Origin of the sequence: Spartinivicinus poritis (assembly GCF_028858535.1) — a bacterium.
In the GTDB taxonomy this organism is placed as follows: domain Bacteria; phylum Pseudomonadota; class Gammaproteobacteria; order Pseudomonadales; family Zooshikellaceae; genus Spartinivicinus; species Spartinivicinus poritis.
The window spans coordinates 1-57671 of record NZ_JAPMOU010000032.1 but is presented as its reverse complement, the minus strand read 5'-3'; the positions used below and the strand labels follow the sequence as shown (position 1 = coordinate 57671).

The following is a 57671-nucleotide window of genomic DNA, read 5'->3' as shown; positions in this document are numbered from 1 at the left end:
TCCTTTTGAAAATATTCAGTGGATGAGTGTATTGCGCTCATTAAGTGCCTATCAAATGTATCGTCAACAAATGGGGGTAAGGGTAAGGCCGCGTGAAGTACTACAGTTTATGTTAAAGGATAATTTGTTTCCCCGTTCGGTATTGTTTTGTTTAAATACTTTACGCAGATTAACAGAGGATATGCCCAACAATACTGATATGGTGGATAGAATAGAGCATAGTATTAATGAGCTACGTGCTCAGGACGCAGCAAAACTAAAGGATACGAATGTATTGCACCTTTATATAGATGAGTTACAGATAGACTTGGCGGATATTCATCAGCAGTTATCAGAACAGTATTTTTTGCATTAAGGGCACCTCTAATAGGCCATAAACAATTATTAGAGGTGCCCTTGAATAAAGAAAGCGGTAATATAATTATTGCTTTACTTACTATCGGTGTACTTATTACATTGGTGGTGATGTTATTATTTTATAGAGCTAAACAAGAAACCGCTGAAATTATACTAACCCGTCAATCTTATCAATGTGAAAATAATAATTGTCGAGTAAAATACAATATATTAAGTCGAGCAGAAGTTAAAAAGCAGATTTTAATAATTATTTATATTTATACCATAATAAATGGTGATGATGTTCTGATAGAAGAGCTGCAAAGAAAAGTCATTATTCCTCGAACATATAGTTTTCATTATTTTACATACGCATACCAGAAGAATAAACCAAAAAAAATTAAAGTAAGCCTGGAAAAGATAGAATAAAAATGTAAGTGCCTACTATTTATGATTGATTGTTAATAAATGTTTTCCCCTATGGGTGCCAATAAATTACAATTATTTAGCTCATGAATATATGAGTGCCTAATTTTTGCTCAAAAAAATAGAGGCAGATATAACTGCCTGTTTGAAATAATCATGTTGGAGTAGTTAATTAATGAAAAAAATAATAACAATAACAACTTTTGTCGCATTAGCGGCCACAACAACAGGTGTAGCAGCCAATACTACAAAAGATTCCTTAGCCATTAAATATGTAAATCAGTTTGACCTAGTATGGTGGGATAAGAAGTCTGGTGGTAAGTATAATGGTAGTTATTATCGGCCAAAGCTTCCTACTGGCTACTACCGATTAGGACATTATGCTAAAGCAGGTTACAGTGCTCCAACGGAGTCTGTTGCTGTGGTAAAGGAAGTGAAGCCAGGTTCTTTAGCTAAACCGGTAGGTTATACCAGAGTTTGGAAAGACTCAGGTTCTGGTGCGAAATGGAATGGCTCATTCTGGCAGCCAAACCCGCCGACTGGTTACAAGTGCCTTGGCGTTGTTGCCCAGCGTGGCTATCATGAGCCTTCCATAGATGAAATCAGGTGTGTTAAGTCCAACCTGGTGGTGTCAGCCAAAGCAGGTCAAGTAACGTGGACTGATAAAGGTACTGGTGCTAACAAGAAGTTTGGTTCTTGGAAAATAGTGCCGAACCATCCTGATGGCCTCGATATGAATTTATTTGTAGCAAGATCAAGCCGTACTGCTCCTTCATCAAGCCTACTATTTAATGTATTAAATAAAAATGCAGTGGTTGATCAAAAGCTAACAAAATCAGAAATTTTGGCGTTAATCAAGAAACATGGGCCGATTTTATATCTTCATCCTAAGGAAAAATATAAGTTAGACTCGCCATTTTATTATATGAATAATGCTTGGTTAGTTAATGAAAAAGGCAGTAAAATTCAAACTTCTTTGGCTTCTTTTGAAGATGATTATAACTACATAAAGTCTGCAGATAATATTAGTGGGAGTTCTGCTAACAGTATTTGGCTTAAACCAAATAATCTATCAGCATTGAAATCAGGCAACATTGGTAGAGCAAAGTCAGTTGTGCATATTAAAAATGTTTTGCCAGGTTACACAGATATTCAGTTTTGGTTTTTTTACTCATATAATGGACCTGGTACTGCCAAAGTTAGGTTAGGTGAGATATATAGTCATGCTGGTGAATTAAAACCATTTGGTGAACATACAGCAGATTGGGAGCATGTTACGCTTCGCTTTGATAACTCATCTAAAAAAGTTACTTCAGTTTACTTTGCTCAACATAATTATGGTGAAGTTAAATTAGCTAATCAGGTTGATTGGGATAACAATCATCTGGTTATTTATTCTTCCAAAAATGGCCATGCGAGCTATTCCGGTAAAGGAAAAAACTCTCATCGTGTACTGCATAAATGTACAGGAAGAATTTTGGGGCAGTGTACAGGGCATTTAGATGTTGATCTACTTAACTATACGGATAAAGGCAGTCGTTTCAACAGTTATGAAAAAGGCAACTTTTATGTTGTAAACTATGAGCAAGCTGGTTGGGCAGAGCTTAAATTTAGATGGGGGCCACAAAAAGAAGCAAGAATGTCTGTTAATCAGGCAAGAAAAGTAGCAGTAGACTTTTTTGGCCCCTTTATAGGTAATTCTTTAGCGGGCTTGATTGGTAGCTCTTTATTTTCTTATTTTTATAGTGAAGACCAAAATGCTCCAAGTAATATAGGTACAAAAAGTAGCTGGAATGAAAATGAATTTTAGTACTAGCTAATTGATATGAAAGGCCCTAATAAGGGCCTTTCATATTATACTTATGATTAAAACTATAATATTGAGCAGCTTATGGCAGTATTGATAAGTATATCATTACGAGGCTATAGGTGAATGAAGGCTATTTTATAATGTTATCACCAGCTTCTTCTATAACGTCATTCGGAATATTTAAGCCAAATTTTTTCGCTTTTACTAAGTCGATTGCAATGCCAGTAGCAGGCCAGACAGGGATGATATTTTTGATTGATTCACCTTCGAATAAACGTTTAATCATGCGTGCAGCTTTTTTGCCTCCCCAAATTAGGGATGGGTAAATAGAGGCAGTAGCTCCCCAGGAGTCCATTACATCATTTTTACCTAAGCCGATCAGTGGCTTAGTGGCGTGTTTATAAACTATTTCAGCAAATGGTTTTTGTCCACCCATCATATCATTAGAAGAAATAAATGCGTCAACTATTTCATTTAGCTCTAATATGTGCTCCTTTGCAAATGAGGCCATACGCTTATGACCTCCTTCACTTTTAACGAACTTTACTTTTCTGAATATGATTTTTATGTCTTTAAACTCTTGTAAATTCAACATGTTTTCAACCCACTTCTTATAACTATGTGCTTGAGGCATGTCTGCATAAATAATTGCAAATATTTTGGCTGTTGGCATGACTCTTCTGATAAATCTAAATCGGTCGTCTACTTTGACTGGATAACTTACTCCAGTGAAATTAGCCTTTGGAGGACTTATAAAATCATCAATTACACCTTCACCAACAGGGTCAGTGATATTACCAAATACAACATTGACAGAAGGGCTATTAAAAACAAGCTGCTTAAAAGCTCGTGTAGCAATGGTACCATTGACAAAAACTATTCTATATCCTTGATCTTTATGCGTTTCCCAAATATGGAAAGCTCTGCCTTCATAATGAGCTAATGAATAGTAACTAATTTCAAGATTTTTATGCTCTTTATAGCCAAGCCTGGATAGCTCTTCTATCATTGACTCACGAAGAATTCTGTATAACTCGGCCTTTTGGGAGTCAACCACTAATAGTTTGTGTACTTGTTTGGGTGTGTAATTGCTACTAGCACCTGGTACGGCAAGGGTAATTGATATTAAAGCTGTGGCAATAGCTAATACCGTTTTCATTGTTTATGTGGCCAACTTTTACACTAACTATTCATAATAGTAGTTGTTATTGAGAGGCTCGTAAGCTTCCGATTATGCCTTGCACGAAAGATGTATGGGCAAGAAAGTTAACAAGTGCAACTCAAGACCAGAGCTTGAGTAGAGAAGGAAGTATGTTGTAATAGTAAATACTATTGAAGATTTGTTTGCAGCCCAGCAGACTATATTACGCTTGGTTATCTTAACAGTAAGGCTAGGGTATGAATATATCAGAAAATCAGCAGGTTAGAGAATTTCTTAATGATATTGGGTTAGTTTCTCCTGAACAGTTGGATATAATTAAGTCAATTAAAAAGCTATTTAATAATACAGGCCAGAGTTTGACTGAAGAGATTAAATATGGCGGCCTAGTTTTTGTTAAGTCAAGCTCATTGGTAGGTGGCATTTTCCCATATAAACAACATATTTCCATTGAGTTTAGTAATGGTGCTGACTTTTCAGATCCATCAGGGTATTTAGAAGGTAAAGGTAAAAGAAGAAGACATTTAAAAATACACGAGATAAAAGATATTAAAGAAAAAAATGCCTCATTCTATATAAAGCAAGCAACAAGTGGGTAGTAAATTATCAGTCCTAAGTTGTATTAGTTAAATATATTTTTTACAAAAAGCAATAAAAAATATCATGAATAACTTCTCCTTACTGGCCTAAATTCTGCCTTTTATAAAGGGCACTATTGCTTACTATACCAGCTATGAGGAGTAAATATGAGAAGTTTATGGTATACGGCGTTATTTTCCGTGGTGTTTTCAGTTGTGAGTGTAAGTACTCATGCAAAAACCCCTGACGGTATGACGCCAGCTGAAGAAACAGTTTGTGACGTTTTAATAGATGCTACCCCTGGTCTATTTGGACTATGTAACGCTTATTGTGAGGCGCAGGACTTAGGTCCAGATTCTAATAAGAACTCAATGGAGCAACTTTTGAGTAATTACAATAAGAAAAAAACTGAAAATGATCCTGACATGCCTTGCTTAGCTGTAGTAGAACCTGAGCCAGAATGTCCTTGCTGTCATTTAGTGAAAAATTTGCCTGATATGTGTACAACTGTTACAGATGATGGCGTTTTTATTAGTGTAATATTTGAGGGAGGATCTGCATCTGTGAATCTGGGCCGTGGTGCTTGTAGCTTTACTGACGCTGATACAATGGAAACGGTCAGAATGCAATCTGCAGAAGATATTGAGGTATGTTATAACATATTGAAGAGTTGTCCTCCTATAGAGCCACCTAGAGATACCTTTTAAAACAGTTACTTTAGCCTCTTACCCAAAAGGTAAGGGGCCAAACACTTTCCTTTTTTCTTTTTTATAATAGTGCCTTCACTTGTCCTGTATTTAAAGCCTTCTTCATACTAACGTTAATAGTCGATTAGAGTTTAACCATTAATTGATACATTGGATATAAAATAGTTTTATGAGAGGGTAATACTTGTATCAATTTCATTTATATGGTTGTATCAAATAGTTTTTTTATGAGAAGCTAATTAATGAGAATTTTATTATTACTCTTACTATTTTCTGTTAATGCGATTGCTGATGACTTTTATCAATCACTAGCAAGTGCTGCTGAAGAACGAACACAGCATGATATCACCTACGATGGTTCTTATTATGTTATTGACTACCCCAATGGTGATGTGCCTGAAAATATTGGTGTTTGTACCGATGTTGTTATCAGAAGCTATCGAACACTCGGTATCGACTTACAACAAGCTTTGCACCTAGATATAAAAAAACAATTTAGTGCATACCCGTCTAAACGAATTTGGGGGCTGACAAGGCCTGACAAAAATATTGACCACCGGCGAGTACCAAATTTAAGAGCATTTTTTACCCGGCGTGGTGAAAAATTACCTGTGACAGAAGAGGGCGCTGACTATAAACCTGGAGAGCTGGTAACCTGGACGTTACCTGGTAACTTACCCCACATAGGCATTATTTCTAACCAGAAATCAGCGGATGGTAAGCGTCCATTGGTAGTTCATAATATTGGGGCTGGTCCGGTACTGGAGGATATGTTGTTTGTTTATGAGGTAACAGGGCGTTACCGATACAAACCGGACTAATATATGGAATTTAATAATAAGTTTACTGAAATAACGACAGGTGTTACGGATTTTATTCTTGCTATTTTTGCTGTTTTTGTGATTATTCAGTTATACAAGGAAGTTAGATTAAATCGCTGGAAAATATCATTATGGTGTTTTGTACTAGGGCTAATCTCAATCGCCGCTTTATTGGGTGCTGTAGTACATACTTTTGAACTTTCAGATACGACTCGTCAGCTACTTTGGAAGCCGATTAATTTTTCACTTGGTTTAGCCGTTGCTCTTACCGGTTTGGGTGGTATATACGACTATTGGGGTGAAAAAGTAGCAACGAAATCTCTGGCGGTAGCAATTGGGCTAGGAGTAAGCTTTTTTCTGGTAACACTTTTTGTAGATAAAGGCTTTGTTGTATTTGTGCTTTATCAAGCAGTTGTTATGTTAGGAGTATTCATTATTTATTTAATGCTGGCTGTTCGCAAGCAATTACCTGGTGCAGGGATTATTGCTTTAGCTGTGAGCGTAAATATTATAGCGGCTTTGGTTCAGCAAAGTCATTTATCATTAACGATAATTGTGCCGCTTGACCATAATGGATTGTTTCATATTATTCAAATGGTTGCTATTGGCTTACTTGGCTGGGGGCTAAAAATAGGAATTAAAAGAAATACTACGTTTATTAAGAATGAAGGGGCAATACTAAGTAACTAAACTTACCATGAATAATGACCCAAACCTTGGTGAATCCAAGGCTTGGGTGAAGTGAACCAGGTTTATGCAGTGGCTACACCAAGTATGCCAAATAGGAAGAATAGCCCAACCATTACAATAATACTGACAACAATTGATATGATATAAGCAATAATTGCTTGGCCCCATGAGCTGTCATAAACAAATTTTACAACGACAATACCAATAATAATACCTAATAGAGCACCTATAGGAAATACCAAAGCAATTAAAAAGCTGACTATTATAGAAATTAGAGTTGCACCAATAGCTTTACCAAAACTACGTCCTTTAATTTTGGCAACATTAGCACCTACCATAAGAAAAAGAGATGCAACGACTAACATTATAAGCATCATGACAATGATCATGCCAAAGCCAAAACCAGCGAGAGCAGCATCCATAGTAATATTATCCTGTAATTGTTAACTAATAATTATCAAAGTAGCACAATGGGTAGCCTTCGCGAGGTTTTGGTGAGGGGAGTATGATTATTTTGACAGTTGGTCTAAGGTTTGATGAATTTCATCCACTGAAGTCCAAGGGGATAAGTTGAGTACTTTAATACCATTGCTTAGTTTAAGTGGCTTTGCCAACCGGTTCTGTAAATAAACGGCTAGATAAGGCATACACATTTTTTTTAGATTTGAGAATAGCTGCGAGTGAAGTGTAATTTGATTAACTATAATACTAAACCAGTCAAAACTCACTTGGTCTGAGTCTTTACTACAAAATGATAAACTGGTTAAAAAAATATTATAATGATTACTCGTTTCTATCTCGAGTCTTCTTAGAAACTCATAGTCCCTTGCAGAATAGCAGTGGTTTTCACTAAGAATAGTGATAGTTAGTTGATGCATTTGTGAATAGTATGCATTTAAGTAAGTCTGAAAAACTACCATAGCATAGCCTCTAACGAGTTTTTATGAAGATATTGTTATCTCCTTAAGCAAGTCACATGATGTATACCATCTGCGAAAGACCTTTAGACTAAGGTTTAAGATATTTCCTTTAAGACACAACCTGTAAGACATAGCTTTCAGGAAAATGATTGCTGGTCAGTTGTAAATAAGATCTATTCTCAATAATTGTATTTACATTAATAGTTAACCTTTTATTAGAATATTATTGTTTTCTTAATTAATGCTTACCCCTGAAAAAACCTCTTGTGTAGAGTAGTTTGTTGGACCATTTTTGATAAAACTAAATAAAATTGCCAAAATGTCTGACTATTTTTAATGTTAATTGAGTCACTTTTTTCTAAAAATTAAAATTTTTCGACTAATTATAAAAATAAGTATTTACCGAAATGGTTTAGACTGACTTTATTCTTTCAATAAAAATACAAGTGAGTGAGTAAAAAATAGACATATGTTGTCTACATTGCATTACTTATCTAACACTTGACTAGATAGTCTGTCTGGAGTGCCAATGGGGTCTACAAACGTCTCAGCTTATAACTCAGTTCAGTTAAGTAACGATAAGCACCAAACCTTAGCCTCTGACATGAGTCAGGTAGTGGATAAGCTGAGTAGCCGGGTTTTGACTAATGTTAAGTCAAGCAAGCTTGAAGCAGTGCAAAATACTCTGAAAAGTATTCAGACAACAGTTGATGCCAGATTAGAAAACAATGGTGGCGATAATTTGCTGTCAATCAGTGAAGTAGCTGTCCTTTCAAAGCAACTCTCCAAAGTAGCTAAACAATTTGATAACCCTCAATTAAAAGAGCTGACAGGCTTGTTGGCTGATCAGTTATTTGCTGATTGGTTATCACAAGCGCGAACTGATATTGAGACAAACTTATATGAACAGCTAAAGCCAATTGGTGATGTGGGAGCATCTAAAGTTAAGTCGCTACGTGTTGAAGTGAAAGGTGGTGGTAATGTATATGGTGCAAAATTAAAAGGAAGTGCTGGCATTGAGTATCAGGATATTCTTGATGCAGATGATGAGGGTTTATTTTTTCGTACCAAAGTTGGCACGGTGGGAGCAGGCATACATGGTGGAGCTAATATTGGAGCAGCAAAAGCAGGGGGAGGGCTTAAAGGAGCATACTCTCGCTTAACTTTTGAAGAATATAATAATGTGAAATCCTATGTGCATATGGAAGCACATAATTTAACCAGTTTAAATCGAAGTGACTATGAGCTGAAACAAGCTGCAAAATCTTTTTCCTGGCGTACGATTGGTCGTTTTATTTCCAATCATTTGCCAGGCCATGTTGGTTCAGAGTTAAAGTTATACCAAAAGCAATTACAGAAGGTGGTTAATAATCAACATAAATTAAATGAGTTGCTAGAGAAAGAGTTGGGTTTAACTGCAAAAGTTGTAGCAACACCACCACAACAGCCTGAAACATTGAGAGGTTATATCAATAAATATGCTGGCAGCGTAGATGGGGCTGCCTCAGTTGGCATACCTTCAACAAATTTTTCTGCAGCTGCAGGTATAAAACTAGCTAAAGAACAAACTGAAATTTATGAGTTTGTACCAAGCCATTTCTGGCGAGTCATTCAAACAAATGCTGAACGGATTAATGAACTACCTGAGTCGTTGGTAAAATATGGAAAAGAGCTGCTCAATCAAGAGGGCCTGGGATCAGATTCTTATGACAAAGCACTAGGTGCTTTAAATAAATTGGAGACGGAATTTAATAGCTACATTACAACCGTCCAAAAATATGATGCTGACGATAAAAGTTTACGTGGTGATAAGCATCAAATTGAGTCTCGTTGGGGAGCTAATGGACGGCACGAGTTGTTAAGAGCAATGCATGGAGCATTTGCATTATTTGGTGCTGAGCTGAAAAACTCCTCTGTTTCTGACGAGAAATTACAACAAGCAACTACAAAAATGGAGCAGATTGCTTATCAATTGGAATCTCCTCCCATAGAGCATTCTCGACAAAAACTGGAAGACATTGCTTCATTTAAACAATTAATTCGCTTAAGTATTGCAGACACAAAAGCAACATTTAATGTATCTGCTGGGCCAGTTGCTATTGAAACCTCTATTTTAAAGCGTCATCGTGTTCACCCCAGTCGCTTGCGGCAGGGGGATTACATAGACCTTGAGTTAAAAATAGAAGGTACAGCCAGTGTGGGTAATGTGACAGGGCTGATGGACACAATTACATCGAAGCTAGCAAATGATTATCCTGGTTTGGTAGACCCAGAAATATTTAAAGGTGAAGTCAGTAATTTTTTGCAGAATAATGCAGATATTGCAGGAACTGGTGCTTTGAAAATGATGGTACGTTTCTTTAAGCCAGAGTACCAGCAATCAATTAAAAATATGCAACCACAATATCAACAACAATTTACTCGTTTCTTATTGAGCAAGTCTGTTTCTGCTGGTATTGGTGGAAGTGCGCCGGTTGCAGCTGGCGCTGAAATTGGAGGCAAGATAGGCGTTGCTCATTATGATACCAGAGTATTGGGAGAGAAGGTTGCAGATAATGCCCTGAGTTATGTGATGACACGGCACAACCGCTTTTTCCGCAATAAAGAGTTAAATGGTGATTGGCAAGACTTTCTTAAAGCTAATAATGGGGCAATTAAAGATCTATTTTCTAATATAGGCGCCTCTGTTGGTCTCGCTGAGGAAAAGCAAACGGCATTATTTAAGGAAGCTCAGCATTGGTTAAAAGAGCTGGAAACTATTGGGAAAACTGATAGTGAGAAAAAAGATGCTGTAAAACTGAGAGATGATTTCAATAGTGCAATGAAGCAAGTATATGATCATCCTGATTCACCTGAAAAATTTGCTGAAGCGAAAGAGAAGTTTTGTCAGTTTTTATCTGAGCAGGTAAAGCCCTGGTGGGCAAATCACCAAAGTAATTGGATTACTGAGAAATATGAGGATGGGAGTTCATTAGCTGACCGGCTAAAAACTAACCTGAAAAGTATAGGAGAAACTTTATTAAATCAGGTTAACCATATAGGGCATGTATTACAGGGACGCTTAATTAACCTTAAGCCTGCAAATGATAGTGCAAATAGGTTATTTAAGCAGGCCGTTGGTATGGAGTTTGATAATAAACCTGACTGGCAAAACAGTCCATTATACCAGTCTTCTGATACAGTTTGGCAGAATAACCCCTTGTATCAACAAAGAGTTTTTCATTAAAAAGTAATCTTTAACTTATATTGAGAGTTTTTTGCGTAGCCTTGTATGCCAATATAATAGTCGCCTTGGCTGTTAATTTGGCAACTTTCTTGGCTGTCTTCTTTATAAGGGCGACAGATATAGTCTTCTTCGTTAGGCTGAGCACCATGCTGAATATATAAGTCGGCATCACCGTTTCCACTCATGCTAACTTTTAGTTTTCCTGTTTTGTTAGAGTAAGGACCATAAAAGACCCATTCTCCCTCTGTTAAACGCCCTGACTTAAGTTTTACTTCTAGTGTAGGATGTGTTTGAGTTTCTTTTGGCTCTAGCCCAATAAACATAGTTGGGTTTACAATCCACTTTTCATTGGGGTAGTTGGGATCTGGATTCATCTCATTTAATTGGTAATAACCATTATAAGCACCGGCCCATCCCCAGTTCACATGAACTTCATCGTGTTGATTATAGCCATCAATGATGAATACATGGCCTGTGCCGTCTTGACTCTGAGCCATATATAAAACAAGTCGGTCTTTATTAAGCTCAGTTTTTATCATATTTAGCCATTCGGCATCGGAATACATAACCCAGTCGCCAGCTGTTTTGCTTACGCTGTACATACTGCGCCGAGATTTACCATAGTTAAGGTTATAACGCAGTAAATTTTCGATTAATTTACCTGATGCTTCGGTCCCTTCCTCAGTGCCAAACGCTGCATGTAAGCCTACACCTATTCGATAGATAAAATCAGTTAGATTGGATTTTTCTGCACGGGATGCACCAGTTAATGTGTTAGGCATTTGATTAAAATTAAAAGTGTAACTGGAAAAGTCGACAGATAAATACTGGGAGCCAAGATCCCACCAATAAGATACTTTTCCTTTGCCTTGTTGAGGGTAGCGATGAAAACTGACTATTTGTGCAACAGCAATGGTAGCACAGCCAGGATAGGTTTGTTGTCCACCTAGCAAGGGTGTTGCTTTGTTGTATGGCGCTCCCTGCCCCCATTTTGTTTTGGTTAAAGGCTCAATAAAAGGTGCAAGTGTATCAGCAGTTATTAATTGGATAGGTATAAGTGAAATCGTTAAGCATACAGTGATAGCAAGTAACTTTTTGATCATTTTATTCCTTGTGAGTAAAACTCTTTTTAAAGGTATTTTAGGGTGGGGAAGGATAATAAAACTATCACTAATATACAAACTATAACGCGCTGATTTCTAGTAATACATTATCGGTATTTTTATGGAAAAAGAAGCATTTAGTTTAAAGTAACTGCTTACAGACGAATAAGCTGGCTCTAGATGCTATACTGATCTGGGTTTAATTACATAGCTTCTGGTGTACACGTAGTCACTTCGCTTTTTAGCTAAAGTAAATTAAGGCCAGGCATTACCATTAGTACAATTATCCACATACAACACATTATTGCGTGAATCATTGGGGATAAAAACCTGGTTAACTGCTGACTGTGGGTAAGTCATATCTTTGCATTTAGCGCTTTGGCCTGGGCCAACCACTAGCTTGGTTCCTATTTTTAATGTGCAGGCACTCATACGGTCAAGCTTGCTCCAGGATGGACAAATAACATTCTCTTCTTGATATTGTTGTCTGGGGCCTTCTGGTTGATCAAAAGACCACCAACTGCCATACAAGGTAAAGTCTTTATCACTATTCCATACTCGATAAACTTTTACTGGCTCAGTAGCCACAAAAACTTTTCCTTTGCATAACTTTCCTTCACCACTGGCTCCTAATGCACTGTTTAAAAGTTGTTCGTCATTAGTTTCAACCATACCTTGAGGTGGATTAGTTACTTCACCAACACAGTTGATGTCATTAAAGTTGCTTGTATTTTTAGTAGCTGGCTGTAGGTTGGTACATCCTGTAATAAAAATAGCGGTAAATATTATAAAACCAATAACATTGTGTTTGTTTTTCATTTATTAAACCTGTAATAAATTTAAAATTATTTAATTTATTATTTTTGATGTTCATCTTAGCTAAAGATACAAATATAGTTGAACTCCAGCTAAGACGCAGAAGATATAATTAAATATCGAAAATAATTCTCATTTACTGTTTGAGATAAAGTGATATATTAATTTTAGTGTTTTCTAATATAAATCTACTACATTATGATCGGTATGACTTTATATATACATTTATAGGTAATATTTAGTTATTATAAATTATCCATTTCTTAATTATTTTGCGCTAATCTAATGCCAATAAAATATCAAATTGTAAAGGGTATGTAAGTAAACGGTGGTATGTCGTCAACATTTTGTTTTAATTGCATCACATTAATGCAAAATATAAATTTTTTCGACCAAATGTAAAAAAAAGTTTTTTGTTAAATACATTACACTAACTTCAGACCTTACTTTACCCTAACTCATATACCCCACAAAGAGGGTATTTACTTAAAGTGTAGGGTATATATATAACTATAATCACTGGAGTCTTAACATTGTTTACTATTAGTACCGTAGTTAGTATTGATAATGTTGCTTGTTTCTTGTTCAGCTTGAATGGCCATGTGCCACTCTAACAACAGATTGGTTAATAGTTTTAGTTTTTTTGCATATACCCTTTGTAAATGAATTTAAAGCGTTGGGTATGCCAATAACGTCTGTGTTTTCTTTGCCTGAATAAAAAGAGCATTTTCAATGACACCTAATCCTACTGATAATGCAGTTGCTGATACTGCTTTAAATTTAAGTAATCAAAAGCATCAAACGTCTGCAAGTGATTTAAATACAATTCTTACTAGTTTATCTGGCCAATTACGAACCTTATTACAAACAGCATCATCTAATAGTGAAGAAAAAACTAAGGCTGAGAAAGGTTATGAGCGTGCTATTGATACTTTAGAACAAGTTAAAGTAACCATTGATAACCGGCTTAGAACAGATGGCGAAAACAGTATATTATCTATTGCTGAAACTGCTAGAATTTCAAAGCAATTAGCTTACATTGCTAAACATACTGATAATAAACAGCTTAAAAAATTAACCAATTTGCTTGCAGATCATGTGTTTGCCGACTGGTTGTCTCGTGCTAGATCAGACATTGAAAGTAAAATTTATGATGAGTTAAAACCACTAGGTGAAGTTGGGGCTTCAAAAGTAAAGTCTATTAAAGTAGAAATTAAAGGTGGTGCAAACATTTATGGTGCTGATCTGCAAGGGAGTGTGGGTGGTGAATATCAAGATATTTTAGATGCAGATGATGAGGGTTTGTTCTTTCGTACTAAAATAAAAACACTGGCAGGTGGATTAAATGCAGGGCTTAAAGCTGGTATTGCTAAACTGGGTGCAAGGTTAAAGGGTTCCCACTCTAGATTGACTTTTGAAGAGTATAATAATGTGAAAGCTTATGTGAATATGGAAGCGCATAACTTGACCACATTAAAACGCAGTGACTACGAGATAAAACAAGCTGCACGTAAATTTTCTTGGCGGGCTGTTTCTCGATTTTTATCAAACCATTTCCCAGGTAATGCAGGTTCTGAATTAAAGCTATACCATAAGCAATTACAGAAAGCTGTTAATAATCAGCATCAATTAAATGAATTGCTTGCAAGTCAGTTAGGCATTAATGCTAAGGTAACAGCAGCACCACCACAGTTACCTGAAACTTTGCGCGGTTATATTAATAGCAATTCAGGTAGTGTGGATGCTTCTGCAGCAGTTGGTATCGCAGATACTAATTTATCTGCATCAGCTGGATTTAAAATATCGAAAACTCAAACAGAAATCTATGAGTTTGTACCTACCCACTTTTGGCGAGTGGTTAAAGAGAATGCTGAGCGTATTAAAGAATTGCCAGCTAATTTATTAGCTCATGGGCATAATTTACTGAATCGAAACAGTGCCACAACACCCGTTTATGAAAGAGCTGTCGCCGCAATAGATACTTTACGACAGGATTTTTCTGATTATATTACGGCAGTGCAAAAGTATGATGGCGGCGATCAAAGCCAACAGCAAGTGAAGCACAATCTTGAAAAGAAGTGGGGAGTTAATGGTCGGCATGAGCTGTTAAGAGCTATGTATGCTTCATTTGCATTATTTGGTCATGAAGCCTGGCAAGCAGCGTCTTCTGACACAGAATCTAAGGCTATCACGGAGGTAATGGAAAAGCTGGCATTACAGCTTGAAGCACCACCTATTCAGCATTCCCGTCAACAATTGGAAGATATAGCTTCATTTAGGCAATTAATCAGGCTCAGTATTGCAGATACCAAAGCATCTTTTACTGTTGCAGTAGGGCCTGTTTCAGCTGAAATAACAGTATTAAAACGTAACCGTGTGCATCCTAGCAGGTTGCGTGATGGCGACTACATTGATATTGATTTAAAACTGCAGGGTAATGGTAGTGTTGGTGATATTACTGGCTTGATGGATACAGTTACAGCTAAATTGGTGGATAATTATCCAGGGCTAATAGACGCTGATACTTTCAAGGGAGAGGTGAGTGACTTTTTCCAAAATAATATTGAGCTCTCAGGCTCAGGAGCGATACGTCGTTCAGATCGTTTGTTTAAACCATCTTATCAACAGGCTTATGGTGATAATCAATACCATCACCAGCTCACTCGATATTTATTTACCAAATCCGCTTCGCTGAGCGGAGGCTCAAGTTTTCCTGTCGGTGTTGGAGGCAATATTGGTTTTAAGCTAGGAGCTTCATATTCTGATACTCGAGTATTGGGTGAGAAGATTCATGCTAATACCCTTAGTTATGTGATGACACGGCATAATCGGTTTGCTCGTAATAAAGAGTTAAATGGAGAGTGGGTTGAATTTCTTGATAAACATAACGGTGGCCTCAAAGACTTATTTCGCAATTTAGGTGCTTCTGTTGGAGCATCTGAAGACGATCAATCTGCAGTATTTAAAGAAGCCCAGCACTGGCTGAATGAACTGAAAGATATTGCTAAAACTGATGAAGCCCGCTCAAAAGCTGAAAAGCTTGAATCAGATTTTAACCAAGCTATGAAGCGGGTGAGTGATCATCCTGATAGTGAGCAGGCATTTACTGATGCAAAGAGTATTCTTAATCAATTTCTTTCTGAGCAATTAACACCATGGTGGGCTGCACATCAGAGTAACTGGAAAAGCTTGGCTTATACAGGGGAAAGATCGTGGGCTGAGGCACCTATAGATCGGATCAAAGGGCTTGGTGGGTTCGCAATTAATAATATCAGCCGTGTTTTAAAGGGAAATTCTTTACTGCCAAAACCAACGACTGCTGAAGTAAAAAATCAAGCACTGAATAAGGCGCTAGGCGTAGAAGATAATAAATTAATTTTAGGTTTTATTCAGCTACTTAACCAAAAGGGAGTGTCTGCTGCGACAAGTTATGCACGAAATCAGTTGGCGTTAGGTTATATACGTTGGCTACAACCTGATACCGCTAATTTACAAGCGAACTCTTTTGCTGAGCTTGTTAATGGTTTGCCAAATAGTGATTTAAATACAATAGCCAGTGGTCAAGGCGCTAAGTTACTTAGACAGAAATTACAACAGGCTAAAGCGCAAGGTGTTCAGAATATCCAGCTACAAGTAGGTGAACGATTATTCGCCATACACATTGGAGATGAAGCAGGTATTCACCTCTATGATCCAATGAGTGGTGAAGTATTAGAAATAAACTCTATAAAAAGCACTGTAGAGCACTTAAATCAATTAAAGTTAAAACAACAGCATTGGCAGCTGGCATCAATGGGTACTAACAATGAATTAACTAACCGACAATTAACACAATTAAGCCGAGGTTATACCACTGATCTTGATTTATTAGTAAGAGCTGATCGTGATAAAGGGTTATTAACATTAGGTGATCAAAAAATCAGTCGAGCTGAGCTGTGGTTAACTGGGGTAACTCTGCAAGGCCAAAAGCTTGATGTTGATCAGTTAATTACACTCAACCAGTTAGACTCTTCAATGCAGTTAGATGCTAATCAAGTAGACCGTTGGCTAAACAACTTGTCGGGGGATAATGCCCATAGTGCATTAGCTCGTATACATCGTTGGTTAGATGCACAACCGGATTTGCTGCCACAAGGTGCTAGCAATAAAGCTAAAATACTGCGCCAACGTGCTGAAGCTGTTGTGCTACTTGACCAACAATTGCCGTTATTAACAGAGCTGGATCGAAATTTAAGTAAAACTACCCAAGCAATAGATGAGTTAAATGCCAGGCAACAACGCTTGTTTGGTACTCAACAGGCGCCGAATACTCGCCTTAATAAATTAGCTAAGACATTAAATGGTGTGAACACCCTGATGAGTTTAAGTCGCTTACCGGGGAATATTTACCAGACCGCTGATGCATTTGCTAAAGGCGAAATTAAGCAAGGGGTACAAAGTTTAGCTGATACTTTAACGGATAATTTAGATATAGCATTAGATGTATTAGCCAACAGTACCCGTGTACAAGCTGTTTCGAGTCGATTGGCCAGTGTTGCAGGTAAGCTAGGGGCGGCTACAAACTTTGTTGGAGCTGGTTTAGGTATTTGGGCTGCAGTCGATAGCTTTAAAGCGGCTGGTAATGCAAAAACGCATGTGGAAAAAGTTGACCATATTATTAATGGCTCTTTTGCTGTGGCAGGGGTTGTCGTTGCGGTTGCTACAGGGATTGCTTCTTTAATAACTGCAGCAGCAGGTCCTATAGGTGCAGCGATAGGTCTGGCTATTGGTATTGCTCAAGGTATTTATAATGCTGTTAAGGTCAGACAACAGTTGTCAGAAGCTGGAATCAGTGGTTCTGATTTAGACCTGGCAGGTGCCGCAGTATTTTTTGGTTTTCCTGTCCCGACCCGTATTGCAAATAAAGCGGCAACCAATATCGGTACACGCCAATGGGAAGCTGCCCAGCAACAACGCCTGGAAGCATACGCTAGATTAGGTGTAGACAAGTTGGTTTATAGTTCACCAAAGGTATTTACTGCTTATGGAAAAATAGGTGGGGTCAGTGAAGGATATGACTATTACAATTTAACCCCTGCAGAATTAAGAGAGTATAAACGAAAAAATCCAGGTGAAGTGGATAGTGGCTGGATGTTCCGTCAAGAAGCTAAAGCTGCAGAAGTGAAAAAACTGGATAGTTATGATGAAGAAAATGGTGTTACCTTAATTCAGCTAGGCAAAGGTTTTGATTGGGCCAGAGGTGATGCTAATCGAAGAAATATATTTTTGATTGGCCATAACCAGGGTAACTTTGGACGTCGATATTTTGGTGGTAATAAAGCAGATACCTTTGAAATTCGCTCACCGGATGCGTTCCCACATTTAGATGTCAATGATACGGTTAGAATCGATGGTGGGGCTGGGATTGATACGGTGTCATTCCGTTCTATGTATGGGCAAAATGGAGTAAAAGTTAATTTAGAGCCTACTTCCCATCATGATAATAAAGCAACCATTGAAATGCGGGATGGTCGGAAGCATACGTTTTTAATTGATAATGTTGAAAATATTATTGGTAGTGAAAAGAATGATGAAATTTTTGGTGATAGAAAATCAAACTTTTTGCAGGGTGCAGAAGGAAACGACAATTTAAATGGCTCCTATGGAGATGATCACTTAGTGGGTGGTGCAGGTAGCGATTATTTGGAAGGTAGTGAAGGGGCTGATAGCTATACAGTTACTGCAGATGATTGGCTAGAGTCAGATGACTTGGATACGATTAATAATTATAGTGATCAAGGGTTAAGAGCATATCGTATTCAGCTTGAATATTTGGCTGAAAACGCTCATGCAACACGTGATGAAGCAATAAGATATGCATGGGGTAAAGCCAGTAATAAGGCAGCAGTTGATCAGCTGATCAGTAATTTTGGTGATTTATCTGGTTATCGTGAAAGTGACCATTTAATGTTATCGGTAAGCAGAGGCTGGTTAAATAGCTTACGTTTGGCTAAAAAAATATTTTCTAGTAAAGGTGAATTTACCAGTGAGAAGTTAGACTCATTGGTACAAACATTTGGCTTGCGACAAAGTGACAGCAATTTGCATAGTCAATTAACTAATGCATTAAGTAAAAGCAGCTCTCATTGGGACTTGCTCCATTCAGATGATTACAAGACTGTATTAGCGCAATTAGAAAGTAATCAGCCTGAGCGAGTAGATGTTTTAAAGCTAGATAACTATTATAAGTCTGAACTTTACCAGCATTTACAGTTTAGAGATTTGCTTGGCAATGCTTATGTCGCAACAGAAAGTGGCAATAACGTTGAGTTTGATACGATGGTGTTGAAAACGCCTGATGCTGGTGTGCATAAAATTGAGCTGGATAAACGTCGTATCCGTGTTTTAAGTGCCAACGAATCAACTCCTTTTAGCATGGTGAGTTTACTATCTAAAAAGTTGTTGAATGTCATAGGTTCTAAAGCAGATGATACTATTTTTGGTAATGAACTAGATAATGTGATTGATGGTGGTGCTGGCTATGATCAGTTATCTGGTGGCGATGGAAATGATATTTTAATTGCCGGTGCTGATGGGGGGCTGCTTTCAGGTGATGCTGGTAGAGATACTTATATTATTGGTGCTAACCAAAACAAAGTAGTGCTAACCCCATATAACTCGACACATAGAGAAGGGATTCAAAGCAAAGCAAAAGATAATCTGCGAGATACTGTAGAGCTAAATGCTGGCTTTAAAGGATTTAGTGCACAAAATAACTCGGGACAAATCAGTGCAAGTTATCAGGGAACTGAAATCGTATTTGGTGGTGCTTATCAACCGGATATAGCAAAGCTTTTATCATTCGCTTTTTATGATAATAAGAATAAGGCACTTGGCCATCAATACGGAGTATTAAATGTACAGGGCGTGTTATCGCTTACCGAGTTGGATTTAAGGCATAATAAGACAACTAACTACCAAATAAACCTTAATACAAACCAATATACATGGGCTGAAGGAACTGGAGAGTTAATCAGTCATCATCAGTCAGTCCATCGAGTCAGCACAGGGGATGGTGATGATATGCTGATTGTTGGTCAGAACAATGAGGTTACTCAGGCTAATTTAGGCGCTGGCCGTAATGTATTATCTATTCAAGGCAATACTTCAATAGTACATTTAACGCATAATGCAGGTAGTGGACTAAGAATTCATTGGCAAGGATTAGCGTGGCAAAAGCTAAAAGTGCTATATCAGGATGGTAAACTGTCACTATTTAATACTGCTTCTGAAGAGCAAGCAGTGGTGCTAGCTAATGCTAATGAGTTGAAAGCAGAGGAGGTAACGATACAAGATGCATCGGGCACTGATCACCAGCTGAATATTGACTTGTTGATTCAAACAGCCAGTCAAATGTCGACAGATGGAGCTGGTAATAGTTTAACTACTAATAATAACTTAGTTAATAATGGTATGAATATCGCGCTTCCACATATTTGATTATATGATAAATAAACACTGGCATAGCCAGTGTTTATTTAACTCATGGTTTAGTTCTCACTTGTTGTATTGAAATTACACTCTATTAAGTCGCCTGGTTGACAGTTAAGGTGTTTACAAATTAGATAAAGTGTAGAAAAACGAATCCCTTTTGCTTTACCTGTTTTTATCAGTGACAAATTTTGCTCAGAAAGCCCCGTTAGTTTTGCTAGTGTTTTTAAACGCATTTTTCTCAAAGCAAGCATTACATCAAGCTTTATATTGACTTCTTCCATACTATTTACCCAATTGAGATTATGGAATTAATGCGTGTTCATCAGAAACTTTCTGAGCTTCGACTAATACCCATGAAATCAAGATGATAATGCTGCCAACAATAAAGGGTAAAATACTATCTGAACCTACAGTTATTTGAAGGATCTTTTGACCTGGTGCGTTTTGAAAGGTTAAAACTAAGGTAAATAGTGTTGAATATATAACTTGGCATGCAATCCATAAGTAGAATAAAAAGCCAATCTTACGCAAGATGATTGCGTTTAATAATGTAAAGATTTCTCCTCGTTCATAATGCCTAAAAAGCTTTATCAGCTGACACAACCCATAGAAAATAATACTTAGTGGTAGCAGAGTAATAACCAGCCCTAATGCTTTCGTGAGAGGGGTAATCGTGACTGGCTCTGAGATGCCTAACAGTGTGGCGAGATTAGGGCTCATAAACAGCCACATAGCAATGGTGCAAATAATAGCTGCAACACCAAGGATAGTGAAAAGTATCCGACAGCGCCTTGAGATTGTAGCAATCTTTTCCATAAAGCCTACCTTTATATAGTTAGCCTATTACTTGATAAATTAAAATAATACTTGATTTTATTATGAAAGTTTAAAGAGTGATCTGTCAAGGAGTTGGTGACAGTTTTTATCCTGACTGGTGTGTTGTCCATAGGTAGCTGGTCTAGTGGTTAAACTATATGTTTCTTGCAGGCGTAATGACTCTCATTCATTGAGTATCTTAAGGTATTACATTTCAATACTTGGCATTTTTTAGTAGCGTAATGAAATATGGCTCATTAAAGTATCGGTTAAATTTAAACGTAAAGAGATTTATTTTTTAGAGTTGATTAATTGTGGCAGTATTAATGAGAGAAGTAACTTTAGACAATATGGCAGAAATATTTGATGCAGTTGTTGTTGGAGGTGGCATCAGTGGTGCTGGAATTTATGAGCAGTTAGCCAGAAACGGATATCGAGTACTGATAATTGATAAAGGTGATTTTTCAAGTGGTACTAGCCAAGCTTCAGGAATGATGGTCTGGGGTGGTCTTCTTTATTTAAAAAATTATGATTTTCAGTCAGTCATCAAATTTTCAAAATCACGAGATAAGTTGATAAATGGAGTAAATACTAAGGTTGGTACAAGAAAGTTTCGATACCTCCCTCTTGTAGAAGGTGGAAGAAGTAAGCGCTTTGCCCATTCCGGGCTTTATTTATACTGGCTAATGAGTCTTGCTCGACGAAAACGTCCCTATTCAGAGTCATGTTTTCCTGAGCAAAAAATCATTAATGAAAGACGTTTTAAAGAATCACTTGTTTATGAAGAGGCAGGCTTGGATGTATCCGACAGTCGATTTGTGCTTGACAGAATAGCTAAATACCGCAGTATAAATTGTTGTGCACTAAATTATTGTAGTTTACAGGGGGCAAGCAGAAAAGATGGATGTTGGTACTTAAATCTATTCGACGAGCATAGTGGCAATGAAATTCAAGTGAAAAGCAAATTGCTGATTAATGCGGGTGGTGTTTGGGCTGAAAAGATTGACGACTTAGTAGCAATACAGTCCCCGTATAAACATGTTTTCAGTAAAGGGGTATACCTAGCTTTTAAACGCCCTATAAATCACCAAGACTGCTTGGTGTTTGAAATGGGGCAACATGGAGATAGTCAAACATTTCACCCTTGGGGGCCGGTATCATTATGGGGGCCAACAGAAACAGCAATGGATGGTTTGTCCGGAGGCTTCCAAGCAACGACTGAGGATGTACGTTTTTTATTAGCTCAAGCTAATCAGAACCTTTCGATGAATTATGATGCAGGTGATATTGTGTCTTTACGATGCGGTATTAGGCCTTTGGCGGTTAAAAAAAGCTATCAAGGAAATCACTATCCTTTATCTCTTTCAAGAAAACATATGGTTTATCATGCGAAAGAGTGCTCTTATATAAGTATTTATGGAGGAAAACTTACATCCTGCGAACAAATGGGTAAAGAGGTTTACCAATACGTTGTGAAGGCTCTAGGGCAACCTATCCGGCAAAAACCAGAAGAAAGAGATTTTGAATTTAATCTTGATGAAAACCACGCACCAACACCGCAATGGAGTATGGATAATGAATATTGCTTAACGCTAGAAGATTTTTTGAGAAGGCGTAGTAATATTTCACAGTGGGTCCATAGAGGTGGTATGGGAATCGCTGATGCAAACCTAAGCAGTATTGAGCATATTAGTAAAATTATTGAAAAAGAAAATGCTGAAATAGCTTTAACTAATTATAAAAATAAAATACATCAAGAATACGATAAATTACTAGATTCTGTATAACGGTGCCCTAAGGAGCAAACCATGAAGAAAATTGTTACTAAACAGCATACACCTATTACCCGTTGGCCTCTTCTTGATCAAAGTGATGAAGATGCGGTTTTAGGCGTTTTACGAGAAGGGAATATTACTACAGCTAAGATTATTCAAGATTTGGAAGATGGCTATAAAAACTATATAGGTAGAAATTATGCATTGGCACATAATAATGGTACTGCAGGGTTGATGGCTGCTTTTCATAGCCTTGGATTACAACCGGGAGATGAAGTATTAGTGCCTACCGCTACTTTTTGGGCTTCAGTATTGCCTATGATTTGGTTTGGGCTAGTTCCCGTTTTCTGTGAAAGCGAATCAGAAACACTAGGGATTGATCCAAAGGATATGTTGAAAAAAATTGGACCAAGAACAAAGGCTGTTGTTGTGGTACACCTTTGGGGGCTACCTTGTAAAATTAAAGAAATCAAATCAGTTGCTGAACAACATAATCTTAAGATAATTGAAGATGCTTCTCATGCTCATGGTGCGAGTTGGAATGGAGTTGCATGTGGTGCATTAGGGGATGTCTCCGTTATGAGTCTTCAGGGGGAAAAACTAGCACCAGCAGGAGAAGGAGGCATGTTGTTGACAGATGATTATGATATATATGAAAAGGCTATTTGTCTTGGTGATATTACAAGAATAATAGAGTTGGAAACAGCACAACGCCGGTTTGCTGCAACTAGCTTTGGAATAAAAACACGTATTGCACCATTATCAGCAGCAATAGGACTTAATCAGTTAAAAAAATTAAAAGAAAACAATCAACAACGTCAACGTAATCACCTATATTTATCGGAAAAATTAGAAGCTTTAGGATTTTACTGTTTTATTCCCGCTGAAAACATTCAAAGAGTATACTTTGAATTTATTATTCGTTATAGAGAGGTTGAACCTGATGGTTTGTTAGAAAAATTGCAAGCAATGGGGTGTCATGTATCAAGACCTCGATATCCATTACTTCATGAACAACCATTTTTTACTGAAGGTAAATATAAAGAAATAGGTCGATATCCTGAAGGTTGTGGCGAAATTGAAAGAGTAATTAATAGTGATTTTGCTAAAACGGCTATGGAAAATCAGCGATTGATCAAGTTGCCTAATTTTTGTGGTAGTGATAATGGGATCTTAGATCAATATATAGAAACTTTTGAAGTGGCGATTAAATGAACAAAGTTTATAACTGGGCTTTACATACACTTCATATAGCCATTATTATTTTTTCAATGACTGGCTGGTTATTTGCAGTAACTAGGCCATATCACTTAGTGCTTTGTGGCTTAATTATTTTCTCATGGTTTGGAGTAGGTCTTTTAGTAAAAAAACCAGGAATGTGTTTAGTCACTGAGTTACAAAAGAAAATTTGGAAAACAATGGGGATTGAAGATAGAGATGGGTACATTATTTATTTAGTGGAAAAAATAACAGGTAAAGCTGCAAATTCAAAAAAAGCTGATATTGTTACACAAGTTTGTTTTTTTAGTGCTTTTGTTTTATCTATATGTTTTTTTATGAGTTAATATTAATAGTCTATATACAGAACTTTCTAATTGATAATGAACTATCAATTTGTAGTAATGATGATTAAGTATCCCCTTCGAGAATGAACTTTATCATTAGCGAAGGGGGCTTTAACTGCTTTGCGAATACCTAAAAATGAATCGAAACAAGTATAGTTTGGTATTAACTCAACAATAATCCTGCCTCACTATCAATGAACTGTTTTGCGCTCCATGACAACACCAACAGTTTGGCGATTTCCTTCACGAGCTTCATAGCCAGTAATTGAATAAAAAGGATACATAGCACCAGTAGCACTACTATCACCATTAACATAATAATGAAAAGCAACGATATTATGTTGGCGAGCTAAACGAATAGCATCATCAAAACTTCCAACATAAGTTGGCCAACCAAAACGTTTATCCGGTTTGCCTTGAAAAGCAACATGCGATAATACAAAGTAACGTCCAGTTGGTGTTGGTGTGTTAAAATTATTATCTGCATTAACTTCAATCAGGCTTTCAGAAGAAATACCTTCTTCATATAAAGAGCTAGCATTTACACTTTGAGCTGTTGCTAAAGATAAAGTTATAGCTGTAAAGAAAAGGGATAATTTTTTCATGTTACTTTCTCCTATTAAGTTCAACTGCTTTAGTTGTATTTAAGTATTTTCAATAAAAGGCTTAAGAAAACTGCTCTAACATTACTGATGTTTTAATTAGATTAAGTATATATTTTTAGCTAAATTATTATGAGCTAAAAATGTAATAGTTAATTAATTTCGACAATATGTGAAAGCTAATGTGAGTTTGTATCTTAGTACTACTTGAAATGCTATTTCACTTCAGCCTTTGATTTGGAAGTGTAGTGAAGTTTCTAAAAAGAAAAACCCATATCTGTGGGTTGACGAATTCAATAAACTTGTATCTAGTAGGGATTCTGATTCAACTTTATTAGTGCTTACTGTTGATATGGCTTTTGTGTTATAAGTGTTATATAAAGTCAGTATAATCTCCACAAAAATTTAATAAGAAGCTACTGGTATATACTTTTGTCTAGGACCAAGAAGCAGTTAAGTGTTATAAAATTTATACAGACAATTATCCATTTGCTCAAACTGATCATTAATAAAGAGTGAATCTATGAGTGAAGTGCACCCACTATCATGGTTTGATGAAGTATCTGCTATCAGTGAGTATTCTGATATTGAAAAATGGTTGTTTAAAGAGCTAGAGCAATATGGGTTTCCATTGTTACTCTTTGGGAATTTAACAAATCCTGGAGCGGGTGTAATAACTAACTTTCCTGATGAGTGGATGCAGAGGTTTGAAAAAAAAGATTACATATATAAAGATGCACCTGCTCAGCACTGCTTTAAGTCTATTACACCTATTGTTTGGAAAGATGCCTATGAGAGGCCTCATGCAACTGGTATAGCAAGAAAAATTATTAATGAAGCAGAGAGCTTTGGGTTGAAAAATGGTTTATCTATTCCAGTAGTTGCTAATAATAATCGGAGTGTATTAAGTGTTTGTTATGACGGAAAAGATAAAGATTTTAGACATTTGTTATCAAAATCGATACTCACTCTGGTTGGCTTAACTCAAACTGTTCAATGGAAGTTGCTTGATAGTTTTGCTGTAGAATTTTTTGATTTACCTAAGTTAAGTAAACGACAGAAAGATTGCTTACATTATTTGTCTCATGGCTATACAAATAAAGAAATTGCTAATTTTATGAAACTGTCACACTATACTGTGACAGATATTGTCTGTGAACTACTTAAAACCCTAAATGCTTCAAATAGAACAGAAGCAGTAATGTTGGCAATAAAACAGGGTATTATTTAAAAACAAGTATATTTCTGTAAGGATAGATTTATAACAGTCATAAATTGTATGTATACAATCCTTGAATGTCCAGTGAGGATAACAAAGCAAGGGTGTAAAGTGTATTCTTGAAAAGGAGAAGTAGTTGGGAACAAATACTAAAACTAGTGAAGTGGAGGAGTAATATTATATTTTTTATAGTAATCATTGACACGTCCATTCTCAACCATTTTTATAATAGCTTCATTGAGAGTTTGGTATGCACTTGCATTAGATGATTTTTTTGACATTCCATAATAATTTCCAATTTTCTGCTCATACTTGTAATTTGCATATGAGTATTGTGTAAAACCTATTTTATTAAGGGCTGATTCTATTGACGATGTATCTAATACAATCATGACTGAAAAACGATTTTTTGAAATCATTTCAGCCATATTTTTGTCATCAAGTGATAGTGTTTTTTGTATTCTTTTGTCTCTATCAAATTTAGGAAAGTAAGCAGTTTTTCTTTTTACCCCTATTCTATATCGGTATAGGTCTTCATATGAGTTTATTTGATTTTCTTGACCTTTTTTGACAAGAAAAGAAATGTTCTTTTGTTGGTAACCGATAGGGCCTAAATAAGCAACATAAGCTTCACGTTCCTTTGTTTTAATTGTTCTTGGTATTATATCAATTCTTCCTTTTTTTAAATCATCAAGACTTCTTGGGAATGGGGCAAAGCGCCATATCACTGTATAACCAATGCGATGAGCTGCATCCTCAAGAATATCGCGTAATGGACCAAAAAAAGTATCAGAATCTTCTACTCTGACCATTTCTGGTGGCCTATGCCGATAATCAGCATAGAGCACTTTGGTTTCTGCAAGAGAAAAAGGCCAATATAAAAATAGTATAATTAATGAGATTAGTCGAACCATTGTACTTTAACCTAACGTTTTATTACAGGGCAGTTAGGCGAGTCTATCAACTGATGACTTCCCAAGAGCTTATTGAAATCTGCATTCACACCATCCGTGGTGTTCAATGAAGATAACAAAGCCTAAAAGGAAAGGTATATCAATCAATATACTCAGCCTTAGAGTTAATATCATTAGGTAAGGTTAAACTCCACTTTTCAAGAAGTTTTTTACTAAATAAAAACTTACCTTTTTCACCAATAGCCGGACGAATATTTGAGGGGCTATCACCGTTCAGAATGCGTTTTGCAATTTCTGCTGCTTTTTCACCTTGGCTATAACCTTCTAGGACTAAACCGCCAATAGCTTTATCTGGGCCAACAGTAAAACTCCAAAATGCAAATAAGGGAATAGGGGTATTTTTAGATGTCCAATTGATTAAAGTTTCTGCATTGACACTATTATTTTTATCATCAACTAAGGTATGATATAGGCCAATGATTATTGAATCAAAACCGTCATTCTTTGACGCATGCACGGTAGATTCCCATAAATCTTTTTTACTAATCTGCTTTAACTCTAATTGAACGCCGGCTATTTTCAAAGAAGTTTTTCCTTTAAAGGCTTCTTCAACAGCATGTTTTGATGTGTTACCGCTATCAAATAAGATTAGTATTTTTTTAGCTTTAGGCATTATTTTTTTAATTTCTACAACTGATTTTTTAAATAATGGCCTTTCCAATACCCCGGTTATGTTATTACTGAGCTTCATCCTTCTAGGGTTAGAGTTAATTCCTAAATAAACAACAGGAGTTTTTGTGGCTCCTAATTTATCAGCTAAAAACTTTAAAGCATTATCATCACCAAGGAAAACAAGCTTTGGTTGAATGCCTTGATAGAATTGCCAGGCCTCATCAGCTTTTTTTTGATATTCAGTTTTTGGCACTCTTTTAGTATCCATTTGAAAGCGGTGTATTTTATAACCACTATCTTCAAAAGCCTTATTGATACCATTAACATAACTAGCGTCCCAAGGATACTCTGCATGATAGCTTTCAATGATAAGTAGATCTTTTTCAGCGGCATCAACAACGTTAAGAGTGATGGAAAGTATCAATATGGATAATAACTTCGATTTCATTATACAACTCCTATTCAATAAAGGTGGTATTTAGCCTGATGCTATCTGGCAATGTTATTTTCCATTTAGCTAACTGACTTTTACTATAAATAAACTCCCCCTTTGGGGGGATTTGGGGTAGGATATTTTCAGGTTTGGTCCCATTTAAAATTTTCTTTGCTATCTTGGCCGCTGCTAGACCTTGAGACTTTCCTGTCATAACTAAACCACCAATTGCTTTATTTTTACCTACTGAAAAGTCCCAAAAAGCAAATAAAGGTAGTGGTGTATTTGTCGATAGCCAGTTGATAACTTCTGAACCTTTAATATGTAGGCCATTTTTATCATGAAGGGTAAAGTAAAGTCCTGACCATATTGCTTGATAACCGTCCTGCTTGGCCATTGACACTGCTTTTTTCCATGAATCTAGATTATTAGAAATAAAAAGATGGGTATCAATATTGCCAATTTTCTGAATGGACTTGTTTTGGAAAAAATCTTTTATCGTATGGTGTGAAGTAGTACTATTATCAAACAGTATTAATGCTTTAGTTAATTTAGGGTATATCTTTTTTGCATTGAGAAGTGAGCGTTTAAATAGTGGTCGCTCAAGTACTCCTGTAATATTTTTATATTTATAAATACCAGTATTTCTTGGGTTAGAATTTACTCCTAAGTAAACAACTGGATATTTGCTCGTACTTAATCTATGAGATAAATATTCAAGAGCATTGTCATCGCCAAGGAATATTAAAAGGGGATCTATTGCTTGTATCACCTTCCAGGCTTTATCGGCCCTTGATGGATACATAATAGGGGAAAGTCTTTTCGTATCCATTTGAAAATGCTGGACAGTAAATTCACTTAGGCTATTTGATATTGCTTCAACATAGTCTTTACTCCACTGATAGCCTGAATGGTAACTTTCTATTATCAATAAGTCTCGTTTATCTGCAAAAGGCTGAATGCAAAGCAATACTTGCATTAGTAGTAGGCCTGATATTACTCGATACATAAACTGAACCGGGCACCTGAGCTATTAAATACAGCATAGAATGTGTGGTTATTTTTGTTATCCTAATTTGTAATATAAAAGATATTGTGAAAGATTATTTTATAATTAGAGGTGCCATTTAGTCTTTTTGACTTTTAGGGGTATCAAGTTGGATGGTTGTATACTCTTTTAAAATTGATTGGTAGGTTCCATCGTCTAGAATAGCTTGGTAACCATCATTGAAGGCTTTGATTTTTTGTTTAATACCTGGCACTTTACGGCTGAACATAACATACAGCTTATGGACATATAAAGGAGGGGACATATACTCAAGTTGTGGCTTTAAGTGAGGGTATATTTTGTTAATGTAATAAATACCAACGTATTTGTCCAAAGGTGCTAAGTCAACTCTTTGTAGTACAATTTTTTGTAAATTAACAGTATCTTCTGGAATTGCAACTTTATCAAGAAAGTCTGCCTTATCAAAAGTGGGTGAATAGACAATACCTATGCCAGTTCCTATTCTATAGGATTGCAAGTCACGTAAAGAGCGCCAACTAATATCACTATTAACATGCTTAAAAAAAACAACTGGGCTATCCATAAATGGCCTAGAATAAAAGTACTTTCTTGCACGTTCTTCTGTGTAATAAGCTATTGGAGTGGCATCTATTCTTCCGAATTCTACTTCAAGTAAACATCTGGCCCAGGTAAGAAAGTGAAACTTAACCCTATAGCCAGATCGCTTATATGCTTCAACAACTATTTTTGAAACTAACCCATAATCAGGCAATTGCTCTCCATAAAATGGCTCCCATGGGCTACCAGTCACAGATACTTCTTTATTAATAGCATCTGCTTTTACATTGTTGCTAACAACTAATAAGGAAATAATTATAGAAGAGATTAATGTATGCATTAGCTTTAATTGATTGAAAGCATTTTTATGTAGTATATACATAGTTTTATACAAGTTGATTAATTTAATTGAAAATTTGACCTGTTGCTTTTTTTATTAATAAATTTGATGGCTCGTTATAAGTGTAAAGTTAGTCTTGCTCTATTTAGAGTTAAATTACTGTGATACCGTGAAATATCTGAATTGTCTGTTAGCACAAAATTATCTAGCAATCTAACTTTGGAGTGATAGATATACAGATATACTTATGACTAAATTACTTATAAATGAGTAAGGAGTAATTATGCGTAAGTTCCTTCTAGCATTAAGCATAGGTTTTCCTTTGCTATTTTCATCAACCTTATATGCAGCGCAGTCGGTGAAAGTAATGGCTGATGAGGCTTACCCTCCTTACTCATATAAGAAAGATGGTAAAATGACGGGTATTTATACTGATGTACTATCCGCCATTTTTGCTAAGATGCCTGATTTTAATATAAAAATAGAAGGGGTTCCTTGGAAGCGTGGCTTGAAATCTATGGAGGCAGGAGAAGGTTTTGCGTTATATCCTCCTTATAAACGAGAAGACAGACCTTATATGGACTACACAGCACCAATATTAGCAGAAGAATCTGCTGCTTATTGTGATGAGAAAATTCTGTCGAAATCACGTCCAAAATGGCCTGAAGACTACTACGGCTTGAGAATAGGTAGTAACTCTGGTTTTGCAGTAGGGGGAGCTGTATTTGATAGAGCTGTTCAGGATGGCTTAATTAAGCTTAGTGAGGCTAAAGGTAATGATAAAAATCTGCTTAAGTTAATTAATGGCAGAATTGACTGCTATATAAACGATGCCTTATCTATTGAGTGGGAGTTAAATCAGCTAAAACAGAAAGGAAAATATAAAGGCTCGGGCATTGTTAGAGGTGCAACCATAAGTGGTGAATATGGCTACCTGGGCTTTACTAAAAAAGGTGATGCGTTTTCTTATTTAGAAAAATTTAAAGAAGAGTATCATAAAAATCTAGAAGAAATGAAATCAAATGGTGAAGTTGATAAAATAATTAAAAAATATACAGAATAGTTGATTTTTTGTTAGTTTAACATTCTGTAATTCTCCTATTACTCACAGTGTAACTGAATTTACTTATCCCCCAAGGAAATCAAAAGATAATTTGGGGGATGATGATATAGTTGCATTAGAAGGTTATTTAAATCGAGAGCTCTCTATTGCCAGCCTAGATCCAGATGATCTGTGGCTTAGTCCATTTCAATAATAAAATCTCTTCATATAAGGCTAGAGACTATGTTAGCTTTTAGCTGTTTGCTTATGGGTGATTTTATTTATCCATTGTTGCAGCCCATGTGGTAGTGGTACTCCAAAGCGGTCAAGTATTGATAGGCTTTGAATATACAGCTCATGTTGTGTGCCATAACGTTTTTCAAAATTATCTCTAAATGGATGCACTGCATACCACTTAAGGCTGTCATGGCCTTCCCCATGTTTATGATGACCAGAACATAGTGGTAGTACATACCAATGACCATTTGAGCTAGTACTGTTTCTTATATGATGAATTGTCGCCCAGTTAGCAAATAAACCAGCCTGTCGACAAGCGATACAGCCTACGTATTCAATAAGTGATTGATGAAAGCTTTTTTGCTCCTTATTGACTAATGATGTTCTTATTAACATATAATGCTCCTGTCGTTAGCTATTTGTTAGCTTATATTATTACTATAGTAATGCTATTAGTTATCAAACTTGCTAATCATTGACTATGGTTGACCTGTAAATAATTTACGCAACCTTAATGCCAAAAAAATAATTTATGATTTTCAATAAATTACTCAGGTGGCCAATTGAAAGTGTTAAATAACTAGTCAGTTGTTGTATTGTTTGATCAGTATTATAAGAGTTAAGGTATAGTCATATAAGTAAGAGGGATATAACTACTTATAGCTGTTTGTTATAATAACATGGATGAGCTGTATCCTGCTGCGGCTGAGCAATAAGTAATAAAGCAGCCAGTCATTCTAAAAAATGAGTTCACTCATCAATAATGGAAGTGAAGCTATGTCAGATCATAAACAACTTTGTACTAAAGCATCAGACTTATTGGTTAAAGCGTTAGAAGCTGAAGGGGTTACTCATATTTTTGCTGTGCCAGGTGAAGAAAACCTGGATATGGTTGAGTCACTAAGAAATTCATCCATTAAGTTAGTATTAACCCGTCATGAGCAGGGGGCTGCTTTTATGGCTGCAACCTATGGGCGTTTAACAGGTAAGGCAGGCGTTTGTATGGCTACTTTAGGGCCTGGTGCAACTAACTTTGCAACACCCGCCGCTTATGCTCACTTAGGAGCATTTCCATTAATTATGATTACTGGGCAAAAGCCTATCAAAAAATCCAAGCAAGGGCAGTTTCAGATTATTGATGTGGTTGGTCTATTTGAGCCTATTTGTAAAATGTCGAAGCAAATAGTGCATGGTAATACTATTCCTTCATTAGTACGTGAAGCATTTCGGTTAGCTGAAGAGGAACGTCCTGGAGCAGTGTTATTGGAACTGCCTGAAGATATTGCTGCAGAAGACACTAATGCTGCTATTATTGAGCCACATTCAAGGCATTATGCTGTAGCCAGTGATTCTGCTATTGAAGAGGCTGTTACATTAATAAAGCAAGCAAAACGACCATTGGTATTAGTGGGGGCAGGCGCTAACCGAAAAGAAGTAAGACCGGCTTTGTGTGATTTTGTCCATACAACACGTATTCCATTTTTTAATACGCAAATGGGTAAAGGGGTAATAGACGAGCGCTCTGAATTATTTATTGGCACGGCTGCTTTATCAGATAATGATTATTTACACTGTGCGATTGATCGGTCTGATTTAGTGATTAATATAGGCCATGATGTTGTTGAAAAACCCCCATTTTTCATGGAGTCAGGTGGTAAGCAAGTCATTCATATAAATTATAAGTCGGCTCAAGTTGACCAGGTTTATTTCCCTCAAGTAGAAGTGATCGGTGATTTAGCGGCTTCAATTAGCCGCCTTAAAGCAGCCTTAGGGAAAGTAGAAGCTGACTTTAGTTATTTTGAAAAAATTAAAACTGGGGTTGATAAACATACCTTAGAAGATGCTGATGATGACCGTTTTCCAATTATTCCCCAACGTCTGGTGGCAGATACCCGGAAAGTAATGGGGGATAAAGATATCATTGCGTTGGACAATGGTATTTATAAAATTTGGTATGCTCGCAATTATAAAGCTCACTATCCGAATACTGTATTACTAGATAATGCACTGGCCACTATGGGGGCAGGGCTACCTTCAGCGATGATGGCAGCAATGCAGTACCCTGAACGACGGGTGATGGCTATTTGTGGTGATGGTGGTTTTATGATGAATAGCCAGGAGTTAGAAACGGCTGTGAGGCTTGGGCTTAATCTGGTAGTAACGGTACTTAATGACAGCAGTTATGGCATGATTCGTTGGAAGCAAGGACAAGCTGGCTTTGAAGACTGGGGGTTAGAATTTAATAACCCAGATTTTGTGCAATATGCTAATAGTTATGGTGCCACTGGACACCGAGTTGATAATACGGAAGAGCTGGTGGCGACTTTTGAGAAAGCATTTGTCACAGGTGGTGTGCATTTAGTTGATGTGCCTGTGGATTACTCAGAAAATAAACGAGTACTTATTGATGAACTTCAGGCAAAGGTTTGTATGTTATGAGTAAAAGTCAACCTAATACGCAACTTGAAGTGTTGACCGCTTATGGGCAAGCGCACCTTGCAACACTGGCCATGCATACGGCAGATGATGCTGAGCGAATGCTTGGCATTGCAGAAAGTTTATTTAAGAGACGTGATGCCTGGCTGGCCAAACATGAGCGAATTGCCATTTTGAAAAAGCTGACGAGCTTAATGAGCGAGCAAGTTGAAGCACTAGCAATGACTATTGCTAGAGAGGGTGGCAAACCGTTAAAAGATGCTCGTGTTGAAAGTGAGCGAGCTGTTGATGGTGTGGAAAAAACTATTGAGGCTTTAGCCCATTTGAATGGTAGTGAAATACCCATGGGGCTTACGCCAGCGGCAGCAAACAAATTGGCTTTTAGTTATCGTGAGCCAATTGGGGTTGTTGTGGCTGTTAGTGCATTTAACCACCCGCTAAATTTAATTATTCACCAAGTAATACCCGCAGTAGCGGCAGGTTGCCCTGTTATTGTTAAACCAGCGTCAACAACTCCACTGTCTTGTCTTAAAGTTGCTGAGCTGCTGGCAAAGGCAGGTTTACCGGATGGCTGGTGTCAGGTTTGTATTTGTGACAATACAGTAGCAACGCAACTGGTTACTGATAGTCGACTTGGTTTTTTTAGTTTTATTGGTTCTGCCAGAGTGGGTTGGCAATTACGCAGCCAGTTGGCACCAGGTGTGCGCTGTGCATTAGAGCATGGGGGAGTTGCACCAGTTATTGTGGATAACACCGCTGATATTGAAGCAATGATACCTAATCTTACTAAAGGTGGCTTTTATCATGCTGGGCAAGTTTGCGTATCGGTTCAGCGGGTTTTTGTGCCTAAAGCAATGGCAGAGGATATTGTAGGTAAACTGGCGAAAGCAGCAGAACAATTAGTAGTAGGTGACCCTACTCAGGCTGATACTGACGTAGGCCCATTAATTCTGCCACGAGAAGTTGATCGGATTGATGAATGGGTGCAAGAAGCGGTGCAGCAGGGAGCAAGGCTCGTTACAGGTGGAAAAAAACTAGCTAACGGTTGCTATACGCCAACTGTACTATTAGATCCGCCCGAGCAAGCGAAAGTATCGACACTAGAGGTATTTGGACCTGTGGTCTGTGTTTATAGCTATCAAACCATTGATAAGGCTGTTCAGCGGGCAAATAGTTTAAATGTGGCTTTTCAAGCGGCTGTATTTAGTAGCGATTTACAGCAAAGTATGAAAGTCATGCAGCAGCTAGATGCTTCGGCAGTTATGTTGAATGATCATACGGCATTTAGAGTAGACTGGATGCCCTTTGCTGGCCGCCGTCATTCTGGCTTAGGTACAGGAGGTATTGGCTATACGATGCATGATATGACCCAAGAGAAAATGTTTGTATTAAGTTTGTAAAAAATAATAGTCATTAGAGGTATCCTAATGCTTTAGACATTATTAAACCTATTATGAAAGACCGTATGGCATTTGCCAGTGAATCAGGCTGTGATGCAGTTGAAGTGGATAATGTTGATGCATTTGAAAATACTGAAGAAACCCACAGCTACGTCACCTATAAAGACCAGCTTAATTACAATAAGTGGCTAGCAAATACAGCGCATCAATTTAATTTAGCCATTGGTTTAAAAAATGATATTCAGCAGCTTAAAGAGCTAGTTGATTACTTTGATTTTGCAGTTAACGAGCAATGTTTTGCTTATAGTAATGAGTGTATACGGTATGAGTCTACTTTCTTAAAGGCGGGCAAAGCTGTATTTAATCAGGCAAGATAAACTATTTGTTAGTGCATACTAATAAGAATTGTTTTTCTAAAAAAAGTATACACTAACTGTTTAATTACTTAATGATAAACTTGAATTGATTTTAATATAGCAAACTCATTCGGCTTGCTTAATAAACCGTCAGCTTCAACAACAATTGATGAAACAGTGCTATATACAGGTACTGTTAAGCGAGCCACAGGATTTTGTGGATGTTTACATTTTGAGGCAAAATTACTTCCACAAACTTTATCAAGATAGGTGAAAAACTGTTTGTAACCAATCAGTCGACCTTTTTCGCCATTGTTTGCCTCATAAACACGGATTTCTGTTGGGCGCTTTTGCCACCAATCTGTTAAAAAACCAACAGAGGAAACTAATTGCTCATTACCAAGATCAACTGTTTTACTGAAATGAGCACTCGCATTTGGATACATGCGTTCGTCAACATTTACTTCAGTGATTAATTCATTTGAAAAGGTTGCACTACTAGCCGTTGCTAAACAAAGGGCAGATAATAATAGGCGAGCTTTTTTAAATGGCATGGGTAATCCCTCACTAATTTTTAATTAGTTTTATTGAATGGTGAGTCAAGACGGTAATTCATATTGACTTGAAAATCAAATAAAAAGTCTATTGTTGTATGTGCTGAGGAATCATGCACTAACATGCTAAGTTAATAAATGGTTACTGATAAATAAAAGCTGATATTTAATAATAAGCGGTTGCTTAAAACTTGTTGTCAATAAACTTAATTAAATAGGATTCATATGATTCTAAGTTGCTTAGTGCATTCTCATAGTTTTTTGCATATTTGATAGCCGTTTTTTTTGAAAAAACTGTGTATAACCCTACTTTGGGTTCAGGTAAAGATACAACTTTAATGTTGTTATAAAAGCCGTTGATCTTTGCTGTGTAGATTAGTTCGTAGCTGTCAGGTGAATAAACCGCGTCAAGCCTTTCCCTTAGCATTATTTTGTAATTTCGAAAAATTATATTATTGCCGCTGAGAGGTTTTGTTTTTAAACGTTTGTCCCTCATTAATGGCGATAAAAACCCTTTTTCATATATACCAATATCCATCAGTAATATGTCATTAATAGACTGTAGAGAGTCCAGGGGTGATTTTTTTAAGAGCATAAAGGATGGCTGCATCTTCAGAAAAGGCTTCGAGGGGTAGGTAAATTTTTTTGCTCTTTGTGGACTTTTACCTAATGCAACAGCTAAGTCTATTTTCCCCAATTCGAGTGCTTGCAATAAACGAGATAATGGATAGGGTTTTGGTGGAATTTGAAGCTCTGTTACTCCGGATTTTTCCATTACTTTTTTGAGATAGCTGATAGCAGGCCCTTTAGGGGGAGTATTATTTTCTCCTTCTTCTATATGAGGAATTAAATTAAAATAACCAACTTTAAGGCTCTGAGCCCAAGCTGAGAAAGGTGCCAGAGTTATGCAAAGACATCCTAAATAAGCCAGTTTGTATTTTAGTGGGGATGTACTCATTCCACTATACTCTTTGCGAAAGGCTTTTTGAGGGCTTGCTTTACAGTAATAAGCTAGCCCTTAAAAACCATTTGCTTTGACTATAGATTATACGCTTAACTATAATTTCTTAACAAAAACTTTTGAGCCTCGCTTAGGATTATAGGTACTTTTTTTTGCATTAGGCAATGCATCAAGGGTGGTTTCTTCAAAGCCTCTCTCTAAAAACCAGTGGGCAGTTTTGGTGGTCAGCACAAAAAGCGCTTTGATCCCTTGTTTTCTGGCTGCTTCTTCATTGTGTTGAAGCAACAAGTTGCCACGCTCGCTGCCTTGATAGTCTTGATGGACGGCCACACAAGCAAGTTCTGCACTGTCGCTATCAGAATAAGGATGAAATGCAGCGCAGCCAATAATTGTGCCGTCGCGCTCGATGATGGTGAATAAATTAATTTCCTGTTCAATTTGCTTTCTTGAGCGACGAACTAAAACGCCTTGTTTTTCTAAAGGTTGAATTAATTTTAAAATACCGCCAACGTCTTCAATGTTGCCTTGACGAATTTCTTCATAGCCATCATGAGTAATCAGGGTTCCGGAGCCATCGCGGGTAAAAAGTTCTTGTAATAATGCGCCATCTTGCTGGTGGCTGATAATATGTGCTCGGTCGGTACCCCCTTCACATGCAGTTAAGGCGGCAGATAATAATCGTTTGGCTTCGAGAGATTTTGTCTGCTTTAAAATCCGCAGGGCTTCTGCAGGTTTCATGGTTCTGATTAGCTGATTATTATTATCCTGGATGCCAGACTTCGAACCAAAAATAATCAATTTTTCTGCACCCAGTGTAATGGCTGTTTGAGTAGCCACATCTTCAGTTGCTAGATTAAATACTTGACCTGTTGGTGAGGAGCCAAGGCAAGATAGTAGCACTACATAACCATCATCCAGCTGTTGGAAAATAGCCTTACGGTCGATACGGCGTACATCGCCAGAATGCAAAAAGTCTACGCCATCTACTACTCCAATAGGCTTGGCTGTAACGAAATTGCCGCCTATGACTCGGATTCTTGCATTATGCATCGGGGAGTTGGCTAACCCCATCGAAAGCATGGATTCTATTTTAATGCGTAGATTACCTACCGCATCTTTAACACTTTCAAGTACTTCTTTGTCAGTTATACGCTGATGCTGGTGAAATTTACACGCCACTTGTCGCTCTTTAAGGTATTGATCAATTTGAGGTCTGGCACCAAAAACGACAACCAGGCGAACTCCTAAGCTATTTAAAAGTGCAATGTCATGGATGATGTTGCCAAAGTTATTATCGGCAATGGCTTCGCCACCAATCATTAGTACAAACGTACGGCCTCGGTGAGCGTTAATATAGGGTGATGAGTGGCGAAAAAAACTTACATATTCAGGGGAAGAAAAATCAACCATGGCATTACATCTACACTAGCAACAAAATTCACTAATTAACTGTTGAAGCAAACTAACTGTTGGTTTTACCGTATCCATTGATAGATATTCATCAGGCTGGTGGGCTTGATCAATATTACCTGGGCCAAGTACTACTGTTTCCATCCCCAGCTCTTGTAAGAAAGGGGCTTCTGTGGCGAAAGCAACTGATTCTGCATGATGCCCGGTTAATGTTTCAACTGTTTTTATTAAAGTACTGTTTTTATCTGTAGCAAACGCCTCCACGCCAGGGAAAATCGCTTCAACACTGATAGGTACTTGGTAATCATGGCTGATAGGTGAAATCCGTGCTTGCAGCATTTCTCTTAGTTCATCACAGTAAAGGCCTGGTAGCGGGCGCAAATCGTACTCTAAACTACATTCGCCGCATATTCGGTTAGGGTTATCCCCACCATGAATACAGCCTAAGTTTAAAGTAGGTGCTGGCACTTCAAAAAGCGGATTGTTATAGCGTGTAGCAAGCTCGGTACGAAAACTTAAAATGGTATCAATGACTTGATGCATTACTTCAATTGCATTTATACCCAAGGCAGGATTGCTGGAGTGTCCCGCCTGGCCTTTAATATGCACTCTCTCCATCATGATGCCTTTATGCATATAAATGGGCTTTAAACCAGTTGGCTCACCAATAACTGCATAGCGGGCTTTAGGTTTACCTGCTTTAGCTAATGCACGAGCGCCATCCATTGAAGACTCTTCATCGGCGGTGGCAAGAATAATCAGTGGCTGTTTTAGTGGTTTATCTAAAAAGGACTTAATGGCCTCAATGGCTAAGGCAAAAAAACCTTTCATATCGCAAACACCAAGGCCATACCATTTATTACCTGCTTCCGTTAACTTGAATGGGTCATATTGCCAGCGCTGTTGATCATAAGGGACAGTATCGGTATGGCCTGCCAGTACTAAACCTCCGGGGCCACTCCCCAACGTTGCAATTAAATTTGCCTTTTGAGGCTGATCAGGTAAGGGGATAATTTCAATGCTAAAGCCAAGCTCACTTAACCAGTTGGCCAGTAAATCGATAACAGGGCGGTTGCTTTGGTCAAGTTTTGGGTTAGTGCAGCTGATAGAAGGGATTTCTATCAGGTTGGTTAACATAGTTGCAAGTTGAAGTTTAGACACCTGGTTTTATCCTTTTTATTGTTTTAGGGCCTGTGGTTAACACTAATATAGTCGGCAGGCCTCTAATTAAGTAGCTATACCCTTCACGAATGGTTTCTAGGATACCCTCTTCAAGAGACATTGGCGGTGGTATTAACGATATTTGTAAAGCATTACATAGCTACTTTCAGTTGTTTATAGATTCTGACATTACCGTTTTTATTTCTGCTTAGGAACATTCGAGAAATAACTTGAAAAAGTTTTGGTCCAAAGCGCCTGTCTGACAAGGCGAAAACACGAAGGCATAGTGGGCCTATGTAAAGCTCTTTACATTCTAGTAACTAGAACCTTTATAGTTAGTTGTACTCTGATTAAACAGGCTGTAGTGATAGTAGGCATCACTAGAGGGATATAGATATGACTGAAGCTGCACTTAATGAATACCAAATTGCAGTTGTTGGCATGCGCTGTCAGGGATGTGCAAATAAAGTTCAGCGTGAAATACAACAATTGCCGCAAGTTGATCATGCAGTGGTTAACTTTGCCAGTGGGCTGTTATCAGTCGCTGCTTCAGAAGAAGCAATAGCTTTAGTGGTCGATAAGGTGAAAACGCTAGGCTATCAAGCAATATTGTCAGATTTAGATAATGCTCGGCAGCGTCATCGGGAACAACAACAGCTGGCTCAAAACAAAGAGTACCAACAGAGAATCAACCTACTCGGCAGTTGGGTTTTGGCACTGCCTCTGTTAATTAACATGCTATCCATGTTGCTGCTGGATCAACCGTTACTTTCAGAGTGGTGGCAGTGGTTGTTGGCTACTCCTGTCCAGTGGTGGTTTGGTCGTCAGTTTTATTTGGGAGCAATAAAGGCGATTAAAGCAGGCTATGCCAATATGGATGTGCTAATCAGCTTAGGTACTGTAACTGCTTACAGCTATAGCCTGGTTGTGCTGCTAATTGGGTTAAATCAACCTGTGTATTTTGAAGGGGCTGCATTAGTTATTAGCTTTGTTTTATTAGGTAACTGGTTGGAAAGCAGGGCCACCCAAAAAACCGCCTCAGCTCTAACTCGGCTAATGGAGTTGCAACCAGATACTGTTAATAAACTGGATGCTAACCAACAGATAGCTGTAGCACCTTTAATCAGTGTAAGAGTTGATGACTTATTACTGGTGAAGCCAGGAGAAAAGGTGCCTGTTGATGGGGAGGTGGTTACGGGAGTCAGTGAACTGGATGAGTCGGTTGTAACAGGTGAAAGCGTGCCTGTTTTAAAGCAGCCAGATGATACGTTGGTGGCAGGCAGTATTAATGGTGGCCAGGCACTAACCATGCGAGCAACCCGAGTAGGAGATGACACCACCCTAGCAAAGATTATTAGTTGGATTGAGCAGGTCCAGTCGAATAAAGCTCCTGTACAACGATTGGTAGATAAAGTCAGTCAGTATTTTGTGCCAGTGGTTTGTGTCATAGCTTTGTTGGCAGGGTTAGGCTGGTGGCTTGGAGCGGGAGATGTTAATCAGGCTATTTTAGCACTGGTTGCTGTGCTGGTAATTGCTTGTCCTTGTGCACTGGGGCTTGCCACACCAGTTGCGATTATGTCGGGCACTGGTGCTGCTGCCAAGGCGGGAATATTAATTAAAGACATTGGCGTACTGGAGCAGAGTCGTCAGGTGAATAAAGTGGTGTTTGATAAAACAGGTACGTTAACTAAAGGCAAGCCAACAGTAACAAAAGTAATTATTTACTCCTATTGTGAGGTTGCTATTAACGAACAACAGTTAATGTCTTTTGCTGCAAGTGCTCAGCAAGCTAGCGAGCATTTACTAGCTAAGACGACAGTTGAATATGCTAAAACGAATAAACTCACCATTGAGCCTGTTGACCAATTAAGTAACTACCCAGGAGAAGGCATTGCAGCAACGGTGAGTGGCAAGCAAGTTGTGGTTGGGAACAGTAAGCTATTAACACGCTTTAGCCTTTCATGTCCTAAGCAACTAGAAGACCTGGTAAATAAAGAAATTGCTTCGGTAGCTTATGTGGCAATTGATGGGCTAGTAGCAGGAGCCTATCTGTTGTCAGATCCAATACAAACCAATGCTTTTGCAGCAATAGCTAAATTACATCAGCTTGAGTGCCAGCCTGAGTTGTTGAGTGGAGATAGAAAGCAAGTAGTTACTAGTGTTGCTACTGAATTAACGATTAATCAATGGCAGGCAGGCGTATCGCCCGAGCAAAAGGCCCTGCGAATAACAAGCCTAAAAAATGCAGGAAACTGTGTGGCAATGGTTGGTGATGGCGTGAATGATGCGCCGGCGCTGGCAGCAGCTGATATTGGTATAGCCATGGGAAGTGGCACTGATGTAGCCAAAGAAACAGCCGCAGTTACCTTACTAAGGCCTGACCCAATATTGGTCCCCGCTACGCTGGAAATTGCCCGCAAAACCTATTGGAAAATACGCCAGAATTTATTTTGGGCTTTTTTCTTTAACTGCTTAGCAATTCCCGTGGCTGCGCTAGGTTATTTAAACCCTGCTATTGCTGGAGCAGCAATGGCGTTCAGTAGTTTGTTTGTTGTAACTAACTCGTTGTTCTTACAGCGTTGGACACCCGTAAAGTAATAATGAAAAAGCAGGTTTTTAAACGCATGAATATCAGCGAAGCAGCCAAAGCATCAGGCTTAACAGCAAAAACCATTCGTTACTATGAAAGTATTGGGCTGATTAAACCAGCTCGTCGTTTAAGTAATGGCTATCGGTCATACAGCGAAGAAGACATCAGCAGCCTGAAACTTATCCATCAGTTGCGGGGATTCGGCTTTTCATTAAGTGAGTGTGAAGACCTGCTTTCTTTATATAAAAAATCAGACAGGCAAAGTCGTGATGTAAAAGCAAAAGTAGCTGTTAGGCTAGAGCAAGTCAGAACCAAGATTAATGAGCTTGAACAACTGGCAGACTCATTAGAACAAATGCTAGACAGCTGCGCGGGTGATGATCAGCCAGAGTGTGGGATTATTAATCGGTTGGTGGAGTAGTGGGGGCTGCTTTTACTATAAGCAGGTGACTCTTTGTTTATCAAAAAACCAAAAATATGAGAATCAAAGTGTTTTGACCTTCATCTGTTAGTGTCTAATGGTTTTGTGTATCAAAAAATAGATAATCTTGATATCTAACTGCTTTGTCATTAAAATATCTGATTATTTTAATGACAAAGTATTGGCTATATTGATATGCAAATAAACTTGGATAATGCGGTTCATTATCACTATGGGAAATTTCCACCTAATAAACTTGCTTATGAAAACTTTGTCGATTCCTTAGCCAAAGCAACTGATGCTGTAGCACGCTATGATCAGATGTTAAAAAATATGCACAATAGTGAAATACTACTAACTCCACTAAGAAACCAAGAAGCAGTTATATCTTCAAGGATGGAGGGTACAGTCAGTACTATGGATGAAATTCTCAAGTATGAAGCAGACTTTGAGAGTAACCCAGAAAAAAGCACTCATGTTAGATCAGAAGTCATAGAAACTATTCTCTATCAACGAGCATTGAGAGCAGCCCAGCAGGCGATGGAGGATGGTTATCCTTTATCCCAGTCACTTATAAAAGGAATTCATCAGAGATTATTATCTTTGGGTAGAGGTGCTACAAAATCACCTGGAGAATTTAAAAGTGAACAAAACTATTTAGCGGATAAGTTTAAGGGAAATATATTATTTGTTCCAATAAGTCCAGAAAAACTACAAGATGGGCTGGATCAACTCTTTGAATATATAGAGCATAATACGCATCCAATACTAATTAAAACAGCTATGACTCATATTGAATTTGAGGCATTACACCCATTTAAAGATGGCAATGGTCGTATTGGTCGTATGTTAATTACTTTAATGCTATGGACATCTGGCACTATATCTGCTCCTCATTTTTATATAAGTGGCTATCTAGAGGAAAATAAAGATTTATATATAGATACTATGAGGAACGTATCAAAGAATGGCGACTGGGAGAGTTGGTGTAGTTTTTTTCTTGAGGCTATAGAACAACAGGCTATTAGGAATCTTACTATTGCTGAAAACATTCAAAGCTTGTATGAAAATATGAAAGTCACTTTTGCAGAAGTGCTTTCGTCCAAATGGAGTGTTAATACTCTGGACTTCATTTTTGCAAACCCAGTTTTTAGAAATAATAGATTCACAACCCATAGTGGTATACCTGCTGCAAGTGCTGCCAGGTTTACAAGAATACTGCTGGAAAAGCAATTGATTACTACAATAGAAGAAGCATCAGGAAGAAGACCTGCGTTGTATTCATTTGAGCCACTTATGCAACTTGTAAGAGTATAAGCTCAAAAATAAATGAAAATTGCCTTCGACTTAGACGACACATTAATACCAACTACTAGAAAGTTTAGTGTTGGCTCCAAAACAGTATCATTCCCATATAGTTTGATTTTTAAAGAAGAAATTAGAGTAGGGGCAGTTGGCTTGCTTCAACAGCTTGCTAATGTGCATGAAATTTGGGTGTATACCACTTCATTGCGTTCCAGTACCTACGTGAGATGCTGGTTTAACTCTTTCGGTGTAAAGTTATTTGGTTTTATAAATGCTCAAACACATGCTGAAAAAGTGCGTGGAACACAATACTCGCGCTTATCAAAAGCACCTAAGCTGTTTGGTATAGATGTTTTAGTTGATGACTCGCCTGGTGTACTTATTGAGTGTCAACAACAAGGCTCCCACTGTATACTAGTAAGGCCAGATGATAATAACTGGTTGAGTACTATTATGACAGAATTGCAGCTTTAATTGATTAGAGGGGGATATCATTGTATTTTCTAAAGTCTGGGATAAAAAAACATCCGGTAAAAAGATGGAACCTGCCTGATCGAATATTTTTTGGCTTTGGGGCATGCCATATTTTAGCTGGTGTATATCTAAAAAAATTCCCAGATAAAGGATTTTATGCTTTGAGGATAGAGCCTAAAACAGGGTTTTATGGAAATCATATTTTTATAACCAATGGGATAGTTGCATTTGATTTTCATGGTTATTCATTAAACAGCCAACTTATTAAACATTTTTGGAAAGGTTGGTCTGATCGGTATCCGGGTTGGGATGCAAGTATAGAGAAGGTAGATTATCCACTGCTTGATACAGAGAGTTTAAATCAGCGAAAGATGTTGGGGCCAGATCAATACTTACATAATCCTATTGAAAGAGCCGAGAGGTTTATGAACCGATTTGATCATGAGCATCTTATCTTTGCGGCTTATAGAAAAAATAAAGAAGAGCTTAGCGCCTTCTGCTGTCTTTAGGGCACCTCTAATCTAGAGGTGCTTTAAACTAAATAACTTAAAAACAAAGAGTTATAGTGGCCTAATTGTCCAGAGACTATACTTATAGTACTAGAGCGCAAAGGCTCTAGAACGCTAGCGGCCTGCTTTCTTATTACCTTGCAGGTCGCTATGCCTGCCTTAATCTATAATCAACCTCTCCAGCTGAAACTACAAGCAATCTACCAATGCTAAGTCAGAAGCATAAGCTGGTATCTACTGAACCCGCGCACAGAGAAATAGCAGGGTAAGCTGCCTGGAATTCTTGAAAGTTAGTGATAATATACAAGAAGCTCCAGCAGGGTGTAGTGGTTAAGGGATTAAAGTAATCATATCATGTGAGTATTAGAGGGTTTCTTTCATAATACTTTATCTAATATGCTAAGTTGGTGTTTATACGTCTATACTCTGACTGAAGCTCAAGGCTTACTAAGATATATTCATTAATTGCACAAGGAGTGTCACATGCCTAATCCAGTAACAGGTTCTCAACTAATTAATATTGACCCTAATGACAAATTAGTTAACGTAGCTGCCTATGCTCAATCAAGTGGTAACCAGACAGTTGTTATTAAAAACTCTAGTGGAAAAGTGGTGTTTCAAGCTCAAGGAAAAAGCAGTAGTGGGGGTGAGCTAACACGTATTGGTGAAGGCTCATTTTTATCTGACGGTAATGGTACATATACAGTCGAATTAACTCCTAACGCTGGAATTTTGCCTTGCGAGTCTGCCTGTGTTTATCAGGGTGCTCCTTATGTCCATACCTATAGCTTTGCAACAAATGATGGCGGAGCTCAAGCTGGAGACAAAGACTTTAACGATTTATATGTAAATATTACCGTTTATAAAAATAAAGGCTAAATACTTATTCGCCTGAAACAAGCTAGCGATTGCTGCCAATTTCGCTAGCTTGTTTAAACTCTCCTACATAATTCTGTAACTAAATGAGTCAATAGCTTTTCCATTTGAATTTTCTATTACAAGCTTTAAGTCTGTTGGAGTTAATATAGGGACAGGTATTCTTACCAAGAAGTGGCATACTCCATTGGTACCCCATAGCGTCGAAAAATTCGCTGGTAAGTGCCATTAGCTTTTATGTGTTTGAGCCCTTTATTAAATTGCTTAGTTAGCTTGCTCGAATGTGGGTAATGCCGTGAAATCATTAAATGAAAAGTACTGCTGCTTTCTGGTTTTTTGGTTACGGCAAATGCTCGTCTCTGCTGCGGATAGATGTTTTCTATAAGCTTCCAGCCAACCAACTCATCAATTAGTGTAAAGTCGATGCGGCCATGCATTAACTTATAAATATTTTGTGTATCTGTAGTAACATAGTGAACCTCAATTGCCTGTTCTCTAAATGCAGACTCGTACCAGTAACCAAATACGCCGCCAATAATATAGGGTTTAAAGTCTTTTAAACTGTGCCACGAAAAGCCCTCTGGAAAGTTCTCTTTAAGGTAGAAAAATTTTGGAAAGAAATAGATGACAGGGTCTGAAAAATTAAATGATTTGGCGCGCTGAGTATTAATAATGTAAGGGAAAGTAGCAAAAACCAGCCCATTATTTACTAAGGCTTCACCGCGTGTCCAAGAATGGAAATGAAATTTAACTTTAACTCCCTGTTGGCTAAAAATAGTGCTGACAATATCAGGAAATATCCCCCTTGCTGTTTGACTATCCTCAATCACATAAGGCTCATAAGCACTAGTTGCAACATCGATTGTTTCCTTCGAATGAGCTATTGATAAGTTGTTGAGTAATATCAGGGTAATTACTAATCTTATACACAATTCTCTCATGAGCAGTGTTCGGTTTGGTTCTTATTTGTATCAAGAATAGCTGAAGAAGAAATATCAGGAAAATTTAGTCACCTAATAAGCTGTGTCACCTTATTTGCATGTGATTGATTAAGGCAGCCTAGCCTAGCAGTCCTCGTTTAAAATGACACTTATACTGGTTATAAGTTGGGAGGTGGATAGATCTAATACTTAACCATGCAAAACTTGAGTATTATTATCATATCTAGCAATAAAGCAGAGGTAGGGGCAGCATCTGTCAGTGTAGCTGATAATGTATGCTTTATATTCATAAAGCGCTACAGATTAGTAACTATTAGTAAAATGAAGGATCTATCATGTTCAATTTTTATGCACAGCCATGCTAGTTTTAATTTCATTGTTTTGTTGTTGGTTAGTTTTCCGTGAATTTAGAAAAGAGAAAGCCTTTACTAATTTTGATCGGGGATATATTGTTGTTTTGGTAATGTTGGCTATGTTATTTGCTTGGTCACCCATTCGCTATTGGCGGTTTGAAAGCTTTTTAACAAATCTGGCCAGCCAGATAGCTAACCGGAGCGATGTAGAGGTGCATTGTAATACTCCAGTTGATGCTATTTTTGATAATGCTGCTACAGTGGCTGGTCATGCAACTATTGAAACGGGGCGTATTGTACTCCAATACCCTCTATGTGCCCAATTAATGGACTATCTTGATGATCCTCATAATGTAACCAAAAGGGAAAAGTATAGTGTAATTGTTTATGTTCATGAGGTCATGCATATACGCGGTGAGCGTAATGAACAACGTACTGAGTGTCAGGCTATTCAAAGGCTTTTCCGTGTAGGGATGCTGCTGGGTCTTCCTGCCCATATCGCGAAACAGGATGCCATCACTTATTTTAAAGGCGATTTCCAGAAACACCCTTATTTTTCTACTGCATGTGCACCAGGTGCCTCGATGGATGAGCGGTTACCTGACTCTACCTGGGTAGGAATGGACTAGTCGTTATAACGTATCAAAAATAATAGGTGTGGCTCACACCACCCAATCCTTTATACTGAACTTTAAACACTACATAAGGGGTAGACCTGTCAAATATTTTCAGTTAAAACATGGCAGAAATAGTGTATTATAGAGTCGTTCATTAATAGCTAACTCTTCAGTAGATACTATGGATATTTATAAGTATACAAGCTCTGAATTCAAAAATTGCATAGGCTTATTTATTAGTAATGCAGATAAATTTTTCGATAAAAGTGAGCTTGAACAATATGCAGAATTTCTGAGTGGTGAGGCTTTGAATGGAGATTACTTCATTGTGAAGCAAAATAACCTTACGGTTGGTGCTGGAGGATTTGTTATCCACGAAAATGCTTTTTGGTTAGATTGGGGGATAGTTCATAGAAGTAAGCATAGGCAAGGTATTGGAACCAAACTGCTTGAATACAGGCTCTCCAAAATATATCAGGAAAATAAAAGCCCAACTATAAGGCTTTGTACTTCCCAGCATACAGTAGGTTTCTATAAAAAGTATGGTTTTAAAGTTTTGAGCTTTACGAAAAATGGTTACGGAGTAAACCTACATAAATATATGCTTGAAAAAAGAGTTGATCAAATAAGAGCTGTTACTTAGCTAGTTTATTCCTCAGTATTCTTGTTAGCTTGATTAAGTTAGAATGCTACAGTAATAATGAATTTTTAGTTGTTTTATGTTTGTTTGGAGTTAAAAATTGATAGATGTAATAAAATTTTATAGTGTAAATGATGATTTTGGTGCGTTCTCTAATTTTGCAAGATATCCGATTAAAATTAAAGGTAAGACATACTCGACTTCAGAGCACTACTTCCAAGCCATGAAGTTTGAAAGTGCGTCTGACCAAAATGACGTAATAAAAGCCAAAACGCCTATGGAAGCTGCTCGAAAAGGGCGGGATAGGAAGAAAAAACTAAGAAGAAACTGGGAGTCGATAAAGGATAATGTCATGCGGGAAGCTGTAATGGCCAAGTTTTCTCAGTATGCAGACCTAAAATCATTGTTGTTATCGACTGGTAACGCTCAAATCATTGAGCATACCGAAAATGATGCATACTGGGGTGATGGTGGTGATGGTAGTGGTAAAAACATGTTAGGTAAAATTTTGGTTGAAACACGAGAAAGGTTGAAAGCATAATCAGTTAATAGTTATTTAAAATCTTTGGGTTGAGAGATATTGATGTCTATATTTAGAGCATTATTGAGTGTTGTATTATTTGTACTATTAGCAGGGTGTGCAAGCACAGGAGCATACAAAAGGGCAGCTGTATCTAGCTTTGATAGTGGTAGTCGCCAGACAGATCGGTTTATTATTAAGTCAGCAGATATTGAACTAGATGTAAAAGAACCGACTACTGCTGCCGAAAAGGTGAAGGAAATGGTGGTACAGGCATCTGGTTATATTGGTAATATTCGAGATTACAATCAAGAAGACATATCAATGACTGTTAAGGTACCTGAAAGGCAGTTAGAACTGTTTGTAGATCAGGTTTCTTCGTTAGGTAATGTTACTTCCAAATCATTTCACTCCGAAGATGTAACAGAAGAGATAATTGATATAGAAGCTAAAATAGCAAATTTGTCAGCGCTTAGAAAAAAATTTAGAGCTCTATTGAATAAAGCCACTGAAGTAAGTGATATTCTAAAAATCGAAAAAGAGCTGAGTCGTATCCAAACAGAGCTCGACTCAATTGAAGGCCGCCGTAAGGCCCTAAAAAATCAAGTGGTATTCTCAAAGGTAGATATAGCTCTAAATCAAGAGACCATATATGGTCCTTTAGGTTATCTTGGTAAAGGCTTTATTTGGGTGATTGGAAAGCTTTTTGTAATTAAATAAGGTACTTGAGTATGAATGGTGCAAAGTAATCTATCTGTAAGGTAAAAAACAAACTGATAAGGAGGTAAATTGCTTTATATATTTAGTGGTTTACCTGGGGTAGGGAAAATAGATTACATTGTTATTGATACTCTTTTATATGCTTTGGTAAATTTACAAGCCCTTTATTAACAGCATCTGCATATTGTAATGAAAAATCATATCTCTGGTCTGGTGTCATTTTGTCGTAGTGTGACATTAATTCATATGCCGCGGACTCATCTAAATCACCTTGTGCAATATGAGCTTGTAGCTGAGCAGTTGCTGTTTGAAAAGATGATTGAGCAACTTGAAATTCTTCATCAGAAAATATTGGTTGCTCTTTTTCATTTATTATTTTCTGTAAAGCAATCAACTCAGCTAATGGTTGACTGACATTCTCTTTGATTTCTTGACGAATAAGTCTATGAATTTCTGTATATAGCTGGCGCTTTTCAATATCATTAACTGTAGTGTGAGTTATAGGCCGGTTTTCTGGAATGTTTAAGTCCCGCACCTTTTCCTGCTTTGCTATTGAAGGCTCAATTGGCTGAACTATTTTATGATATGAATACTCACTTGAAATTTGAAAGACCTGGAGCGCGAGTATTCCCAGTAAGCAGCAACAGATAAAGGCGCGGTATAGCATTATTTACCTCTTAGGAGCAATACCAGAAGAATTGACAACACGAGCACCAATACATTCTGAACGACTATTCTGACGTACTTTAATATAAGAATCAGTTTTGGCATTTCTTAATGCAGCCATCATTGCTGGATCTCTTGTTACGCAATTAGCCTTTTGGCCTGAAGAGTTGATTGCATACACTTCAACATGTGTGCTCTCGTCGGTAATTTTAATTAACTGTTTATCATGGTTTGAGCTACGGGTGTCAGATAAACTTCCCCAGATCCAGCTACTATTTAATCCCATTTTCTCTGTATATTTTGCACCCGCCTGAACAGGTAATGATAGTGCAATAAAAGAGATAAGAGCAGCCGTACCTTTCAGTAAAGTTGAAGGTTTCATCATAACTCCTAATATTATTCAAGTTAAACTTGAGGATTTGTTTATTAATCAATGCACTTGCAGTGAGAACTCAAAAATAGGCAGATGCTTTATTGATCCAATAATATGGCATAAGCCAATTGTCATACTGGCTGCAATTTAAACCTTTTTTTCTGGCGCCACAATACAACTAAAGTATATAAAGCTGGGTATATATGAAACCTTGGTAACACTTATTAATCATAGTAAATACTTTCTATCTTCTCAGGTCCTTTTACAATCGAAGGCACCCATAGAAACTATTTTTCTCGCTGTGGAGCTAGTAAACTATTTGATGAGCATACAATGGCATGGGTACAAACAGCGTAGTTTGTTTGTTGAATGCTAAGATTAAAAACCTAGATTTAAATCAATATATGAGACAGTTATTTTTGAATATGGTAGTAAAACTGGTGGGCCAGCCTTATACAAGGACCACCAGCCAGAATACTGAAGACCTAAGTTTTATTATTACTGGTAAACAAGTTGTCGCTACCGGCTCCGCAGGCAATGATTGATTTCATCATTTTTTCAACACTGGCATCAGGGTAATAAGTCACTAATTTTTCAGGTATATGATAGATATTACCTGACGTTGGGTTTGGCCCGGTCGGCATAAAGATAGTAACGGTACCATCTTCGTGTCGTGCAGTTACAATGGCTGTTACAGTGGTTTCACAGGCATCACCAAACAGTTGTACTCTTACCACTTCCCCCTTGGTAAAAGGTGACGAATTAGGATCTCCTACAATCTGGCTAACTATTTCTTTAATGATGCGATAGCCAGGGGCTAGTTTATCAAGGTATTTATCGAAGTGGCTATGAAGCCATTTGCCAACACCTGTCGAAACTAAAGTACCAATAGCAAAACAGGCAAACATAATGAGAGCGATAACAGCTGTATCAGCTACTAGCTCTGGTAAGTGATAATTGGTGCTCATATAATCCGTCATGGGTTGTATAAGATCTGTAACAAAGTAAAAAACCCAACGGAAAACTGCCCCTAAAATCACAATAGGCAGTAGGATTAGAATGCCACCAATCAAAGACTGCTTTATAAATGCTCGTAGTTTTCCCATAGCAGCTGCTACCTTATAATTAAAGTTTTAATTATAACAAGTAATAAGTAGACAACAAAAGCTTTGTAACTATTGTATTGAAAATTATTTGTCCTTTATATACTTTCCGCTACGTGACGCTGTAATAAAGTCGTTATATTTTCCACTATCTTTTAGTTTTTTTAAGCCGCTATTGAATAATTGAACTAGTTTAGTGTTTTTCTTGATCTTTTTAGAAAAAATTAAATGATGGGTTGTCTGCATGAGTGGTTTGGGATGATGCGTTAACAGCTTTGCTTGTTCTGTTGGAAACTCGCTAATATAACCATAGCCTATTTCTACTTCTTGAGGAAAAATTTTGATTCTTTTAGCGAGTAGTTTATTAAAATTTTGCTTGTCTGTTTTTGTCCATTGAATATTAATTGTTCCCGCTTTAGCTGCTTTATCAAATTCTATACCATAGGTGTAACCGATTGCCCCTCCAATAGATATCCCTTGAAGATCAGCTATTGTTTTCCAGTCAAAGTTATAGCTTTTTAAATGGAAAAATACTTTTTGATTGGTATACATTGTATCGCTAAATATGAAAAGCTTTTTGCGTTCTGGTGTTGGTACCCAAGCAGCAGTTGCATCATAAGTACCGTTTAAAGTGTGTTGATAAGCCCTTTTCCAAGGCACCCATTTATAAACGACTTTTACCCCTTCTTTGGCGAATGCTTCACTTATAATATGACAAAGAACGCCGAAGTGTTGAAGGTTTTTGGATATAAGTGGATACCACTCTCCATTAGCGATAATAATTTTGTTTTCATCTTCACTATGAGCAAGATTAGAGCAAATTAATACTAGGGAAATTATTAGTTTGCTTGATAAGCTACAGACTTTCTTTATGTTGATGTTTGTTTCCAAAGCTTTAGCCCTTCTTCTAGTGCTTTTTCGGTTAGGCCTTCGATGGTTCAGTCTCTTTCAATTTTAGCTGGTTTTCCTCTTAGCGTACTTGAGGCTGGCAAACATTCACAGCCTTAGAAGTTAAGAAGGAATATAGATAATTTCTATGTTAATGGTGTGTATCAATTAGGGCTAATAAAATAGCCCATTTAATCATTATAGTTGACTGGTGAGTGGTTTAATTAGGAATTTTGAGGGTTATCAATATAGGGCTCTGTTATTAAGTAGCAGATATGAAGTTACCCACGTATCTGCCTAACCCGAAATGAACGTCCTTTTAATTTTCCTTCACTTAATTTTTTAAGGGCCGGTTTGCAAGCTTCTCGATTGACAGCTACATATGCGCAGTAATCGAAAATATGAATTTTACCAACCTGCTTGCCTGCAATCCCGTTGCTTCCTGTGAGGGCACCCAGAATATCACCAGGCCTTACCTTTTGTTTTTTGCCGCCATCAATTTGCAGGGTGGCCATTGGTGGCTTATAGCCTGGCTTGTCTAATAAGCTAAAAGAGGGTAAAGGCTCTGGTGTAATTACGTGGTTTAGGTAGTCTTCCAGGCTAGCAATTTTATAGCTTTCATTATCACTATATAAAGTGCAAGCAATTCCTTTACTACCGGCTCTGCCTGTTCGACCAATACGGTGAACATGCACTTCACTATCACGGGCAACCTGATAGTTAATGACCGCATCTAGAGCATCGATATCTAAACCGCGTGCAGCTACATCGGTTGCTACAAGAATGGATGCACTTTTATTAGCAAATCTCACCAAAGTTTGATCTCGGGCTTTTTGTTCTAAATCGCCATGTAGTGCTAAGGCACTAAAACCATGGCTGCGTAGCTCATCAGCAATTTCTTGTGCTTCTCGTTTGGTATTGCAAAAAACAACTGTAGACTCTGGGCGATATTTAAGAATAAGCAAACGGAGGGCAGTACTGCGTTGTTTATTATTTTCCAGTTTATAAAAATATTGCTTGATACTGGCGTTATCATGAGTAGCGGCCACTTGTACCATGACTGGCTGCTGCATGATTTGATTGGCAATGGATTGAATCTGGTCTGGGTAAGTAGCACTGAATAATAAAGTTTGGCGCCGGCTAGGCACTTTACTGATAATGGCATCAAGAGCAGCCTGAAAACCCATGTCTAACATGCGATCTGCTTCATCAAGCACCAAAGTAGTTAAGTTGTTTAGCTGTAGTGTACCTTTTCGAAGATGCTCTTCAACTCTACCTGGAGTGCCTACAATGATATGGGCTCCATGTTCTAATGAGCCAATTTGAGGGCCAAATGGCATGCCACCACAGAGGGTGAGGACTTTAATGTTGTGGATCGCGCGCGCTAACTTACGAATTTCTTTTGCTACTTGGTCTGCAAGCTCTCGAGTAGGGCAGAGCACCAAAGACTGGACATGAAAGCGCTGTACATCTAGCTTATTAAGTAGTCCTAAGCCAAAGGCTGCTGTTTTCCCTGAACCTGTTTTGCCTTGGGCAATGACGTCTTTTCCTTGTAGTACTGAAGGCAAGCTTTGTGCTTGAATAGGTGTCATTTTCTGGTAGTCAAGCGTTGCAAGGTTGTTAAGTAATTCGGGCTTCAGCTTAAGGCTAGAAAAGGCAGTTTGGCTCATGCAAGGACCTAAAAGTATTGGTTGTCTGACAATGTACTTAGATAGCCAACCAACAAGAAGGTAAGTACTAAGTTTCAGTCTGTATCTTTAACGCTGGGGTATTGTATCAGAATTTGTTGGTTTCGATAGATAGGTTTGTTTATCTTCTTGTGAGACTCATCGTTCGATGGACTTGCCCTTACTCAGGGGTTGAATAGACCTTTTACTTTTTGGTGGATGTATAGCCAGCTTGTCATTTGTTTATTTATAATTATCGATAAGTAGAAATTATCAGCTGATTTTTGAAAGAAAACAGAAGGTGTCAATTGAGAACGCAATGGATAGGCTCATATAGTTGGATTTTTAAGGCAAACTCAGCCAAAATAGGGTGCCATTAAAATAGAAAGTTATGATACATTCAACGGAAAAATACGAAAGTGGATAAATAACGTTATTTCGGTGATTTAAGATAATGAAATAGAATCGCCTATTAAAAATTGAACATTATGAATACAATCATTCAGCATATTGAAACGTATTGGACAAAAGAATCTCGTGGTTATCCTAGAGCAAAGCAAAGAAACTCTGTGCCTGAAGCTTTTCTGATGGAGGAGTTCCCAGAAGTCAGAGGTGTTTTTTTGAGTGAAGTTAAATACTCAGAATATAGTAATTTTTGCAATCCTATTGTTTCAGGTTTGAAGCTAATAAATAATAATCAACAGCGTCAGCTGGGATTTGAGTTTGAAAAATTAGGTGATGAGCTTATGGTGTCAATGTGGGATAATGGCGGCTATCTCAAAAAAGCTGGTTTGCTGAAGAAAAATACATGGCTAAAAGTTGTTACCAATGAGCGCATTCCCCTAGAGTGTACTTGGGCTTACTACAAACATGTATATAATATCTTCTTTGGTAAAGGATGCCATGTTGGTTATGTGTTTTCCACTCAACAGCCTGTTATAATAGTGAATGTTGAAAACAACTTATGGTAATCAGGCTGACATTTTTTCAGTTAATGATCGTATATAATTAATTTAAAGTTGAAATTTATTAGTAGTGATTTGTAGTAATTCAGAAATTGGTTTAAGGGGCTCATTTCTAAGCGGAGCGATCAAGTTGAGCCTTATATTTGCTAGTTATTTTTTCCAGTCAGTCAGCCCATACTTTGATAATATTTCTGTTAGTTCTCCAGACTTTCTTAGCTCTGCTACCCCATCTGAAAGGATCTTTGCATACTCATCTGATGATTGCAAAGCAGGCGAAAATGCGATGTAAGCTTTCTTTGGCTTATTTATAGTTCCTGCCGATTTTAACTGGTTGCTTACGTTTAGTTTGTTTACAATATGTAGAAACACTAGTTGGGTTGCAACTACAGCGTCAACTCTATCAGATAGGAGCATTCTTATATTACTTTCTACAGGTAAATTTCCATAATTAATTTGTAGTCTTTTTCTGTCAGTTTTGTGTTTTTCTATATAGAGATCGAGTTCTTGTCCATAAGCATAATTTGCTGCTACACCTAAACGAATTTCTTCTAATGATGAAATATTATTATAAAGCCAAGAGCTGTCTTTTTTAACATAAACTGAAAAGCCAATCATTGCTAGTTCATTTTTTGGGAAAATAAAATCAGGGCAGTCGTCAATATAAGGACCAACTGCACCATGAATTTTACCTGATCTAACCATGCTAAGGGTTCTATTCCATGGCATGAGCTGGTATTCAATTTGATGCCCCTGTTCAGTAAAAACTCTTCTTGCTATATCAATCATGAAGCCTTCTTGGTTGCTGTTAGGCTCACAATTAATTGGACACCAATAATCGGAGGCAAGAATAATTTTGTCTGCCGATGCTTGGAAGCAATATAAGAGTAAAGCGACTATAAGCAGCCAATACCTCTTTATCATTGGTGATAATGCTCTGAGTTTTTAAGTCAGTATTCTTTCAATGTTAGCTAATAAAAAGCTAGCTTTGTAGCACCTGTAATGGTAGGCCAAGCAAGGCATCACCAGTTCCTGATAAGAACCAAATGATACTAATTAGGCTGCTTACCGTTAATAAATACCAAACCAGTGAAAATAGCTGGCCATAGCCATCAAGTGGATATAGTCTGCTTTCATGCCGTAACCGCCATTCAGCCAAGATTTCAACACTACCAATTAATAGTAAAAAGCCTAATAAAGCCAGCCCTAACTGATAGCTTAAAAATACACCCAGTCCTGCACCCAGAGCACATGCTGCAATGCCCACTTTGCTGTCCATTGAAAAACTAATGCTTTTTAATATATGACCACCATCAAGTGGCAGTATAGGTAATAAATTGAACAAGTTTAAAAGTGCATTAAACCCTGCTAAACCAGCAAAAAAGATTTCTCCTGTTAGTTTGTATAAAACCAAACACACTATGGATAGAAATAAACCAAAGCTTGGCCCCATTATAGAAATAACAACATCCTGCCAGCGGGTATTTATCTTATCATCACCTAAAGCCAGCCCACCAAAAAAAGGGATTAAATATATACCTTTGGTTTTCATGCCAAAATACTTCATCGCTCTAATATGGCCATATTCGTGAAACACTAAACAAGCGATTAAGGCAAGTGCAAATTGCAAAGAAAAAAACCAAGAATAGGCAGCTACGCTAGCACCTGCTAACACCACTTTAATTACTTTGGCACTTTTGAAGAGCTTAAAGCCTAATGAGGCTAATCCTACCAGATTAAGTTCCTTTTTTATTGGCATGACTTCCTGTGGTGCTGAATGCTCTAGATCCTGTATAGTGCGTTTTCCTTCGTCAGCTATTTGATCATTAATAGTGATGCTATAGCTAAGCGCAAATGGGTGCCAGTTTATACTTACTGAAATGCAGCACTTGATGACTCCTTGCTCACCATGCAACTCGAAAGTATGTGTAGTATCACCATCTGCTTCAGCTGTTGCAGCCACTTCTGAAACAATTTGGTGATCCCAATACAACCGTTGCCAGCCAGACATTGTGCCTTCTAGCCTTAAGGGGTGGCCGAGCAGCGTTAAGTTTAAAATTTCCACATCAGATTCTCTTTGTAAAAGAGGGAATTATGACTATACATGCATTTGTTGCAACCAGTTTGGTTGTCTTTGGACTAACAAAATTGAGCAAGTTGGTGCATCCCATCATACAGAGTGGTGGGTACCTGCTGATGAGCTGGAAGAGTTAAATAATAATATTGTTGGAGCCATAGAAGTAATTGGTGAGTATAGAAAAGAAGATTAAAAAATATTTTTAGTTATTTTACGACACACTTTCAAATGATCCTTTACTGCTCTTGATTGGGTGCTATTAGGTGTGTAACAAATCGTTCAATTTTTTTATGTGATAATTTTATAAAACTGGTGTAAGATTGTATAGCATCCAGTTATTTCATTTTATTAAACCTTTGGTTAACTCAATACTGTAGACACTTTTATGCAGCAATAGCCCCATAGTCGCTTAACTGCTCATACACTTGAGCGACTTTTTTATT

53 protein-coding genes (1 of these 53 running past the window's edge) are annotated in these 57671 nt (G+C 37.5%); 28 read left to right on the top strand and 25 right to left on the bottom strand.

Features of this window, described 5'->3' with window-relative positions; translation table 11 throughout:
* The 3 genes from ORQ98_RS20325 to ORQ98_RS20315 all read left to right on the top strand — a co-directional run.
* A protein-coding gene (locus ORQ98_RS20325) for an alpha-E domain-containing protein (RefSeq protein ID WP_274690656.1) crosses the window boundary here: on the top strand, positions 1–355 show its end. It extends 569 nt beyond the left edge of the window; the window shows 355 of its 924 coding nt (coding positions 570–924); its start codon lies off the left edge, out of view; the stop codon is at positions 353–355.
* Positions 356–396: 41 nt separating this feature from the next.
* Complete coding sequence (locus ORQ98_RS20320; protein WP_274690655.1) at positions 397–765, top strand: hypothetical protein; 369 nt, start codon at positions 397–399, stop codon at positions 763–765.
* 172 nt (positions 766–937) lie between these two features.
* Positions 938–2572, top strand: coding sequence for a Vps62-related protein (locus tag ORQ98_RS20315; RefSeq protein WP_274690654.1), 1635 nt, complete (start codon positions 938–940; stop codon positions 2570–2572).
* Between the two features lie 130 nt (positions 2573–2702).
* Here the strand turns inward: ORQ98_RS20315 and ORQ98_RS20310 are convergent, their stop codons facing one another.
* Positions 2703–3581 (bottom strand): ABC transporter substrate-binding protein, encoded by an 879-nt coding sequence (locus tag ORQ98_RS20310; protein WP_274690653.1) that lies wholly within the window; start codon positions 3579–3581, stop codon positions 2703–2705.
* 389 nt (positions 3582–3970) lie between these two features.
* Here ORQ98_RS20310 and ORQ98_RS20305 point away from each other — a divergent pair, with 389 nt between their 5' ends.
* The 4 genes from ORQ98_RS20305 (at position 3971) to ORQ98_RS20290 (ending at position 6528) form a co-directional block, all read left to right on the top strand.
* Positions 3971–4330, top strand: coding sequence for a DUF1801 domain-containing protein (locus ORQ98_RS20305; protein WP_274690652.1), 360 nt, complete (start codon positions 3971–3973; stop codon positions 4328–4330).
* 147 nt (positions 4331–4477) lie between these two features.
* Positions 4478–5017, top strand: coding sequence for a hypothetical protein (locus ORQ98_RS20300; protein ID WP_274690651.1), 540 nt, complete (start codon positions 4478–4480; stop codon positions 5015–5017).
* A 242-nt stretch (positions 5018–5259) separates the two neighbouring features.
* On the top strand, positions 5260–5838 hold the full coding sequence (locus tag ORQ98_RS20295; protein ID WP_274690650.1) for a DUF1287 domain-containing protein: 579 nt from the start codon (positions 5260–5262) through the stop codon (positions 5836–5838).
* A gap of 3 nt (positions 5839–5841) precedes the next feature.
* A complete protein-coding gene (locus ORQ98_RS20290; protein ID WP_274690649.1) occupies positions 5842–6528 on the top strand; it encodes a DUF6962 family protein in 687 nt (228 codons plus the stop codon).
* Positions 6529–6590: 62 nt separating this feature from the next.
* On the opposite strand, the gene ORQ98_RS20285 is transcribed toward ORQ98_RS20290, so the two are convergent.
* Positions 6591–6950 carry a hypothetical protein gene (locus ORQ98_RS20285; RefSeq protein ID WP_274690648.1) on the bottom strand — a complete coding sequence of 120 codons (360 nt, stop codon included), beginning with the start codon at positions 6948–6950 and terminating at the stop codon, positions 6591–6593.
* A gap of 87 nt (positions 6951–7037) precedes the next feature.
* The gene (locus tag ORQ98_RS20280; RefSeq protein WP_274690647.1) at positions 7038–7448 is read right to left on the bottom strand and encodes a hypothetical protein; all 411 of its coding nucleotides are present in this window, start codon (positions 7446–7448) and stop codon (positions 7038–7040) included.
* A gap of 529 nt (positions 7449–7977) precedes the next feature.
* On the opposite strand from ORQ98_RS20280, the gene ORQ98_RS20275 reads away from it, so the two are divergent.
* Positions 7978–10674 (top strand): hypothetical protein, encoded by a 2697-nt coding sequence (locus ORQ98_RS20275; protein ID WP_274690646.1) that lies wholly within the window; start codon positions 7978–7980, stop codon positions 10672–10674.
* Here the strand turns inward: ORQ98_RS20275 and ORQ98_RS20270 are convergent.
* Complete coding sequence (locus ORQ98_RS20270) at positions 10671–11777, bottom strand: C10 family peptidase (RefSeq protein WP_274690645.1); 1107 nt, start codon at positions 11775–11777, stop codon at positions 10671–10673. The genes ORQ98_RS20275 and ORQ98_RS20270 overlap by 4 nt on opposite strands.
* A 255-nt stretch (positions 11778–12032) precedes the next feature.
* Complete coding sequence (locus ORQ98_RS20265; protein ID WP_274690644.1) at positions 12033–12596, bottom strand: hypothetical protein; 564 nt, start codon at positions 12594–12596, stop codon at positions 12033–12035.
* Between the two features lie 729 nt (positions 12597–13325).
* Here ORQ98_RS20265 and ORQ98_RS20260 point away from each other — a divergent pair.
* Positions 13326–20072, top strand: a complete 6747-nt coding sequence (locus tag ORQ98_RS20260) for a calcium-binding protein (protein WP_274690643.1) — start codon at positions 13326–13328, stop codon at positions 20070–20072.
* A 50-nt stretch (positions 20073–20122) separates the two neighbouring features.
* Here ORQ98_RS20260 and ORQ98_RS20255 read toward each other — a convergent pair whose 3' ends face one another.
* Positions 20123–20347 carry a helix-turn-helix domain-containing protein gene (locus tag ORQ98_RS20255; protein ID WP_274690642.1) on the bottom strand — a complete coding sequence of 75 codons (225 nt, stop codon included), beginning with the start codon at positions 20345–20347 and terminating at the stop codon, positions 20123–20125.
* Between the two features lie 19 nt (positions 20348–20366).
* Positions 20367–20882: a DUF2975 domain-containing protein gene (locus ORQ98_RS20250; RefSeq protein ID WP_274690641.1), complete on the bottom strand. Its 516-nt coding sequence runs from the start codon at positions 20880–20882 to the stop codon at positions 20367–20369.
* Between the two features lie 326 nt (positions 20883–21208).
* Here ORQ98_RS20250 and ORQ98_RS20245 point away from each other — a divergent pair, with 326 nt between their 5' ends.
* The 3 genes from ORQ98_RS20245 to ORQ98_RS20235 are packed head-to-tail and all read left to right on the top strand — an operon-like array spanning position 21209 to position 24222.
* Positions 21209–22669 carry an FAD-dependent oxidoreductase gene (locus ORQ98_RS20245; RefSeq protein WP_274690640.1) on the top strand — a complete coding sequence of 487 codons (1461 nt, stop codon included), beginning with the start codon at positions 21209–21211 and terminating at the stop codon, positions 22667–22669.
* Positions 22670–22690: 21 nt separating this feature from the next.
* Positions 22691–23872, top strand: coding sequence for a DegT/DnrJ/EryC1/StrS family aminotransferase (locus ORQ98_RS20240; protein WP_274690639.1), 1182 nt, complete (start codon positions 22691–22693; stop codon positions 23870–23872).
* Entirely contained in the window at positions 23869–24222 is a 354-nt protein-coding gene (locus ORQ98_RS20235; protein WP_274690638.1) for a DUF2784 family protein, read from the top strand. The genes ORQ98_RS20240 and ORQ98_RS20235 overlap by 4 nt, the downstream gene beginning before the upstream one ends.
* 191 nt (positions 24223–24413) lie before the next feature.
* Here the strand turns inward: ORQ98_RS20235 and ORQ98_RS20230 are convergent, their stop codons facing one another.
* Positions 24414–24827: a hypothetical protein gene (locus ORQ98_RS20230; RefSeq protein ID WP_274690637.1), complete on the bottom strand. Its 414-nt coding sequence runs from the start codon at positions 24825–24827 to the stop codon at positions 24414–24416.
* Between the two features lie 520 nt (positions 24828–25347).
* Between ORQ98_RS20230 and ORQ98_RS20225 the strand changes: the two genes are divergently transcribed.
* The gene (locus tag ORQ98_RS20225) at positions 25348–26055 is read left to right on the top strand and encodes an autoinducer binding domain-containing protein (RefSeq protein ID WP_274690636.1); all 708 of its coding nucleotides are present in this window, start codon (positions 25348–25350) and stop codon (positions 26053–26055) included.
* 143 nt (positions 26056–26198) lie between these two features.
* On the opposite strand, the gene ORQ98_RS20220 is transcribed toward ORQ98_RS20225, so the two are convergent.
* The 4 genes from ORQ98_RS20220 to ORQ98_RS20205 form a co-directional block, all read right to left on the bottom strand.
* On the bottom strand, positions 26199–26957 hold the full coding sequence (locus ORQ98_RS20220; RefSeq protein WP_274690635.1) for a substrate-binding periplasmic protein: 759 nt from the start codon (positions 26955–26957) through the stop codon (positions 26199–26201).
* Positions 26958–27096: 139 nt separating this feature from the next.
* Positions 27097–28077, bottom strand: coding sequence for an ABC transporter substrate-binding protein (locus ORQ98_RS20215; protein WP_274690634.1), 981 nt, complete (start codon positions 28075–28077; stop codon positions 27097–27099).
* Between the two features lie 10 nt (positions 28078–28087).
* Positions 28088–29041 (bottom strand): ABC transporter substrate-binding protein, encoded by a 954-nt coding sequence (locus ORQ98_RS20210; RefSeq protein ID WP_274690633.1) that lies wholly within the window; start codon positions 29039–29041, stop codon positions 28088–28090.
* 148 nt (positions 29042–29189) lie between these two features.
* Positions 29190–30011, bottom strand: a complete 822-nt coding sequence (locus ORQ98_RS20205; RefSeq protein WP_274690632.1) for a substrate-binding periplasmic protein — start codon at positions 30009–30011, stop codon at positions 29190–29192.
* Positions 30012–30252: 241 nt separating this feature from the next.
* On the opposite strand from ORQ98_RS20205, the gene ORQ98_RS20200 reads away from it, so the two are divergent.
* The gene (locus tag ORQ98_RS20200) at positions 30253–31032 is read left to right on the top strand and encodes a substrate-binding periplasmic protein (RefSeq protein WP_274690631.1); all 780 of its coding nucleotides are present in this window, start codon (positions 30253–30255) and stop codon (positions 31030–31032) included.
* Between the two features lie 225 nt (positions 31033–31257).
* Here the strand turns inward: ORQ98_RS20200 and ORQ98_RS20195 are convergent, their stop codons facing one another.
* Positions 31258–31644 carry a Ref family recombination enhancement nuclease gene (locus ORQ98_RS20195; RefSeq protein WP_274690630.1) on the bottom strand — a complete coding sequence of 129 codons (387 nt, stop codon included), beginning with the start codon at positions 31642–31644 and terminating at the stop codon, positions 31258–31260.
* A 381-nt stretch (positions 31645–32025) separates the two neighbouring features.
* Here ORQ98_RS20195 and ORQ98_RS20190 point away from each other — a divergent pair, with 381 nt between their 5' ends.
* From ORQ98_RS20190 to ORQ98_RS20180, 3 genes are read left to right on the top strand one after another with little or no spacing between them, the layout of a single operon-like run.
* Positions 32026–33687: an acetolactate synthase large subunit gene (locus ORQ98_RS20190; protein WP_274690629.1), complete on the top strand. Its 1662-nt coding sequence runs from the start codon at positions 32026–32028 to the stop codon at positions 33685–33687.
* Positions 33684–35084 carry an aldehyde dehydrogenase family protein gene (locus ORQ98_RS20185; RefSeq protein ID WP_274690628.1) on the top strand — a complete coding sequence of 467 codons (1401 nt, stop codon included), beginning with the start codon at positions 33684–33686 and terminating at the stop codon, positions 35082–35084. The genes ORQ98_RS20190 and ORQ98_RS20185 overlap by 4 nt, the downstream gene beginning before the upstream one ends.
* 53 nt (positions 35085–35137) lie before the next feature.
* Positions 35138–35461 carry an endo alpha-1,4 polygalactosaminidase gene (locus ORQ98_RS20180; RefSeq protein ID WP_274690627.1) on the top strand — a complete coding sequence of 108 codons (324 nt, stop codon included), beginning with the start codon at positions 35138–35140 and terminating at the stop codon, positions 35459–35461.
* 68 nt (positions 35462–35529) lie between these two features.
* Here ORQ98_RS20180 and ORQ98_RS20175 read toward each other — a convergent pair whose 3' ends face one another.
* From ORQ98_RS20175 to argE, 4 genes are all read right to left on the bottom strand, one after another.
* Positions 35530–35994 carry a hypothetical protein gene (locus ORQ98_RS20175; protein ID WP_274690626.1) on the bottom strand — a complete coding sequence of 155 codons (465 nt, stop codon included), beginning with the start codon at positions 35992–35994 and terminating at the stop codon, positions 35530–35532.
* Between the two features lie 184 nt (positions 35995–36178).
* Complete coding sequence (locus ORQ98_RS20170) at positions 36179–36952, bottom strand: transporter substrate-binding domain-containing protein (RefSeq protein WP_274690625.1); 774 nt, start codon at positions 36950–36952, stop codon at positions 36179–36181.
* A gap of 99 nt (positions 36953–37051) precedes the next feature.
* A complete protein-coding gene (argA, locus tag ORQ98_RS20165) occupies positions 37052–38365 on the bottom strand; it encodes an amino-acid N-acetyltransferase (protein WP_274690624.1) in 1314 nt (437 codons plus the stop codon).
* A gap of 15 nt (positions 38366–38380) precedes the next feature.
* Positions 38381–39526, bottom strand: a complete 1146-nt coding sequence (argE, locus tag ORQ98_RS20160; RefSeq protein WP_274690623.1) for an acetylornithine deacetylase — start codon at positions 39524–39526, stop codon at positions 38381–38383.
* A gap of 396 nt (positions 39527–39922) precedes the next feature.
* Between argE and ORQ98_RS20155 the strand changes: the two genes are divergently transcribed.
* The 6 genes from ORQ98_RS20155 to ORQ98_RS20130 all read left to right on the top strand — a co-directional run bounded on the left by ORQ98_RS20155 (position 39923) and on the right by ORQ98_RS20130 (position 45704).
* On the top strand, positions 39923–42124 hold the full coding sequence (locus ORQ98_RS20155; RefSeq protein ID WP_274690622.1) for a heavy metal translocating P-type ATPase: 2202 nt from the start codon (positions 39923–39925) through the stop codon (positions 42122–42124).
* Positions 42125–42150: 26 nt separating this feature from the next.
* Positions 42151–42537: a Cu(I)-responsive transcriptional regulator gene (cueR, locus tag ORQ98_RS20150; RefSeq protein ID WP_274690621.1), complete on the top strand. Its 387-nt coding sequence runs from the start codon at positions 42151–42153 to the stop codon at positions 42535–42537.
* Positions 42538–42744: 207 nt separating this feature from the next.
* Positions 42745–43854 (top strand): Fic family protein, encoded by a 1110-nt coding sequence (locus ORQ98_RS20145; protein WP_274690620.1) that lies wholly within the window; start codon positions 42745–42747, stop codon positions 43852–43854.
* A gap of 12 nt (positions 43855–43866) precedes the next feature.
* Positions 43867–44316 carry a hypothetical protein gene (locus tag ORQ98_RS20140; protein ID WP_274690619.1) on the top strand — a complete coding sequence of 150 codons (450 nt, stop codon included), beginning with the start codon at positions 43867–43869 and terminating at the stop codon, positions 44314–44316.
* Positions 44317–44336: 20 nt separating this feature from the next.
* Positions 44337–44825, top strand: a complete 489-nt coding sequence (locus ORQ98_RS20135; protein ID WP_274690618.1) for a hypothetical protein — start codon at positions 44337–44339, stop codon at positions 44823–44825.
* Positions 44826–45308: 483 nt separating this feature from the next.
* Positions 45309–45704 carry a hypothetical protein gene (locus tag ORQ98_RS20130; protein ID WP_274690617.1) on the top strand — a complete coding sequence of 132 codons (396 nt, stop codon included), beginning with the start codon at positions 45309–45311 and terminating at the stop codon, positions 45702–45704.
* 161 nt (positions 45705–45865) lie between these two features.
* Here ORQ98_RS20130 and ORQ98_RS20125 read toward each other — a convergent pair whose 3' ends face one another.
* The gene (locus tag ORQ98_RS20125) at positions 45866–46642 is read right to left on the bottom strand and encodes a substrate-binding periplasmic protein (RefSeq protein WP_274690616.1); all 777 of its coding nucleotides are present in this window, start codon (positions 46640–46642) and stop codon (positions 45866–45868) included.
* 358 nt (positions 46643–47000) lie between these two features.
* Here ORQ98_RS20125 and ORQ98_RS20120 point away from each other — a divergent pair, with 358 nt between their 5' ends.
* From ORQ98_RS20120 to ORQ98_RS20105, 4 genes are all read left to right on the top strand, one after another.
* The gene (locus ORQ98_RS20120; protein WP_274690615.1) at positions 47001–47624 is read left to right on the top strand and encodes a hypothetical protein; all 624 of its coding nucleotides are present in this window, start codon (positions 47001–47003) and stop codon (positions 47622–47624) included.
* A gap of 169 nt (positions 47625–47793) precedes the next feature.
* Positions 47794–48255, top strand: a complete 462-nt coding sequence (locus ORQ98_RS20115) for a GNAT family N-acetyltransferase (RefSeq protein ID WP_274690614.1) — start codon at positions 47794–47796, stop codon at positions 48253–48255.
* Positions 48256–48352: 97 nt separating this feature from the next.
* Positions 48353–48793 carry a riboflavin biosynthesis intermediates N-glycosidase gene (locus tag ORQ98_RS20110; protein ID WP_274690613.1) on the top strand — a complete coding sequence of 147 codons (441 nt, stop codon included), beginning with the start codon at positions 48353–48355 and terminating at the stop codon, positions 48791–48793.
* 42 nt (positions 48794–48835) lie between these two features.
* The gene (locus ORQ98_RS20105) at positions 48836–49492 is read left to right on the top strand and encodes a DUF4349 domain-containing protein (protein ID WP_274690612.1); all 657 of its coding nucleotides are present in this window, start codon (positions 48836–48838) and stop codon (positions 49490–49492) included.
* Between the two features lie 121 nt (positions 49493–49613).
* Here the strand turns inward: ORQ98_RS20105 and ORQ98_RS20100 are convergent, their stop codons facing one another.
* The 5 genes from ORQ98_RS20100 to dbpA form a co-directional block, all read right to left on the bottom strand.
* Complete coding sequence (locus ORQ98_RS20100) at positions 49614–50027, bottom strand: hypothetical protein (RefSeq protein WP_274690611.1); 414 nt, start codon at positions 50025–50027, stop codon at positions 49614–49616.
* A gap of 135 nt (positions 50028–50162) precedes the next feature.
* The gene (locus ORQ98_RS20095; protein ID WP_274690610.1) at positions 50163–50543 is read right to left on the bottom strand and encodes a hypothetical protein; all 381 of its coding nucleotides are present in this window, start codon (positions 50541–50543) and stop codon (positions 50163–50165) included.
* A 473-nt stretch (positions 50544–51016) separates the two neighbouring features.
* Positions 51017–51637, bottom strand: a complete 621-nt coding sequence (locus tag ORQ98_RS20090; RefSeq protein WP_274690609.1) for a DUF502 domain-containing protein — start codon at positions 51635–51637, stop codon at positions 51017–51019.
* A gap of 84 nt (positions 51638–51721) precedes the next feature.
* Positions 51722–52525, bottom strand: a complete 804-nt coding sequence (locus ORQ98_RS20085) for a substrate-binding periplasmic protein (RefSeq protein ID WP_274690608.1) — start codon at positions 52523–52525, stop codon at positions 51722–51724.
* 278 nt (positions 52526–52803) lie between these two features.
* Entirely contained in the window at positions 52804–54192 is a 1389-nt protein-coding gene (gene dbpA / locus ORQ98_RS20080) for an ATP-dependent RNA helicase DbpA (RefSeq protein ID WP_274690607.1), read from the bottom strand.
* Between the two features lie 485 nt (positions 54193–54677).
* Here dbpA and ORQ98_RS20075 point away from each other — a divergent pair, with 485 nt between their 5' ends.
* On the top strand, positions 54678–55160 hold the full coding sequence (locus ORQ98_RS20075; RefSeq protein WP_274690606.1) for a hypothetical protein: 483 nt from the start codon (positions 54678–54680) through the stop codon (positions 55158–55160).
* 144 nt (positions 55161–55304) lie between these two features.
* On the opposite strand, the gene ORQ98_RS20070 is transcribed toward ORQ98_RS20075, so the two are convergent.
* On the bottom strand, positions 55305–56075 hold the full coding sequence (locus ORQ98_RS20070) for a substrate-binding periplasmic protein (protein ID WP_274690605.1): 771 nt from the start codon (positions 56073–56075) through the stop codon (positions 55305–55307).
* A gap of 58 nt (positions 56076–56133) precedes the next feature.
* Positions 56134–57216, bottom strand: coding sequence for a site-2 protease family protein (locus tag ORQ98_RS20065; protein WP_274690604.1), 1083 nt, complete (start codon positions 57214–57216; stop codon positions 56134–56136).
* Positions 57217–57671 lie beyond the last annotated feature (455 nt).

What these genes read in the sequence shown, in the direction of transcription:
- ORQ98_RS20315 (WP_274690654.1), top strand. Translation starts at nt 938, where the DNA reads ATGAAAAAAATAATAACAATAACAACTTTTGTCGCATTAGCGGCCACA.
- ORQ98_RS20310 (WP_274690653.1), bottom strand. Translation starts at nt 3,581, where the DNA reads ATGATAGAAGAGCTATCCAGGCTTGGCTATAAAGAGCATAAAAATCTT.
- ORQ98_RS20305 (WP_274690652.1), top strand. Translation starts at nt 3,971, where the DNA reads ATGAATATATCAGAAAATCAGCAGGTTAGAGAATTTCTTAATGATATT.
- ORQ98_RS20300 (WP_274690651.1), top strand. Translation starts at nt 4,478, where the DNA reads ATGAGAAGTTTATGGTATACGGCGTTATTTTCCGTGGTGTTTTCAGTT.
- ORQ98_RS20295 (WP_274690650.1), top strand. Translation starts at nt 5,260, where the DNA reads ATGAGAATTTTATTATTACTCTTACTATTTTCTGTTAATGCGATTGCT.
- ORQ98_RS20290 (WP_274690649.1), top strand. Translation starts at nt 5,842, where the DNA reads ATGGAATTTAATAATAAGTTTACTGAAATAACGACAGGTGTTACGGAT.
- ORQ98_RS20285 (WP_274690648.1), bottom strand. Translation starts at nt 6,950, where the DNA reads ATGGATGCTGCTCTCGCTGGTTTTGGCTTTGGCATGATCATTGTCATG.
- ORQ98_RS20280 (WP_274690647.1), bottom strand. Translation starts at nt 7,448, where the DNA reads ATGGTAGTTTTTCAGACTTACTTAAATGCATACTATTCACAAATGCAT.
- ORQ98_RS20275 (WP_274690646.1), top strand. Translation starts at nt 7,978, where the DNA reads ATGGGGTCTACAAACGTCTCAGCTTATAACTCAGTTCAGTTAAGTAAC.
- ORQ98_RS20270 (WP_274690645.1), bottom strand. Translation starts at nt 11,777, where the DNA reads ATGATCAAAAAGTTACTTGCTATCACTGTATGCTTAACGATTTCACTT.
- ORQ98_RS20265 (WP_274690644.1), bottom strand. Translation starts at nt 12,596, where the DNA reads ATGAAAAACAAACACAATGTTATTGGTTTTATAATATTTACCGCTATT.
- ORQ98_RS20260 (WP_274690643.1), top strand. Translation starts at nt 13,326, where the DNA reads ATGACACCTAATCCTACTGATAATGCAGTTGCTGATACTGCTTTAAAT.
- ORQ98_RS20255 (WP_274690642.1), bottom strand. Translation starts at nt 20,347, where the DNA reads ATGGAAGAAGTCAATATAAAGCTTGATGTAATGCTTGCTTTGAGAAAA.
- ORQ98_RS20250 (WP_274690641.1), bottom strand. Translation starts at nt 20,882, where the DNA reads ATGGAAAAGATTGCTACAATCTCAAGGCGCTGTCGGATACTTTTCACT.
- ORQ98_RS20245 (WP_274690640.1), top strand. Translation starts at nt 21,209, where the DNA reads ATGAGAGAAGTAACTTTAGACAATATGGCAGAAATATTTGATGCAGTT.
- ORQ98_RS20240 (WP_274690639.1), top strand. Translation starts at nt 22,691, where the DNA reads ATGAAGAAAATTGTTACTAAACAGCATACACCTATTACCCGTTGGCCT.
- ORQ98_RS20235 (WP_274690638.1), top strand. Translation starts at nt 23,869, where the DNA reads ATGAACAAAGTTTATAACTGGGCTTTACATACACTTCATATAGCCATT.
- ORQ98_RS20230 (WP_274690637.1), bottom strand. Translation starts at nt 24,827, where the DNA reads ATGAAAAAATTATCCCTTTTCTTTACAGCTATAACTTTATCTTTAGCA.
- ORQ98_RS20225 (WP_274690636.1), top strand. Translation starts at nt 25,348, where the DNA reads ATGAGTGAAGTGCACCCACTATCATGGTTTGATGAAGTATCTGCTATC.
- ORQ98_RS20220 (WP_274690635.1), bottom strand. Translation starts at nt 26,957, where the DNA reads ATGGTTCGACTAATCTCATTAATTATACTATTTTTATATTGGCCTTTT.
- ORQ98_RS20215 (WP_274690634.1), bottom strand. Translation starts at nt 28,077, where the DNA reads ATGAAATCGAAGTTATTATCCATATTGATACTTTCCATCACTCTTAAC.
- ORQ98_RS20210 (WP_274690633.1), bottom strand. Translation starts at nt 29,041, where the DNA reads ATGCAAGTATTGCTTTGCATTCAGCCTTTTGCAGATAAACGAGACTTA.
- ORQ98_RS20205 (WP_274690632.1), bottom strand. Translation starts at nt 30,011, where the DNA reads ATGTATATACTACATAAAAATGCTTTCAATCAATTAAAGCTAATGCAT.
- ORQ98_RS20200 (WP_274690631.1), top strand. Translation starts at nt 30,253, where the DNA reads ATGCGTAAGTTCCTTCTAGCATTAAGCATAGGTTTTCCTTTGCTATTT.
- ORQ98_RS20195 (WP_274690630.1), bottom strand. Translation starts at nt 31,644, where the DNA reads ATGTTAATAAGAACATCATTAGTCAATAAGGAGCAAAAAAGCTTTCAT.
- ORQ98_RS20190 (WP_274690629.1), top strand. Translation starts at nt 32,026, where the DNA reads ATGTCAGATCATAAACAACTTTGTACTAAAGCATCAGACTTATTGGTT.
- ORQ98_RS20185 (WP_274690628.1), top strand. Translation starts at nt 33,684, where the DNA reads ATGAGTAAAAGTCAACCTAATACGCAACTTGAAGTGTTGACCGCTTAT.
- ORQ98_RS20180 (WP_274690627.1), top strand. Translation starts at nt 35,138, where the DNA reads ATGAAAGACCGTATGGCATTTGCCAGTGAATCAGGCTGTGATGCAGTT.
- ORQ98_RS20175 (WP_274690626.1), bottom strand. Translation starts at nt 35,994, where the DNA reads ATGCCATTTAAAAAAGCTCGCCTATTATTATCTGCCCTTTGTTTAGCA.
- ORQ98_RS20170 (WP_274690625.1), bottom strand. Translation starts at nt 36,952, where the DNA reads ATGAGTACATCCCCACTAAAATACAAACTGGCTTATTTAGGATGTCTT.
- argA (WP_274690624.1), bottom strand. Translation starts at nt 38,365, where the DNA reads ATGGTTGATTTTTCTTCCCCTGAATATGTAAGTTTTTTTCGCCACTCA.
- ORQ98_RS20155 (WP_274690622.1), top strand. Translation starts at nt 39,923, where the DNA reads ATGACTGAAGCTGCACTTAATGAATACCAAATTGCAGTTGTTGGCATG.
- cueR (WP_274690621.1), top strand. Translation starts at nt 42,151, where the DNA reads ATGAATATCAGCGAAGCAGCCAAAGCATCAGGCTTAACAGCAAAAACC.
- ORQ98_RS20140 (WP_274690619.1), top strand. Translation starts at nt 43,867, where the DNA reads ATGAAAATTGCCTTCGACTTAGACGACACATTAATACCAACTACTAGA.
- ORQ98_RS20130 (WP_274690617.1), top strand. Translation starts at nt 45,309, where the DNA reads ATGCCTAATCCAGTAACAGGTTCTCAACTAATTAATATTGACCCTAAT.
- ORQ98_RS20125 (WP_274690616.1), bottom strand. Translation starts at nt 46,642, where the DNA reads ATGAGAGAATTGTGTATAAGATTAGTAATTACCCTGATATTACTCAAC.
- ORQ98_RS20120 (WP_274690615.1), top strand. Translation starts at nt 47,001, where the DNA reads ATGCTAGTTTTAATTTCATTGTTTTGTTGTTGGTTAGTTTTCCGTGAA.
- ORQ98_RS20115 (WP_274690614.1), top strand. Translation starts at nt 47,794, where the DNA reads ATGGATATTTATAAGTATACAAGCTCTGAATTCAAAAATTGCATAGGC.
- ORQ98_RS20105 (WP_274690612.1), top strand. Translation starts at nt 48,836, where the DNA reads ATGTCTATATTTAGAGCATTATTGAGTGTTGTATTATTTGTACTATTA.
- ORQ98_RS20095 (WP_274690610.1), bottom strand. Translation starts at nt 50,543, where the DNA reads ATGATGAAACCTTCAACTTTACTGAAAGGTACGGCTGCTCTTATCTCT.
- ORQ98_RS20090 (WP_274690609.1), bottom strand. Translation starts at nt 51,637, where the DNA reads ATGGGAAAACTACGAGCATTTATAAAGCAGTCTTTGATTGGTGGCATT.
- dbpA (WP_274690607.1), bottom strand. Translation starts at nt 54,192, where the DNA reads ATGAGCCAAACTGCCTTTTCTAGCCTTAAGCTGAAGCCCGAATTACTT.
- ORQ98_RS20075 (WP_274690606.1), top strand. Translation starts at nt 54,678, where the DNA reads ATGAATACAATCATTCAGCATATTGAAACGTATTGGACAAAAGAATCT.
- ORQ98_RS20070 (WP_274690605.1), bottom strand. Translation starts at nt 56,075, where the DNA reads ATGATAAAGAGGTATTGGCTGCTTATAGTCGCTTTACTCTTATATTGC.